This is a genomic window from Shewanella decolorationis S12, from assembly GCF_000485795.1.
Taxonomy (GTDB): domain Bacteria; phylum Pseudomonadota; class Gammaproteobacteria; order Enterobacterales; family Shewanellaceae; genus Shewanella; species Shewanella decolorationis.
On sequence record NZ_AXZL01000070.1, the window covers coordinates 101,681 to 159,351 of the forward strand.

49 protein-coding genes and 2 pseudogenes are annotated in these 57,671 nt (G+C 47.4%); 20 read left to right on the forward strand and 31 right to left on the reverse strand.

Annotated features, from left to right (window positions below):
* Positions 1-240 precede the first annotated feature (240 nt).
* The 5 genes and pseudogenes from SHD_RS14045 to SHD_RS14065 all read left to right on the forward strand — a co-directional run.
* Positions 241-669: a hypothetical protein gene (locus SHD_RS14045; protein WP_235056969.1), complete on the forward strand. Its 429-nt coding sequence runs from the start codon at positions 241-243 to the stop codon at positions 667-669.
* Positions 653-982, forward strand: a pseudogene (locus SHD_RS14050) (transposase); the annotation flags it as partial. The gene SHD_RS14045 and the pseudogene SHD_RS14050, both read left to right, overlap by 17 nt.
* Positions 983-1,241: 259 nt before the next feature.
* The gene (locus SHD_RS14055) at positions 1,242-1,787 is read left to right on the forward strand and encodes a hypothetical protein (protein WP_023267729.1); all 546 of its coding nucleotides are present in this window, start codon (positions 1,242-1,244) and stop codon (positions 1,785-1,787) included.
* A 341-nt stretch (positions 1,788-2,128) separates the two neighbouring features.
* Positions 2,129-3,106 (forward strand): hypothetical protein, encoded by a 978-nt coding sequence (locus SHD_RS14060; protein WP_039978435.1) that lies wholly within the window; start codon positions 2,129-2,131, stop codon positions 3,104-3,106.
* A gap of 217 nt (positions 3,107-3,323) precedes the next feature.
* Positions 3,324-3,599 (forward strand): annotated as a pseudogene (locus SHD_RS14065) (transposase); the annotation flags it as partial.
* A gap of 1,048 nt (positions 3,600-4,647) precedes the next feature.
* On the opposite strand, the gene SHD_RS14070 reads toward SHD_RS14065, so the two are convergent.
* The 4 genes from SHD_RS14070 to katG all read right to left on the reverse strand — a co-directional run bounded on the left by SHD_RS14070 (position 4,648) and on the right by katG (position 9,532).
* A complete protein-coding gene (locus SHD_RS14070) occupies positions 4,648-5,151 on the reverse strand; it encodes a NifB/NifX family molybdenum-iron cluster-binding protein (RefSeq protein ID WP_023267733.1) in 504 nt (167 codons plus the stop codon).
* The gene (locus SHD_RS14075) at positions 5,148-5,444 is read right to left on the reverse strand and encodes a DUF134 domain-containing protein (protein ID WP_011071038.1); all 297 of its coding nucleotides are present in this window, start codon (positions 5,442-5,444) and stop codon (positions 5,148-5,150) included. Before SHD_RS14075 ends, SHD_RS14070 begins: the two co-directional genes overlap by 4 nt.
* 175 nt (positions 5,445-5,619) lie before the next feature.
* On the reverse strand, positions 5,620-7,113 hold the full coding sequence (locus tag SHD_RS14080) for an ATP-binding cassette domain-containing protein (protein ID WP_023267735.1): 1,494 nt from the start codon (positions 7,111-7,113) through the stop codon (positions 5,620-5,622).
* Between the two features lie 196 nt (positions 7,114-7,309).
* Positions 7,310-9,532 (reverse strand): catalase/peroxidase HPI, encoded by a 2,223-nt coding sequence (gene katG / locus SHD_RS14085; protein WP_023267736.1) that lies wholly within the window; start codon positions 9,530-9,532, stop codon positions 7,310-7,312.
* A gap of 399 nt (positions 9,533-9,931) precedes the next feature.
* On the opposite strand from katG, the gene SHD_RS14090 reads away from it, so the two are divergent.
* Entirely contained in the window at positions 9,932-10,183 is a 252-nt protein-coding gene (locus SHD_RS14090; protein ID WP_007650566.1) for a DUF2999 family protein, read from the forward strand.
* Between the two features lie 186 nt (positions 10,184-10,369).
* Positions 10,370-10,873, forward strand: a complete 504-nt coding sequence (locus tag SHD_RS14095) for a hypothetical protein (protein ID WP_023267737.1) — start codon at positions 10,370-10,372, stop codon at positions 10,871-10,873.
* A gap of 67 nt (positions 10,874-10,940) precedes the next feature.
* Here the strand turns inward: SHD_RS14095 and SHD_RS14100 are convergent, their stop codons facing one another.
* Entirely contained in the window at positions 10,941-11,327 is a 387-nt protein-coding gene (locus SHD_RS14100; protein WP_023267738.1) for a carboxymuconolactone decarboxylase family protein, read from the reverse strand.
* 194 nt (positions 11,328-11,521) lie between these two features.
* Between SHD_RS14100 and SHD_RS14105 the strand changes: the two genes are divergently transcribed.
* Positions 11,522-13,765, forward strand: a complete 2,244-nt coding sequence (locus tag SHD_RS14105) for a TonB-dependent hemoglobin/transferrin/lactoferrin family receptor (protein ID WP_023267739.1) — start codon at positions 11,522-11,524, stop codon at positions 13,763-13,765.
* A gap of 149 nt (positions 13,766-13,914) precedes the next feature.
* Here SHD_RS14105 and SHD_RS14110 read toward each other — a convergent pair whose 3' ends face one another.
* The 12 genes from SHD_RS14110 to slyA form a co-directional block, all read right to left on the reverse strand.
* Complete coding sequence (locus SHD_RS14110) at positions 13,915-14,418, reverse strand: hypothetical protein (protein ID WP_023267740.1); 504 nt, start codon at positions 14,416-14,418, stop codon at positions 13,915-13,917.
* A 100-nt stretch (positions 14,419-14,518) separates the two neighbouring features.
* Entirely contained in the window at positions 14,519-14,854 is a 336-nt protein-coding gene (locus tag SHD_RS14115; protein ID WP_023267741.1) for a c-type cytochrome, read from the reverse strand.
* A complete protein-coding gene (locus SHD_RS14120) occupies positions 14,851-15,234 on the reverse strand; it encodes a hypothetical protein (RefSeq protein WP_023267742.1) in 384 nt (127 codons plus the stop codon). The genes SHD_RS14115 and SHD_RS14120 overlap by 4 nt, the downstream gene beginning before the upstream one ends.
* Positions 15,234-16,460 carry a sulfite oxidase gene (locus SHD_RS14125; RefSeq protein ID WP_023267743.1) on the reverse strand — a complete coding sequence of 409 codons (1,227 nt, stop codon included), beginning with the start codon at positions 16,458-16,460 and terminating at the stop codon, positions 15,234-15,236. The genes SHD_RS14120 and SHD_RS14125 overlap by 1 nt, the downstream gene beginning before the upstream one ends.
* A gap of 1 nt (position 16,461) precedes the next feature.
* A complete protein-coding gene (locus SHD_RS14130) occupies positions 16,462-16,764 on the reverse strand; it encodes a c-type cytochrome (protein WP_023267744.1) in 303 nt (100 codons plus the stop codon).
* A 1,062-nt stretch (positions 16,765-17,826) separates the two neighbouring features.
* Positions 17,827-18,249 (reverse strand): hypothetical protein, encoded by a 423-nt coding sequence (locus tag SHD_RS14135; protein WP_023267745.1) that lies wholly within the window; start codon positions 18,247-18,249, stop codon positions 17,827-17,829.
* A 110-nt stretch (positions 18,250-18,359) separates the two neighbouring features.
* Entirely contained in the window at positions 18,360-18,731 is a 372-nt protein-coding gene (locus SHD_RS14140; protein ID WP_039978439.1) for a DUF2750 domain-containing protein, read from the reverse strand.
* Between the two features lie 1,127 nt (positions 18,732-19,858).
* Positions 19,859-20,914 carry a c-type cytochrome gene (locus SHD_RS14145; protein ID WP_023267747.1) on the reverse strand — a complete coding sequence of 352 codons (1,056 nt, stop codon included), beginning with the start codon at positions 20,912-20,914 and terminating at the stop codon, positions 19,859-19,861.
* A gap of 10 nt (positions 20,915-20,924) precedes the next feature.
* A complete protein-coding gene (locus SHD_RS14150) occupies positions 20,925-21,551 on the reverse strand; it encodes a c-type cytochrome (protein ID WP_023267748.1) in 627 nt (208 codons plus the stop codon).
* A 189-nt stretch (positions 21,552-21,740) separates the two neighbouring features.
* Positions 21,741-22,769: a DUF2955 domain-containing protein gene (locus SHD_RS14155; RefSeq protein ID WP_023267749.1), complete on the reverse strand. Its 1,029-nt coding sequence runs from the start codon at positions 22,767-22,769 to the stop codon at positions 21,741-21,743.
* Positions 22,770-22,785: 16 nt separating this feature from the next.
* Complete coding sequence (locus tag SHD_RS14160) at positions 22,786-23,844, reverse strand: HlyD family secretion protein (protein WP_023267750.1); 1,059 nt, start codon at positions 23,842-23,844, stop codon at positions 22,786-22,788.
* An 8-nt stretch (positions 23,845-23,852) separates the two neighbouring features.
* Entirely contained in the window at positions 23,853-24,326 is a 474-nt protein-coding gene (gene slyA / locus SHD_RS14165; protein WP_039978440.1) for a transcriptional regulator SlyA, read from the reverse strand.
* A gap of 222 nt (positions 24,327-24,548) precedes the next feature.
* Here slyA and SHD_RS14170 point away from each other — a divergent pair, with 222 nt between their 5' ends.
* Positions 24,549-26,453, forward strand: coding sequence for a methyl-accepting chemotaxis protein (locus SHD_RS14170; protein ID WP_039978457.1), 1,905 nt, complete (start codon positions 24,549-24,551; stop codon positions 26,451-26,453).
* A gap of 63 nt (positions 26,454-26,516) precedes the next feature.
* Here SHD_RS14170 and metF read toward each other — a convergent pair whose 3' ends face one another.
* The 3 genes from metF to metB all read right to left on the reverse strand — a co-directional run bounded on the left by metF (position 26,517) and on the right by metB (position 31,258).
* Positions 26,517-27,410 (reverse strand): methylenetetrahydrofolate reductase, encoded by an 894-nt coding sequence (gene metF / locus SHD_RS14175; protein WP_039978441.1) that lies wholly within the window; start codon positions 27,408-27,410, stop codon positions 26,517-26,519.
* Positions 27,411-27,689: 279 nt separating this feature from the next.
* Positions 27,690-30,083, reverse strand: a complete 2,394-nt coding sequence (locus SHD_RS14180; protein ID WP_023267754.1) for a bifunctional aspartate kinase/homoserine dehydrogenase II — start codon at positions 30,081-30,083, stop codon at positions 27,690-27,692.
* 11 nt (positions 30,084-30,094) lie between these two features.
* On the reverse strand, positions 30,095-31,258 hold the full coding sequence (gene metB, locus SHD_RS14185; protein ID WP_039978458.1) for a cystathionine gamma-synthase: 1,164 nt from the start codon (positions 31,256-31,258) through the stop codon (positions 30,095-30,097).
* Between the two features lie 222 nt (positions 31,259-31,480).
* Here metB and metJ point away from each other — a divergent pair, with 222 nt between their 5' ends.
* The gene (gene metJ, locus SHD_RS14190) at positions 31,481-31,795 is read left to right on the forward strand and encodes a met regulon transcriptional regulator MetJ (protein WP_011073770.1); all 315 of its coding nucleotides are present in this window, start codon (positions 31,481-31,483) and stop codon (positions 31,793-31,795) included.
* A gap of 107 nt (positions 31,796-31,902) precedes the next feature.
* Positions 31,903-32,646, forward strand: a complete 744-nt coding sequence (locus SHD_RS14195) for a sulfite exporter TauE/SafE family protein (protein ID WP_023267756.1) — start codon at positions 31,903-31,905, stop codon at positions 32,644-32,646.
* A gap of 184 nt (positions 32,647-32,830) precedes the next feature.
* Here the strand turns inward: SHD_RS14195 and nrfD are convergent, their stop codons facing one another.
* The 4 genes from nrfD to SHD_RS14215 form a co-directional block, all read right to left on the reverse strand.
* Positions 32,831-33,775: an NrfD/PsrC family molybdoenzyme membrane anchor subunit gene (gene nrfD, locus SHD_RS14200; RefSeq protein ID WP_023267757.1), complete on the reverse strand. Its 945-nt coding sequence runs from the start codon at positions 33,773-33,775 to the stop codon at positions 32,831-32,833.
* Positions 33,776-33,777: 2 nt separating this feature from the next.
* Positions 33,778-34,344, reverse strand: a complete 567-nt coding sequence (locus SHD_RS14205; protein ID WP_039978442.1) for a 4Fe-4S dicluster domain-containing protein — start codon at positions 34,342-34,344, stop codon at positions 33,778-33,780.
* A 12-nt stretch (positions 34,345-34,356) separates the two neighbouring features.
* On the reverse strand, positions 34,357-36,639 hold the full coding sequence (gene phsA, locus SHD_RS14210) for a thiosulfate reductase PhsA (protein ID WP_039978443.1): 2,283 nt from the start codon (positions 36,637-36,639) through the stop codon (positions 34,357-34,359).
* 378 nt (positions 36,640-37,017) lie between these two features.
* Positions 37,018-37,644 (reverse strand): pentapeptide repeat-containing protein, encoded by a 627-nt coding sequence (locus SHD_RS14215; RefSeq protein WP_023267760.1) that lies wholly within the window; start codon positions 37,642-37,644, stop codon positions 37,018-37,020.
* A 705-nt stretch (positions 37,645-38,349) separates the two neighbouring features.
* On the opposite strand from SHD_RS14215, the gene SHD_RS14225 reads away from it, so the two are divergent.
* The 4 genes from SHD_RS14225 (at position 38,350) to SHD_RS14235 (ending at position 41,649) form a co-directional block, all read left to right on the forward strand.
* Positions 38,350-39,453, forward strand: coding sequence for a phosphoribosylaminoimidazolesuccinocarboxamide synthase (locus SHD_RS14225; RefSeq protein ID WP_023267761.1), 1,104 nt, complete (start codon positions 38,350-38,352; stop codon positions 39,451-39,453).
* A gap of 753 nt (positions 39,454-40,206) precedes the next feature.
* On the forward strand, positions 40,207-40,371 hold the full coding sequence (locus SHD_RS21965; protein WP_023267762.1) for a hypothetical protein: 165 nt from the start codon (positions 40,207-40,209) through the stop codon (positions 40,369-40,371).
* 38 nt (positions 40,372-40,409) lie between these two features.
* Positions 40,410-40,715: a helix-turn-helix domain-containing protein gene (locus SHD_RS14230; protein ID WP_039978460.1), complete on the forward strand. Its 306-nt coding sequence runs from the start codon at positions 40,410-40,412 to the stop codon at positions 40,713-40,715.
* Positions 40,696-41,649, forward strand: coding sequence for a reverse transcriptase family protein (locus SHD_RS14235; RefSeq protein ID WP_023267764.1), 954 nt, complete (start codon positions 40,696-40,698; stop codon positions 41,647-41,649). The genes SHD_RS14230 and SHD_RS14235 overlap by 20 nt, the downstream gene beginning before the upstream one ends.
* Before the next feature lie 447 nt (positions 41,650-42,096).
* Here the strand turns inward: SHD_RS14235 and SHD_RS14240 are convergent, their stop codons facing one another.
* The 3 genes from SHD_RS14240 to SHD_RS14250 all read right to left on the reverse strand — a co-directional run bounded on the left by SHD_RS14240 (position 42,097) and on the right by SHD_RS14250 (position 44,694).
* Positions 42,097-42,888, reverse strand: a complete 792-nt coding sequence (locus SHD_RS14240) for a class I SAM-dependent DNA methyltransferase (RefSeq protein WP_023267765.1) — start codon at positions 42,886-42,888, stop codon at positions 42,097-42,099.
* A gap of 134 nt (positions 42,889-43,022) precedes the next feature.
* Positions 43,023-43,799, reverse strand: coding sequence for an EAL domain-containing protein (locus SHD_RS14245; protein WP_039978445.1), 777 nt, complete (start codon positions 43,797-43,799; stop codon positions 43,023-43,025).
* A gap of 184 nt (positions 43,800-43,983) precedes the next feature.
* Positions 43,984-44,694, reverse strand: a complete 711-nt coding sequence (locus tag SHD_RS14250; RefSeq protein ID WP_023267767.1) for an oxidative stress defense protein — start codon at positions 44,692-44,694, stop codon at positions 43,984-43,986.
* A gap of 436 nt (positions 44,695-45,130) precedes the next feature.
* On the opposite strand from SHD_RS14250, the gene rimO reads away from it, so the two are divergent.
* A complete protein-coding gene (gene rimO / locus SHD_RS14255; protein WP_039978462.1) occupies positions 45,131-46,573 on the forward strand; it encodes a 30S ribosomal protein S12 methylthiotransferase RimO in 1,443 nt (480 codons plus the stop codon).
* 298 nt (positions 46,574-46,871) lie between these two features.
* On the opposite strand, the gene SHD_RS14260 is transcribed toward rimO, so the two are convergent.
* Positions 46,872-47,099 carry a ribosome alternative rescue factor ArfA gene (locus SHD_RS14260; RefSeq protein ID WP_023267769.1) on the reverse strand — a complete coding sequence of 76 codons (228 nt, stop codon included), beginning with the start codon at positions 47,097-47,099 and terminating at the stop codon, positions 46,872-46,874.
* 299 nt (positions 47,100-47,398) lie between these two features.
* Here SHD_RS14260 and SHD_RS14265 point away from each other — a divergent pair, with 299 nt between their 5' ends.
* Both SHD_RS14265 and SHD_RS14270 read left to right on the forward strand, forming a co-directional pair.
* Positions 47,399-48,199 (forward strand): substrate-binding periplasmic protein, encoded by an 801-nt coding sequence (locus SHD_RS14265; RefSeq protein WP_023267770.1) that lies wholly within the window; start codon positions 47,399-47,401, stop codon positions 48,197-48,199.
* A gap of 182 nt (positions 48,200-48,381) precedes the next feature.
* Positions 48,382-50,523 (forward strand): TonB-dependent receptor plug domain-containing protein, encoded by a 2,142-nt coding sequence (locus SHD_RS14270; RefSeq protein WP_023267771.1) that lies wholly within the window; start codon positions 48,382-48,384, stop codon positions 50,521-50,523.
* Between the two features lie 145 nt (positions 50,524-50,668).
* Here the strand turns inward: SHD_RS14270 and pmbA are convergent, their stop codons facing one another.
* Complete coding sequence (gene pmbA / locus SHD_RS14275) at positions 50,669-52,012, reverse strand: metalloprotease PmbA (RefSeq protein ID WP_023267772.1); 1,344 nt, start codon at positions 52,010-52,012, stop codon at positions 50,669-50,671.
* A gap of 175 nt (positions 52,013-52,187) precedes the next feature.
* Here pmbA and yjgA point away from each other — a divergent pair, with 175 nt between their 5' ends.
* Positions 52,188-52,721, forward strand: a complete 534-nt coding sequence (yjgA, locus tag SHD_RS14280) for a ribosome biogenesis factor YjgA (RefSeq protein WP_011625015.1) — start codon at positions 52,188-52,190, stop codon at positions 52,719-52,721.
* A gap of 28 nt (positions 52,722-52,749) precedes the next feature.
* The gene (locus tag SHD_RS14285) at positions 52,750-55,230 is read left to right on the forward strand and encodes an Ig-like domain-containing protein (protein WP_023267773.1); all 2,481 of its coding nucleotides are present in this window, start codon (positions 52,750-52,752) and stop codon (positions 55,228-55,230) included.
* Between the two features lie 53 nt (positions 55,231-55,283).
* On the opposite strand, the gene SHD_RS14290 is transcribed toward SHD_RS14285, so the two are convergent.
* On the reverse strand, positions 55,284-56,615 hold the full coding sequence (locus SHD_RS14290; protein WP_023267774.1) for an APC family permease: 1,332 nt from the start codon (positions 56,613-56,615) through the stop codon (positions 55,284-55,286).
* Positions 56,616-57,107: 492 nt separating this feature from the next.
* A complete protein-coding gene (locus SHD_RS14295) occupies positions 57,108-57,509 on the reverse strand; it encodes a hypothetical protein (protein WP_023267775.1) in 402 nt (133 codons plus the stop codon).
* Positions 57,510-57,671: the final 162 nt, after the last annotated feature.

A 57,671-nucleotide genomic window follows, 5' to 3' on the forward strand; every position in this document is an offset into this window, starting at 1 on the left:
TTACAGACTTTCATTTAGCCGCTTAGCATTGAAACTACAACTTGGTTTAAATTCAACTCATTGTTACTAAAAGGTAAATGCTTTATCAGTCTAAAGCATGACTTTGGTTTCATTATCAAAATACCGTTGGAGAGGCGCTGAAACTGGGGTAGGTTATCAGCCTTATATCCCCTGTGATTAGGGGCGAAGGCATAAGAGAGATTTGACGAGCATATGCAAAGGGGTGAGAGAGCCGCCTGCGTGGTAAAAGACACACTTGATGGCTACCGAGAGGAATTTGATGGCTTGGTGAGGGAATATGCGAATTTCTCCCATACTCAAGGTGAAGCTTACTGCGATTTTTTTGTTGATATAGCATCTATGATGAATGGTTCATGGCTATTAACGGCCGAGCTTGAGTCTGACACGATTGCTCATTTTAAATCCTTCGACTGGTACCGTATCTTGGCCACCGATGAAGCGCATATGCCAGAAGATGAATTGAGCGCATTATTACAGACGGCCTATAAAATCGGCTATATCTGGTTAATAGAACGCTTATCATCACTAAAACAGCAAATAGAGATGATTGAAATCCGGCTGTATCACAATGGCAGTCTTGATTATCAAGCTTTGAATTCGTGGAATGAGGTTGATTTGCCAAGCTCAATATCTGCCTTTTATTGGTAATGAGTGCGACGGTAATGAGTGCGACAACCAACCCGATAGCATTGCGTTTTCATTAACGGACTACCTTAAATTGGTAGATGCTACAGGCCGAATTATTCGCAATGATAAACGTGGATACATCAGCGAAAGTAGCGCCAAGATACTGAATAGATTAAATATTCCCCATAACAATTGGCTCAAGCTGACAACCGAGTTTGGCAAGCTATTTCATGGTCCAGTGGGCACTCTGCAAGAATTGACCGACTACTGCGAACATCTCGAAAAGCGACGACGGCATTTTGCGTCAAGCTGCCAGCATGTTCACTGCAACTGACAACGGCTTGTTTCACTCCGCAAGTAGTCTTTTCCATACACCTCCCAATCCCTATGGGACGATATATCTATTATGAAATTAATGAATTAGTGCTTTTTTTGCCTCAGAAGCTACCCCTACGGCTTTTGATGACTCTTATTTAAGCCATATTAGCAGAGCAGGTTGTATGCAAACTGAAAGTAAATTATGTTGTTGATTTAAAATTGGTGGCTGAATTTATCGCTCCTTAGATTTTCAAGCGGCTCAAGCGAGAAAAAATATGATTCCTGTTGGTTACATGTATAAGGTGGTTTCTGATAGGCCTGACTGGCTTAAAGCAACTCAAATCACAGATATATTTTCTGTCAGCAGTTGTGTTTCTGAGGATTTTTGCGATTGGGTTAATTATTGGAAGCATAATGGCTATTGGTTCTTTGATTCACCATCAGTTATTCATGAAATAGCTTGTGAACACACAATCAATTTAAAGGGGATGACTTTATTCTACTATGAAGTGTATGAAAAACAGTGGGACTACGATGAATCTTGGGTAGAGTTTGTCCCCGAGGAATCTTTTCCCACAAACGTTGAAATCCCTAAATCCAAAGTTTCTTTAGGGTTTGATATAGTCACGTACACGAGTAATGCTTCGGCAGAATGTTCTCCGCTTTCGTGTAACCATATGGCTGAAGAAATTGACACGAATGAACATTGCTTATTGAAGACTCTGAAATTAGCTATAGAGCTAATTGAGCAAGAAAAATTTAGCCATTGTGAGCCTGGTCCGTATCGAATAATTGAAGTGTTCAAATGTGAGCAAACCTAACAAACGTTTAAGGCGGATTCACTACGCTTAGCGATTTCAGTTTAAGTTGTAGTTTAGTGTTTAAGATACAATGGTCTAGGTTTGGTGGTTGGCGTTGTTAGCCATTTAATGCGGCGTTAACCCATAGATATTTTTATCCGAAACAAACGCGTTAGAGTTAAGGTTTTAACTCGAAAATGTCCCAAAACATTTTGTGTAATTCTTTTTTAAACTTACAGGCTATGTTAATGCTAGAAAGGTGAGCCATGGCAATTAGCGAGTAAAGTTGGACACCCAGCCTTAATAGCGCGGTAGTAAACCTCCTACTATGCTTTGGTTAAGCATTGAACAAGGAGGTTTGTATGCCGCGCCCTCGCAGAGCCCAGATAAGCCTTGAAGACACACCCTATTACCATTGCTGTAGTCGCGTGGTACGGCGTGCATTTTTATGTGGCGATGATAGTTACTCGGGTAAAAACTATGACCATCGCCGTGGTTGGGTAGAGTCATTATTGTTTGAACTTGAAGCGGTTTTTGCTATTGATATCGCGGCCTTTGCGGTGATGTCTAATCATCTGCATGTGGTGCTGCGAGTCGATATCGAGACTGCCAATCGTTGGACTAACCGCGAAGTGCTTGAGCAATGGCATAAGTTGTTTAAAGGTGATGAATTAACGCAAAAATTCGTGAAAGGTGAGTTAGTTGAAGCCCATGAGGTGAGCAGATTAAAGCATTCAATCGCTCTTTATCGCAGTCGATTATGCGATATCTCATGGTTTATGCGCTGCCTCAACGAACCGATTGCAAGACAAGCAAATCAAGAGGATAACTGTACAGGTCGTTTCTGGGAGGGGCGATTTAAATCCCAAGCCCTACTCGATGAAGCTGCGGTATTAGCCTGTATGACTTATGTGGATTTAAATCCTATTAGAGCACAACTGGCTGATACACCAGAGCAATCCGACCATACCAGTATTCAACTACGCATTCGGGCGGCGTTAAAAGGTGAGCAGCCTAGTAATCTATTACCGTTTATTGGTAACGAGTGTGACAACCAACCCAATGGCATTGCGTTTTCCTTAACCGATTACCTTCAATTGGTGGAAGATACAGGCCGAATAATTCGCAATGATAAACGTGGAAGCATCAGTGAAAATAGTGGTAAGTTACTGACCAGATTAAATATCCCCCATGACAATTGGCTCAAATTGACTACCGAGTTTGGCAAGCTATTTCATGGTCCAGTAGGCACATTACAAGAACTGACTCATTACTGCGAACACTTAGAAAAGCGACGACGGCACTTTGTCGCAAGCTGCCAGCACTTTTACAGTAACTGACAACTGCTTATATCCCTTCGACAGCAATCATTGCCTAAAACTTCCCAAGCACTATGGGATGACTTACCTCGTCTGAAATACACTATTTTCGAAGGAATTAGCTCAACTTATTACCTCAGATGCTATCCCTGTGACTTTTGATGGTTCTTTTTTGAACAATATTAACTTTACAAGTTGTAGGTAAACGGAAAGTGCATTATGTTATTGATTTAAAATGGGTGGCTCGATTTATTTAACGGACTACCTTAAATTGGTAGATGATACGGGCCGAATTATTCGCAATGATAAACGCGGATGCATCAGCGAAAGTAGCGCCAAGATACTGAACAGATTAAATATCCCCCATGACAATTGGCTCAAGCTGACAACCGAATTTGGCAAGTTATTTCATGGTCCCGTGGGCACATTGCAAGAACTGACCGATTACTGCGAACATCTCGAAAAGCGACGACGGCATTTTGTCGCAAGCTGCCAGCACTTTTACAGTAACTGACAACTGCTTATATCCCTTCGACAGCAATCATTGCCTAAAACTTCCCAAGCACTATGGGATGACTTACCTCGTCTGAAATACACTATTTTTGAAGGAATTAGCTCAATTTATTACCTCAGATGCTATCCCTGTGACTTTTGATGGTTCTTTTTTGAACAATATTAACTTTACAAGTTGTAGGTAAACGGAAAGTGCATTATGTTATTGATTTAAAATGGGTGGCTCGATTTATTTTAGCTCGATTTATTTTATCGTTCTTTGGTATAGCAACTGATGTCCCTATCCGGCAATATGATCAAACGATAGTTGTTTTTATGTTCGCAAGCTGCCTCTTAACGCATATTCTCTGTTTGTACATATTTTGTGTTTTATCGGCTTTTATTTACTACGGAATTAAGTACCAAAATGGACTCATTAGTAAAGACGAGTTTATAAATATCTCTTTTAAAGGTGTTTACCCAAAGCGCTGGCAGAAAGGCTATTGAAAAATGCATAACAAACGCCATCAAAACGCCGCTTTGCGGCTCGACTCGCAACAAATTGCTTGCGTTTGTGGCGGGCGTTATCTCCATAGATATTTTTATCTAGAACAGACTCGTTAGAGTTAAGGTTTTAACTCGAAAATGTCCCTTAACTTCTTACGTACATATAGCAAATGGATAGTTAAAATTGGCATTGGGTCTACAGTGACCGTCGGCGACATGGCTGCTCATTCACATCCATGTGATCGCTGCATTAGTACATCCTGTACCACAGATGTCGCCGTCGAGCCTATAGGGATACTTCATGTTAAATAAAGAGGCGGCGTGTCACTGTGGAAACAATGGCAATAAACTTCCTGAGTAGACAAAAGGCTATTTAACTTTTGTCCCGAAGTGAGCTACAACGGGTATGATACTTTAAAACTTGGCTGTAGCTCGATTCGGACTGAGTAATAGCAATTAGTATGAATCTTTATTTTTGGTCATGTTTAATCTAAAACGGTACTCGCATGGGTAATTGATTGTTTAGTATCAAACTTTATTCCTCTCCTACAATAACGCCATGACTATTTTGATAATCTAAAACCACTGTATGCGATGGGCTTTGCTAAGGTTAAGCTTGGCTGCGCTTGAGTCAGGCTCAACAAGGTTTGGGTTGTCTTTGCCTTACCGCCGCAGCCACAACTTCCTTTAGCACCACAGCATCCGCCCTTAGCTAAATGTTTTAGGGATGCTCGCCCCTGCGATGCTTGGGTTAAACGCAAATTCACCTCTTTACTCTGGGCGAGCAAAGCTGCTATCGATAATTGATTATCCCCTCGGCTCACACTGATACCTGCATCGAGTAACTTACCAAGCATACGCTCACCAATATGTTGCACCACCACAATGCTGGTGTGCTGGGCGCGAATGGCGTCTAACAAGGCTTTTTTATCTTGGCAATTGCCGCCAAGGGCGGGGTTCGGGATAGAAAGTAAAAGCTGATGATTTTCATCGTAAAAATGGACTTGCTGCGCCTTTGTAAAATGGCTAGCAAGCCGTCCACGGCTAATCGGTAGGGCGATAATCATATTGGGTCCTTATCGTTTGGAGTCGGTAATTTCAGCACTAACCCTTGAGTAATGGCAGTCGCCACTTTTTGGCGAGCACTGGCGAGGAGATAACCAAAAGTTTGCCGCGAGATCCCCATTTGCGCGGCGGCCTCAAGCTGACTTAGGCGCTGCACATCACCAAGCTCTAAGGCTTCAAACTCGTCGGCAGCTAAAAGGATCTGGGATAAGTTGGCCGCTGGTATGCCATTAGGTTTAAACAGGCTACAGGGCACACAACTCGATAATTGGCGGCACTTTTTGGGTCTTGGCATCTATGATTGCACCTCAGGGGCAAATGTTAGAAAGCAGTCGAGTATTGACGCTCCCTTTGAATAGTTTTTGGCGTACGCCAAAAACTATTATGGTCATTTACCACTTTTAAACCGAGGCTGTTATCACAGTTTTACTCACCATGATGATAAGGTTAGGCTCGATAGCTAAGTCGAGTTACACATCGGCCCCCTCACTAATCTCGACCGAATAACCTTCTTCCTGTTTGATAAAATCGACAAAGTTTTTAATGGCTGGCAAGGCATCTTCCCTATGATGGGAGACATACAGCAATTGGCTAAGATGGTGCTCGGCAATCATATTCAGCGCCCGCATCACCAAAATGCGATTGATAAAGTCGAGCCCTTGGTAGGGTTCATCCAAAATCAACAATAACGGCTGTTTAATCAAGGCCCTGCCTATAAGCAATAGTCGCTGCTGGCCGTAATCCAGTTGCTTAAAGCCCGTGCTGGCAAACTCACTCATATGCAGTATCGCTAGCCATTCCTTCGCCAAATCGACCTGAGGTTTAGTGGGTTTATGGTACAGGCCGATAGAATCGTAAAAACCCGATAACAAGACATCGAGCGCCGAGCAACTCACTCGGTATTGCAAATGCAAGGCCGATGACACCATGCCAATCCGTTGTTTAATCTGCCAAATACTCTCACCACTGCCTCGTGGACGCCCAAAGAGGGTGATATCGTTACTGTAGCATTGGGGATGATCGCCCAAAATCAGCCCGAGTAAGGTACTCTTACCGCAACCATTTGGCCCCCGCACTTGCCAGTGTTGGCCCGCACTAATCCGCCAATTCACGCCTTTAAAAATCAAGCCGCTAACATATTCCACCTTGCCATTTTTAATCTCAACTAAGGGATCAAAGGCTTCGGCATTGTGGCGTTGGCGTTCCATTAACGCCAATAACTCGGCACTGCGGCTGGCGGAAAGTGCATTTAAGTGTGCCATCACAGGGTGACTATGCCATTGCTCAATCGACATAGGTGCACTGAGTTGATGCACATGCTGACCCGATTTGAGCATATCGCTATTAAACAGTGCCACATGGCTAATACAGGGTGGTAACTCTTCTTGGCGGGAGGTGATGATAAGCAACTGAGTATATTCGGCAATTTCAACTAACAACTGTGATAGGCTGAGTTGATGCTCGCTATCTAACCCAGCGTAGGGGTCATCTAAAATCAATAATTCAGGTTCGGTTGCCAGTGCCCTCGCTAACATCACCCGCCGGGTTTCACCAGTCGATAACTGTCTAAATCCTCTCTGCGCTAAGTGTTCGAGTTCCACTTTTTGTAAAAAGGTGCTCAAACGTTCAGTATGCAGACAAGACTCCAGCACTAAGGATTCAACCGTTGAACCATAGTCGAGTTCATCCTTTGCTAGCTCACGTTCAAGTAATGCCTGCTGTAAACCGAGAGATACCCAACCAATTCGCGACGGTAATCCAGATATCTCGCCTTTATCAGGCTGTGTATCCCCCGCTAATATTCGCCCAAGGAGTGAGCCGCTATAGCTGTCGGTCGCAAAAATAGCCCAATGTTGCATCGGCATTAACTGCCAATCTTCAACGACTAGCAGCTCATTGCCACGGCCGTAGCGCAACCCTTTTACAACAAGCGTTTTATCCCCGTACGTAGCACTATTCCCCATCCCACTTCCTTAGGTATTCAACCCGATTAACATTGACTCGACTGAATATGCGTAAAATTTGCCATGGCATTGATACTACTGAGTAAATAAGCAGAATGGAATGCCAGCCAGCAATCGCTCAAACACTGATTACCCACAAAAATAACAAGCCCACCCGACGAAAACGCGCGGATGGGCTTGAGGTTAACTGCTCACTTTAGATATCGAAGCGATCGGCGTTCATGACTTTATTCCACGCTTTCACAAAGTCTTGCACGAATCTGTCTTGGCCATCCTGTGCACCATACACTTCAGACACGGCGCGCAGTTCAGAGTGAGAGCCGAAGATGAGATCGACAGGGGTTGCCGTCCACTTAAGCTTACCGCTCTTACGGTCTTGCCCCTCGTAAATGCCCTCTTGTTTGGCTGACTTGCTCCACTTAGTCGACATATCGAGTAAGTTAACGAAGAAGTCATTGCTCAGCACTCCCGGCTTATCGGTAAATACACCGTGTTTAACGCCAGCACTATTGGCATCCAACGCACGCAAACCACCCACCAGCACCGTCATTTCGGGTACAGTCAGGTTGAGCATATTGGCGCGCTCAATCAACATCTCAGCGGGAGAAAGACTGCTGTCTTTTGAGTAATAGTTACGGAAACCATCGGCCGTAGGTTCAAGCACCGCAAAAGAGTTCACATCGGTTTGCGCCTGTGTGGCGTCCATACGACCTGGGGTAAATGGCACCGAAATCATCACTCCCGCCTCTTTCGCGGCTTTCTCAACCGCGACGCTACCACCAAGCACAATCACATCAGCTAAGGAGACTTTTTTGCCGCCCTTGAGCGAACCGTTAAAGTCTTTTTGGACTTTCTCAAGCTTAGCCAACACCTTAGCTAATTCTTTTGGATTGTTGGCCTGCCAGTTCATCATAGGCTCTAAACGAATGCGCGCGCCATTTGCCCCGCCACGCATATCGGTGCCACGGAAGCTACTGGCAGATGCCCAAGCTGTTCTCACCAATTCTGGCACCGTTAACCCTGAAGCTAATATCTTATTGCCTAAGGCTTTAATATCGGAGTTATCGATAAGTGGATGATCAAGCGCAGGAATAGGATCTTGCCAAATCAGCGTTTCTGCTGGCACATCGGCGCCTAAATATCTCGCTTTTGGTCCCATATCGCGGTGAGTTAATTTAAACCATGCCTTGGCGAAGGCTAGTTCAAACTCCTTAGGATTTTTCAGGAAACGCGTGGTGATCTCGCGATAAATAGGGTCTTCCTTCAATGCGATATCACTGGTGAACATAATCGGCGCGTGGCGCTTATCTGGTAAATGGGCATCAGGTACCAAATTTGCCGCCTTATCATCGGCTGGCGTCCATTGGATATGGCCCGCTGGACTCTTAGTTTGTACCCAGTCAAAGGTATACAGCCAAGTTAAATATTCCATGGTCCATTTGGTTGGGTTAGATGACCAAGCCCCTTCCAGACCACTGGTAACAGTGTCTTCAGAGTGCCCTTTACCACATTTGTTTTTCCAACCGAGACCTTGCTCTTCAATCCCTGCTGCGGCCGGATCGGCCCCCACGCATTTTGCGGGATCGTGCGCGCCATGCGCCTTACCAAAGGTGTGACCGCCGGCGATTAAGGCAACGGTTTCTTCATCATTCATCGCCATACGACCAAAGGTATCGCGGATTTCTTTTGCCGAAGCTAAGGGATCGGGCACTCCGTTCGGGCCTTCTGGGTTAACGTAAATTAAGCCCATTTGGGTCGCGCCCATGGGTTTAGCTAACTCGCCCTTTTCGTTGCGTCTTTTGCTATCGAGCCACGCTTTTTCTGAGCCCCAATTGACCATTTCGGCTTCCCAGTCGTCTTCACGACCACCCGCAAAACCAAAGGTTTTAAAGCCCATCGACTCTAATGCCACGTTACCCGTTAGCACCATCAAGTCGCCCCAAGACAGCTTGCTGCCGTATTTTTGCTTGATAGGCCACAACAGGCGGCGCGCCTTATCTAAACTCACGTTATCTGGCCAGCTATTTAAGGGTTCAAAGCGTTGTTGGCCACCCGCAGCACCACCGCGGCCATCAAAAATCCGGTATACGCCCGCGCTATGCCACGCCATACGAATAAAGAAAGGTCCATAGTGACCATAATCAGCAGGCCACCAGTCTTGAGACTCGGTCATCAAGGCTTTGATATCTTTTTTTACCGCATCGAGATCTAAGGTTTTAAAGGCTTCGGCATAGTGATAATCACTGCCATAGGGATTGGATTCAATCGCATTTTGACGTAATGGACTGAGATTTAATTTTTCAGGCCACCAAAATTGATTACCTGTGACTTGCTCTTGCGCAGTGACCGTTCCCGCCCCCAATGCGAGAGACATAGCCAAAGTTAACGCCGATAGCGTAGGAAGGGTGTTTATTTTCATGATAGTTACCTAGTTTCGTCCTGTTCGGCCCATTGATTTGTATTAACAATAACAATGGGCCATCCGCTTGCTGTTTAACGGCATACAGCAATCCTTATCGTTGTGTTACTCCAAGGCAAAATTGTCATATGCCATTAACACAACCGAGATTGCAGTCTAATAACAGGCTTCTAACTATTTGAAACGATTAATATCGATGATTGGAATCGCGAAAACAGATTAACGATGGTTAATTTATGAAAGCATTAAGAAAGTTGCCACTTACCGAAATTCATACTGTATTACCCCTAGTACTAAACTTATAGGTAATGACTATGGTATAAAATTGTTCATCCAACAGGTTTAGCTATCTGTGCTAGCATAGCAGCCGTTTTCCGTTAACCTTGATAAGGTATTGCAATGAATCCGATTATTGCCATCTTAAAAGAACACAATGTCACAGATGCAAAAATTAACGAGCTTTTTCAAGCATTAACCGATAATCCCCTGATGGCGATGGGCATTATTGGTCAGCTCGGCATTCCACCAGAAAAACTGCAACAACTGATGGCACTGGTAATGCAAAATCCCGCCCTGATTAAAGAAGCGGTACTCGAGCTGGGCTTAGATTTTGCTAAGGTTGAAGCCGCTAAAGCGCAGCTACAAAAGTAATTTATCCCAGCCAATCGACTTAAAAAGGCAAAGCGGCGTTGGCTTTGCCTTTTTATTCAAATTGTTATCTCTCCCCTTTGACACTGCTACACAAAGATATAAAAACCTTATCGCCCCTCGCGGACAATATTTGCTAGAGTGTGGTAACACGCCATCAATAGCCAAAAGTGATTGAAAGGAATCAAGATGCGCCAACCTATTCGTCTATTTGCACTACTTCTGCCCGTACTGTTGTTGGGTTGTCAAAAGCAAACTCAAGCGCAACATGCGCAGGGTATGGACAAACCCGCCACGCAAAGCCCCTCACAAACAAGCACGGCTCAAGCAAGTACAGCAGAGGTTAATCCGGTCGATATGGATAAGCGCGAGGATAAGCGACTTCAGGCGACTGACGACAAACTTGTTAACAAGCCAAGTATTTCACCTAAAGGAGAAGGTATGATGCTGCAAGGCACTGTAAGATATCTCAATTTAGAAGGGGGTTTTTGGGGAATTATCGCCGATAACGGCCAAAAAATATTGCCTAAAAATCTGCCGCAGGAATACCGCAAAGACGGTATACGCTTAAGTTTCAGCGCCCAAGAAATCACCGGCATGATGACTATTCAGCAGTGGGGCAAACTATCAAACTTGAGTGATATCACTGTCATCGGCCAAGTCGAAAGCCAATCGGCCGATCCGCGGCTATAACCGCGGCATCAAGGTCTTAGGATAAGACTCAGATCACTAGGGCGTGATATCCAAGTTTGTCAGCAACTTAAGCCTGCTCAGCTTGCCATTCTTCAATCACTTCCTTTGCCGCTCTAAAGGCTTCAATACCCGATGGCATACCGCAATAAACGGTTGAATGTAAGAGTACTTCTTGTATTTCTGCAACTGTGCAACCATTACGCAAAGCTCCCCGAACATGGCCTTTTAACTCAGTAGGCGCTTTTAGTGCCGCTAAAGTTGCGATTGTGATTAAACTGCGGGTTTGCAGCGGTAATCCCTCACGGGACCACACTTCACCCCAACAATTGGCAGTCACTAACGCCTGTAATGGCTGGGTAAAATCTGTTGCGCTGCTAAGGGCCTTATCGACAAAACTGTCCCCCATCACAGCGCGTCGCACCTTAAGCCCTTTTTCATATTGCTCTTCGTTCATCTGACAATCCTTTTACGCTACACTCTGACAAGGTTAACTGGCTCAATAGATAATTCCCTTTAAAAACATCATTCGCAGGCTTTGCATCGATCACATTATGGCAATTAAAACCTGATCTCAAGGTAAATTCCATATAAGCTATCGCGCATATTCAAAGTAAGAACAATTCTCATTTCAAAGCATAAAGGTGATTGATGAAACCGTTGCCGCTCAGTCTGTGCGCCCTTGCCGTCGCAAGTGCATTGCCCGTTTGGGCTGAAGAACAAGCTAAACCACTGATTCAAGAAGTGATTGTGGTATCAGGCTCCCGTATGGAACAAAACATTGAGCAGGTGGCAGGATCTATTTTGGTGATAGATGAACAAGCCATCGAACGCAATATGAGCAATGATTTTGGTAGCCTGTTCCGTAACGAATCGGCTGTCGATATCAAGGGCGGCGCGGGCAAACCGACCTCAGTGACCATTCGCGGCATCGGCGGCAACCGAGTCATGATGGTAAAAGACGGCGTGCGGGTAAATAACCAGTATGCTTCGCCATTAGGCCCAGGTGCAGAAGGCACAGGCCGCGGTTTAACCGAAGTACAAAGTCTTAAGCAAATTGAAGTAGTTAAAGCTGCTGCATCCACTATGTACGGCTCCGATGCCCTCGGTGGCGTAGTCGTGATGCGCACAAAAGATGCCAGCGACTACCTGCGGGGCGAAGATTATTATGTGTCACTCAATGCGGGCTATTCAGGCATCAATAACGAGTACTCCGGCGGTTTTACCAGCGCCGCGGCCTATAGCGATTTTGAGAATTTGCTCACCTACCAGCACCGCAAAGGCGAAGAGTTACCTAACTACTTTGATACTCAGCCTGAAAGCGATCTCGTGCAAGACAGCCTGCTATTCAAGAGCAAATACCGCTTTAATGAGCACACCACAGTGCAGCTCACCCTCGACTATCTAGAGCAAACGCTAGAACGCTGGGAAGATAAGCTCAATCGTGCCCAAGTACCGCAGGAGCGGATTGATACCGATCGCGATACCCAAGTGATCAACGGCGCCCTGCAACTGCGCTCCGATAAAGCCACTTACTTACACGATGATTTGACCGTTACCGCCTATTTTGGCCAAACGGAGCAACTCGAACACCGTGATTATTTTGATTTGCGTACCACAGCGCGCCCACTTACCGAATATCGCGACTATGAATTTAAAGATCAGCGACTGGGCCTAACCAGCACCTTCAGCAAATACATAGGCGCAGAGGGATACGGCCATCAGCTCACCTACGGTATGGACTATGAATGGTCCCAAATGATGCGTCATCGCAACAACAATATCGCCAGCAGCGGTGGTGATTGGCAAACCGAAACTCCCTTTACCTTTGCCGATACCGATAGCAACCGTTTAGGGCTATTTTTGCAGGACGATATCACCCTGTTAAATGGTGATTTAAACCTGATTGGCGGCCTACGTTATGACTATTTCCGTAACAGCCCCGACCAACAACAAGCGATGGAAGCAGGTAAAGATCCCGCCGACTTTGCGGTAATGAGCGACACCTTTTGGTCGCCTAAACTAGGCCTCGTTTATAAACTTACCGACAAAGTGAGTGCCTACGCCCAATATGCCTATGGCTATAAAATGCCTACGCCCGATCAAAAATGGGGTGAGTTAGAAGTCGATGGTGGCTCGATGACCGATGTGATCATTCAAGCCAACTATGACTTAAAGTCTGAGCAATCCCACACCTGGGAACTGGGTATCCGTGGCAATCATGCAGATACTCAATATGAACTCACCACCTTCTACACCCACGCGGTCGACTTTATTGACTGGCAATATGTCAGCTTTAAACCGCCAGTGTTTGGTCCGGTGATGCAGCCCATGGAGTTCAAATACCAGTACTTCAACCGCGATCAAGTGACACTCTACGGCGCTGAAGCCCAAGCCAACCATTGGCTGACAGATTCTATCGAGCTATGGGGCAATATCTCCTATACCCATGGAACCGATGAAAACGGTCAATACCTTAACAGCGTTAGCCCGCTAAAAGGCAACCTAGGGGTGAATTGGTATAGCGATATCGGTGGAATGGAAACCGACATTGGCGCAGTGGTCCGCTGGGCCGATAAGATGGATCGCACCCACGATATCAACCTGACCATTGATGATATTTGCGTGATGGGCCAATGTATTCCTAAAGAAAGCTTTAATGAAGTCTACAACACCGCCGGTTACGCCGTGTTTGACTTAACCATGGGCCTGCACGTTACCGACAATCTGCATCTGCGTGCTGGGGTGTATAACCTGTTTGATAAGGAATATGTTGACTACGCCGATGTAGCTGGCCAATCCGTGTTCTTACTCAATAGCACCATGAACTTGCAAAAGGATGATTTCACCCAACCTGGGCGTTATTTCAACCTGAGTGTGAATTATCAGTTTTAATTCAAGCTGTTGTACTTGCTAAGCAATTCCCCGGTGTTTACCGGGGAATGTTTAGCAATCTCTCTGAACCATACACTCAATCAAAATCGCGGCTTCATCCCCTGATTTGTAATCAAGCGTTCGCAACAACAATGATTCACTGGATGCCTTTATCGCGTATGCAGGGTTGAGGTGTTATCGAGCTGGCCATTGGCATCAACCCGCACCAGTACTGAATGGTCTTTGGATAATTTCACAAACTTTATCTGTTCTGCTTCAGGTTGTTGCCAGTTAAGGATAAAGAGCGAAGCGTTTTCATCCTGCTCAAAGCCGCGCTCGGTATTCAACTCTCCAAGCGTTACAAGGCCATTAACGGTCATTCGATATCGATCGCCTTGACCGATGATTTCCAGCGTGACGGGCTTAGTATTGATGACGCCACGGTATACCACGCCATCAAATTTATCGTAGGCGGTATTATCCGCGCTGTGCTCACACTGATCTGAGTGTTGTTCAGAGCCGCTGAGAGGCTGACAGTGATTAGCTTCGCTCACCTCTGGCGCTTGCTGGGCATATCCCCATGCTGGCATTAATACCAGAACGCCAATAAGAGATGCTATTTTTCTGCGATTTATCAATGCCATTACCATCAACGCCACTCCAATCAAAGACATTACTATCAACGCTATTCCCAGCAATGTAGTCGCTATAAGCCGATGACCATGATGCTAACCACTTCACTTACTCTTGTCAGCAAGCAAACGGCTAGCCGCACTAATTTGCACTGAGATTGGGGATATCTTGCTGACTATAAAACAGCGCCACATCCTGTAATTGCTCGGCCGTTAACGCACTGACCTGTGATTGCATTAACGGTTCGAGGCGTAAACCCGCTTTGAAATCGACTAACTGCTTATTAAGGTAAGCCGGTTTTTGCCCCCTTAAATTGGGGAATTGCTTAGCCATGGCGATCATCGCCAGCCCATGGCATGACTCACATTGGGCCGTGGCCAGCGTCTTACCCCGCTCGATATCGGCTTGATAACCTTCGGCATAAACCGCTTTGGATAAGCCGCACAGGACAAGCAAACTGACGATAAACATTTTCATTGAGATCCCTTAGCGGCAGGTTTAGCTGGCGGTCGTAACTGGCTTGCGTCAAGGGGCAAACGCCTAAAGAGGGTCATATCCATTTCAGCTTGACCATAATAGGTACAGAGGTAGCTCAACGTCGGCTCCCATGTATCCGACAAATCCCATAAGCCTTGGGTATCCACCATCCACTGCAAGGTTTCTTTCCAAAAGGCTTTATCACCGCGATTTTGAGTAACAATCATACTGGTGTGGCAGGCATTGCATTGATAATTCACCAATTCCCAACCGGGTGCCATAATAAGGCCCGACTGAGGGTCCACGGGATACTCGGCGGCAAACGACGCCCCAGTGAATAGCAGCCCACACATTATCAGCTTATTGACATGCGCTCTCATCACACCACCCTAACGGCAATACGGTGGCAACCATTAAACATATATCCCTTAGGGTTCCATTGTGGCTGTACAACGGGTTGGCTATCACCTTGACTATCAGTCGCTTTTGCCCAGATTTCGTAATAGCCCTGTGTTGGTAGTTGTAATTCGATGTTCCATTGCTGCCATGCGGTGGCATTTTTCGGTTTTTGCAGCTCAGCGACAAACCAACGGGTGCCATAATCGTAACTCACTTCCACCTTCACCACTTCGCGCACGCCCGCCCACGCATGGCCCGCAACCGTCAGTTTTTGTCCTTGAGCGAGTTCAGTGCCGGATTGCGGTTGAGTGATCAAAGTCTTCACGATCATTTCTTCAATAATTCGATAGTCTTTTTCAGCAACCGTCTCGCCGGGTGCAATGGGATATTTTGGCACTTGATACGCTGGCGCTTCCATTTTATGCCCGTCGTGGACTTTATTACGCACACTGATCCCCGTTGCCGCTTTTTGCGAAACCGAGCCCGGCCGGCCACCAAATACGATACGTAGGGGATAACCATGCAGGTAAGGAATATCCTCACCATTCATCGACCATGCGATTAGCCCAAGCTCTTCGAGCGCCGCCTTGATAGGAACACCGCGGGAAATAGCCTCACCTTTTCCGCTCAAATGCAAATCAGCCCCGTGGTGGCCGGTGTAAACCGCATCGGCTTTAACACCACAATCCTTAAGCACATCGCTCACCAACACCCCTGTCCACTCTGAACAAAATACCGCCGAGTTATTCCACTGATTGCCCTTAGTGCTCGGGAAAAAGCCAGCGCGACTATTGCCGCCACATTCAATCAATAACTGTAAGGTGTAATGTTTAAAGCGGCGCTTTAACTCATCAATGGTGTAGGTTTTAGGGGTGATAACCGACTCGCCATCCACTTTAAAAGTCCAGGTTTTAGCATCCAGCGTCTTAAAATCAGGCACTATGCCATTCCAGCGGATAAACGAAACATCGGCAGGCGTCACCGAAGGCGCGAGCATATGCTCTGGCGGATAGGCATTCAGCGGGTTAGTGTTTAATACTTTGAAATAGCTCGGTAAGTCCTCGGCTTTTGTCCAAGTTAATGCCGAAATATCCAAAGCACTAACCCCAGCAGGAAGCTTATCGGCAAATACCCACTTAACCGGCAGCGCGGATAATACCGACGTCGCTACCGCACCTTTTATAAAAACTCGACGATTAAGATCCATGTTATTTATCCTTTCCGAGGTAAAAGTATTCCGCCATCTGCTGCATATCCGCCTCACTCAACAACTGAGCGACTTTAGTCATAGTGGGGTCTTGGCGCGTGCCAGCCTTAAAGGCTCGAAGCTGCTTCAACAGATAATCCGAGTTTTGCCATCCAATATTCGGAATATGTTCAAAACGACTCATGCCAGACTCGCCATGACAGGCCTTGCACATATTCAATAATTTATTGCTCTCATCGGCGTGGGTTACCGCCGGTAACATAAGCATCAGCACACCCGCCGAATAAATCACTCGCAGCAACATCCGTTATTCTCTTCAGTTAGTGTTCATCACGACGACTGTCATTGAACGTAGCCATTCAGATAACATTAAGTTACATCAACGCTTATCGAGGTTTACATTCAATACAATTGAATCAAAAGCTCAAAAGAAGTGACTTGTATTAGCAAGTAGTAAAATGGCAAGCCATTGATTAGAAATGGGAGATGTTTTTGGCCTTATGGCCAAAGGGAGTTAACGTCGTGGGGCTTCAACCCCTGATTTTTTAATCAAGAGTCGACTAAGGAGGGCTGCTCGTCGTATCAAAAACGTCCATATTAAACTACCAGCTCGATATCCCTATCTCGCACTCAAAACGGCCGTTGGCCTTCGCCCTTGGATGCTCCAAGACGCCCCAACGGAGTAAGCATTCTTATGCTATCGCGTCAGACGCTCGTCCCTGATTCGACTGACGCTATCTCGGCATCTGATAGGCAGGATGCCTGAATGTCGTGAAGTGCAGGGTCAATGATGTTCCATACATCATACTGACATTTTCCATTTCCCTATGGATCAGATGCACGTGAACGACCATGCCTCGCTTACGCAATGAACACAAATGCCCTGCGGCAACTCCGAGGGGATGGTGAACTCCTGTAACGTCTGTGTTGGCTGTATATCAGAAAAGAGTTGTCTCTCTCCGAGCTTTCAGCAGGAGAGTTATAACGCAGAAATAATAATGGTTTTTTCATTAACGTTGGAATAATCATTCCATCATCAAGGCACTCATATCGATTAAGCGTGCAAATAAACACCTAGGTTCTTATTGCCCTTTAATTAGCTGTATTCATCAAGTAATGTCTAACTAAAATCATATTTAGTGTATTCATTTAGCTTAGTAAGCCGCATTCCTGCGTTATGAAAAATGTATTCATAGATTCATACACGGTGAATTCATTTTGTTGTTAATTCGAAGGTCGCATAGATGAAGTATTTATTTCGAGGAATCTTTTAGCACCCGCACAAGGGGCTGATAATAGCTTGCTAAAATGTATAGCGAAGCAAAATCGAGCAAGCTTTTAGCAGTCCCTTCACTTAATGTGCTTGTTAACTATACTTTTCCGATTCAAATTCTGTATTTGACCATACTAAACCAAGCTCTGGACTTTCCAGCGAAAACTCTGAAAATACGCAAGTGTATGACTGAGCTACGTCACACATAAAAGATACCCAGTTTATGAAGTCTTCTTCACTCAATTCATTACCATAAGGGCGAGTTGTTCCAGTTAAGAATTGATACCCTTTTTCGTCAACCTCACTCAGCTCTATTTCATAGTTTTCGCTGAGCTGTTGGGCTAATTTATTTAACTTCGATGAAACGTCACAAAAATGAGAAAAATCCATAGCGAAAACTGTTTCCTCATTTGCTCCAGAGCTTACAACTGCATTCCATAATTGAGTTGCTTCATCTATTTTTCTGTTTTTGATTCGGGCGTAATATTCTTCCCAAGTTTTTTGCGGATCGCTCATAGAACTCCCTGTATAGCTAACGCCCGCATAAACGGGGCAAAATGCTTGGCTATAATTTGAGAGGAACGTGCACAAGCCAAGCTTTTTATGTCCGCCTCTTAATGCGCTCGTTAGGTGTTTTTACTAGTTTGCTTTCCTTGTCGATAGATACGCCGAATCATTTCATTTGCTTCGAACGTAGTACCCGAAAGATTTTCTCCTGTCCAATTTGGTCCGATACGTATATTTGACGCAACCAAATCAAGTACCCATTCAGCTTCAAATTCATCGAATTCTATTGAAGTCGGTACTCCGCTATCAAAATCTTTAAGCAGCTCAATCACTTTTGTTACTCTGGATTCAGAAGACCAAAATGGAAGTACCTGTGAACCATCTTCTTCAAACCACTGCAATAAAGATCCATCTTCAAATTCAATAGTCCAAAGCAGTTTCGTCTTGTACACCTCTCTGCAGAATGCTGCCACCTGTGACATCATACTCATAAGAACACCTAACAGTGCATTACCCGCTCTTCTACTAGAAACCAACGAATAGAGTTGAACATTGGAATTAGCTGAGTAAATAATTTAATTATTCTAATAAGTTAGCATCAACCTCAGTATGGTATCAACGTTTTTCATCCTGAAAAATCGAGTCCCTATTAACCGAGAAGCATTTTGGTTTGTTAAAAAAGAGGTGGATATCATTTGGTATTTCCTCTTACTTAGGAAATACAGTAAGGTGTAACAAGAGTTTGTTTCCTTTGACCAAAGACCAGCGTAAATCAGCTTCTTAGAAAACGTAGAGAGGGTTCGACTCCCTCGATACGTTTCATGTATTCAAGATAAGTTTTGAAATCAACAGACTACACTGATGCCCGAAAGGCGAGTCATGGTGATTAGCGAGACGACCGTCCGCCCCATGGCCGCTTTTTGGCATCCATGCCATCGCGGCATTTGTGAATCCTTTCACATCAGACGGGCGGCCCTGCATCCACGGATGGACAGGCTGCGAGTCGGTGAGCGAATGCCATGACAAGCCTATACGTTAATACCTGCAAATACTAAGACCCCTTCAACGTAAAACCCAAATGAGTCGGTACAATTGACCAATAAAAAAGCCAGCAAAGCTAAATGCTTGCAGGCTTTTCTGCCTATCTAATCCACCGACTCGCTTTATTTCACCGCGAGAACAGTCAATCAAAACGACTAAACTACAAAAGATGGGACAGGCACAAATCTTTTGGATTAACAGCTAGCACCAAGGCAACAGAAGTTCACCATCCCCTGCGAAGTTGCCGCGGGGCGTTGGAATAAATTGCGTGAGTCCGGACATGGATGTCCGACTAGCTTTCGTAGGTACAGGGACGTTGCCTTCGGAAGCGATAGCAATTTATCCATAAGACCAAGGCTAGTAACCAATGCATGTAACTTCGCTAGGGGTGTCTTGGAGAATCCAAGGAGGATAGGACGAGCAGTCCTCCTTGGTCGGGTGTGGGGTGAAGCCCCACGACTTTGATTCATCTCGGCCGTAAGGCCTCAATAACTCACATACTTAGGCGATTTAATAAGCCTCCCATCCAGTTACTCACCTTACTTAATAACGCGAGCACTGAATAAGAGCGACTCAACTAGGACTTTTTCGGAAATACCGGATAAGAGCCAGTGCCAAGCACTTTGCCATCGACTTCGACACCGTAGTAGTCGTTGTCATTATGGTATTTTTCCTGCGCTTGTTTCACATCGCCCTTATTGCGGGGGTCCTGTGGCCGTTCATGGGAGTTAATGTAAGCGGCAACGTCCCATGCCTGTTGGTTAGTGAGCTGAATACTCTTAGCGAAAGGCATGTTTTCATAAATGAAAAATGCAGCAGTATTGACCCTGTGCATCCCCGCGCCCCAGTTGTAGCTCATTGGGCCCCACAGTGGCGGCAAGGAATAAACGCCCGCCATCGCTTGGCCTTGACCATCGGCGCCATGGCACGCTTGGCAATGGGCGGTATACACGGCTTTTCCGCGCTCGGGTGAGAACGCAAGTTCAGGTTTTGGGATCTCAGGATAACCACGGCCGGGCAGATTCGCGCGTTGCTCCACTGTCATCGCTTTGGCTAGTGTGTCTGGCAGCGGGAAATCCTCACGTTTGGCGCCTTTTACCAATTCGGCATCGCTAAGTTCTGGTACAGGGCCATCAAGGTTAGCCGCATCCATCAAACCACTCATCCCTAACCAGTAGGCATAAGCCGATAGTGCAACCAGTTCGGGGCTGCCCGCAGCGGGGGCTTTACCATTCATCGAATAGTTAAAGCAGCCTTGTATCCGCTCTTGAAAGGTATTTACTTTATCGTCTTTTTTACGATACGCGGGATAGGCAAAATAGGCGCCCCATACCGGTGACGCATTCGCCTTACGGCCCGCATCCATATGGCAGTTGGCGCAGTTAAGCTCGTTACCCACATACTTATCTCTTAACTGCTGGGTATTCACAAATAATTGATAACCCATGCGTACTTTATCGCCGAAGGCACCTTCGGGAATCGCACTTAAAGGTCTAGGCGTAAGATAGGTTTGATCAGGGTTTTTGGGCACTGAAGGCAATGGCGCTTGTTTGTCGGGTAACTCTTGCGCCGCTTGCACTTGAGTTGTCAGCACGCCCATTGCGGCCAATAGTAAGATGGCAGAAGATTTCATGGCCGGCTCCTTATTTCAAATTCGCAAAGTAGTTCGCTAAGGCATCCACCTCGGCGGCGGTCAGCTTGTTAGCCACATTGGCCATCATGCCGTCCACATCTCCCTTACGTGTGCCAGCTTGCCACGCCAAGAGTTGCGTCTTGATATAACTGGCCTGCTGACCCGCTAAACGTGGGAACAGGCCACCGCCTAAACCAGAGGGACCATGGCAAGTCACGCAGGCCGGTAAGCCACGTGACCAATCGCCTTGGTAAGCTAAGCGCGCAGTATCATCGCTAAAGGTCACCTGCTCACCACGGATCACAGGCTTAACCTCAGTCTTAGGGGATTTGGCGGAGAAGTAACTCGCCACTTGGTCAATGCCGTCACCTTGCAGTGTCATCGCCATCGGCATCATGGTCGCATTTTGGCGCACTCCCGCCTGAAAATGCTGTAATTGGGTGGTGATATATTCTTTCGAGAGTCCAGCCAAACGAGGGCCAAGTGGCTCAATGCCCTCACCTTCGACGCCGTGGCAGGTCACGCAGATTTGTCCCGCTGGCGGGAGAGCGCTGGTATTCGCCATAACGACAGAGGTCAAGACACAGCCATAGATAAGTGTGATGCCCTTGGCTAATGTTCTAATTTTAATATTCATTTTCTATCCTTGAACAAACCTTCAGTCATTCTTAACTGGTTTAAAACCGTGTTAACGTCAAACCTAAGGTTGCTAAAAAGAGATAATTGAGTGATGCGTTCACACGTTTAGCCCACACTAAACGTATCGAAACACCATACTCCTTGCACGGAAGCGGAACAAGCATTAAAAAAATCTAATATTAACGCTTTAGTAACCAAATCGGGTCGCTTCAAAGCTATTCAATAACTTATGTAGCAGATAACAGAGGAATAAAGTCGCCACTATCGCCACAAAAATGCTGCTCACCCGATACAGTGCACTAAAAATTAAGTCGTTACCTGGGGTTAAGTATTGGCCAAATAAAATCCCTAGGGTGGTCATGGCACCAAATCCCACACCTGAGCCGCTCGCCTCTTTTACATGGGCCTGCGCAAACAACATTAAGCCAAGCCATAGCAGCGGCACGATAAGGATCAATAAACCCGACCAATCGTAGAGGAGGAGTTGTACCATCACCCCAAACGACACCCCAAGTAAGGTACCAACGGCACGTTTACGGGCATAATCCAACGCCCCGTTCCAATGCATGGGGAATAAAAGTAGCAAGGTGGTTGCCTGCGCCGACATAGAGTCACGCAGATCGAAAATCTGAAACACTAAGAAAGAAAACGTCGCAATGCTGGCACCGAGCAAGGCCTCATGGCGCATCCGATGTGGTGCCTTAGGGCCGGGTTGATAGGCAGCGCGAGGTTCAACATCCGGCCAAAGTGCCGTCATCAGATAGGCGATAATGACAGATAGCCCTGTCGCCCAAAAGTTACTAAAAATCAGATCATTAAGATCTGTGCCCGGATAGCTGGCAAAGTGCAGCATAATGCTTAAACTCAACACGCCATTGGCACCAAACAGAAACAGGCTACCGTGGGACATCGCCGCAAAACGATATAAAAACAGTAAAAAAACAATCGGCGTCATCAATCCGGGATGGCTACCGAAGAAGCCTCCGAGCAGGCCGACTTCAAGCCCCGCTATGGCAGATGATGCCAATAATTGCCTTACCGCATGGCCACTTATCACAGGGACCAAACCCAGTAATAGCATTGGGGTTACCGTAAAAAATACCCCATTACTCCACCCAAAGAGCTTACACAGGGTAAAACCAATGGTGCCGCCAGTTGCAATGCGCAAACACTGGCGTAAGTCATTAGCGGTTAATGGATTGTGGCGTAACAACATGCAAATTGCCTTGAGATTAATAGATGTAATGGAGCAGGCTAATGACCTTAATCTGCACCTTGGCTAGCAGGCTAAACAGCGTATTGTCAGGCAGCAATTGCACAGTAGCACGCGCACCTGCTGGCAGGTTATTCATCGCATTGTCGTCTAATACTAAATGCAGTCTTAAGCGCTGCGCATCACGCACCCAACGGTCTGACTCCTGCGGCGCAGCTAAACGGCCATTGGCATCAAACTGCCCCGCACTCACACCGGCATCCACACTGCTCACTTGGGCGCGATATAAACGGCCAGGCTCACCATCGAAGGCGATTAATGCAGGGTAAGATGCGTTAACGCCACGTAAGGTCTTTTCACGAAAATCGGCAATAATATCTAATTTATCAGAGACTAAGGCGAGTAACGGCTGGCCTACTGCGGCAAAACTGCCCACTTCGAGTTGCAGGTTGGTCACCACCCCATCTTGATCGGCACGAATTTGGGTGTAAGACAGGTTCAGCTCAGCTTGCTCTAAGGCATTTTTCGCTTGGCGCACTCTTAGGTTATCTTCACCATAGAGGCCACGGCTGACTTTGAGTTTATCGAGACGAGCATTAGCGGCTAACAAATTCGCCTCGGCGGCGTCCGCATCGCTATCAGCCTGATCCCGTTGCTGCTGCGACACACCATGGGTGGCATACAGTGCATCTAAACGTTTGGCTTCGCGACGTTTTAGTTTAGCCGTAGTGGTACTGGCATTCACTTCCGCCTTGGCGGCTAACAACGAAGCATCTAACTCGGCATTGTCCTGACGCACTTGCTCTAGGGCCAATTTGGCCTGAGACACGGCTAACTCAAAGGGGGCGGGGTCGACTTGAAACAGTAAATCGCCCTTGGCGACCACTTGGTTATTCTTCACATTAATAGTTTGAATCTTACCGCTGATCTGCGGAGTCACCTTAGTCACCACACGGGTTGCCATGGCCTGTGGGGTTAAGGGCATCATAGCGTCGGCAAACATAAAATAGCCAAACACAGCCACAAAACCGAGCATGGCGATTTTGACGAGGCGGGCAAATTGTTGATCCGGTGTCATCTTATTTCTCACTCAAGAATATCTGTGCTCTTAGCCAACTTGGCTAAGGCGTTTTCACTAATTAGGCTAATGATGCGTTCAAACTCGCCAAGCTCAGTGGCACTAATGCCTGCTAATAATTCACCACGTACATGGATAATCCGCGCTTCGACTTGCTTTAATACGTCCTTTCCCGCGGGTGTTAGCGATACGATTCGAGCGCGCTTATCTTTAGTGCAGCAATGACGCTCGACTAAACCTTGCTCCTCAAGCTGCCCTAAGGTACGCATCAAAGAAGCCAATTCAATTTCCAGCGCATCCGCCAACACCTTCTGGCTCACGTTGTCGCCCAAACGCAATAACTTCCACAATGCCGTCCAACGAGGATGGGTTAACCCAAGTGGCGCTAACTCCACATCCGCCACGGTGCGCCATAGTCGGTGCAAGCGGCCCAAATGTTCCGCCAGGGATAACTCCTTTAATCGCTCTAATTCTTTTTGCATCATGCTTACCCATTTACTTAGCCTGCTAAGCATTATACATAGTTAGCAGGCTAAGTAAATAGTTTTAAGGAATATGAAATTCTGTGTCCGAGTCCACGAATTAGCATAAAAGGCAAGGAACAATCTGAAAAAGCACGCTTTATCTCAGATATGAATCTGTTAGCTATCTATAATTTTCGTTAAGTAAAAAGACGGATTTATATCGACTGGGAGGTTATTTTGATCAATCTAAAAATTAGCACTCGAATTGTGATTGGGCTGTGCATACTCTTGCTAGCAGTCATGACATTTATCATGCCACTCGTGCTATCAGAATTTAGTAGCCAAGCAGAAAAATCCGAGCAAAGAGAACTACATAAACTCTATCAAACCGCTGTTGCTGAAATTGCATCATCGGGGAAATTAGCCGAAGCGATGGCGACGATTGTCTCACTCACACCTGAGGTACAAAGTGCGTTTGCCGAACGAGATCGAAATGAGCTAGCCAGTCGCACCTTACCTATATTCACAAAACTCAAGCAAGAATTTGCAGTACAACAATTTCAGTTTCATACGCCACCTGCCACCTCATTTTTACGGCTACATCGGCCCGAAAAATTTGGTGATGACCTCACCGCTATCCGCAAAACTATCGTTGAAACCAACCAGCAAAAACGCGCTCTTTATGGATTAGAGTATGGTGTGGAAGGTTTAGGTATTCGCGGTCTAGTACCCATGTTTAATCATGGAGAACATACAGGCTCAGTAGAATTTGGCATGTCTTTTGGTCAACCCTTTTTTGATAATTTTAAACAAGCCTATCAAGCTGAAATCGCCTTACTCTTGCCTGATGGCAATGGATTTAAAGTCTTTGGCGGTACATTTACCCCTGAAACTGCAACTATCGATGAGTTAACGGCTGTCATGCAAGATAAGGGGGAAGTCATTCGCGCCACGACCTTAAATGGTCAATCCTTTGCGTTATACCGCCATGCAATTAGAGACTATTCAGGCCGCATATTTGGTGTATTAGACATTGCAATTGATCGCAGTCATTTCGAAGAAACAATGTCAAATATTCGACTCAAGTTAAATCTGATTGGCCTATCTGCTTTATTAATCGGTACAGCTATTGCTTGGTTTATCGCCAAAGGCATCACTCGCCCAATCGCAGAGACAACCCATGCGATGAACGATATAGCCAAAGGTGAAGGCGACCTTACTCGCCGTATTGAAGTAAAAGGCAAAGACGAAATAGCAGAACTCTCAATCGCGTTTAATCACTTTGTCGAAAAAATTCATCATACAGTTTCCCAAGTTGCAGACTCAACCAGCCTATTAGCAACTGCCGCTGAAGAAATGTCCGCCATCACCCATGAAACTCAACAAATGGCAAGCAGGCAGCACCAAGAGACAGAACAGGTCGCCACCGCAATGAATGAAATGGCGGCAACAGTGCAAGAAGTCGCCCACAATGCCACCGACGCCGCCGATGCGGCAAATCACGCCAATCAATCAACTGAACATGGTAAGCTGCTGGTTGAAAAGGTTATTTCAACAATTAGCCAGCTTGCAGGTGAAATTTCCCATGCCGCCAATGCCATTAACGAACTCGAGCGCAATACCACACAAATTGATTCAGTATTAGTGGTGATCCGCAATATTGCCGATCAGACCAACTTACTCGCCCTCAATGCGGCGATTGAGGCAGCCCGCGCGGGTGAACAGGGCCGCGGCTTTGCGGTAGTGGCAGATGAGGTACGCACACTCGCTAGCCGTACTCAAGCTTCAACTACCGAAATTCAGCAAATGATTGAAGCTCTGCAACAAAAAGCAAAATCCACAGTTAACGTGATGAAAACCAGTACAGCGACAACTCAAAATTGTGTCTCTCAAGTACATGAGGCAGGAGAATCTCTTGATGCAATTACAGCGGCGGTTTCTACCATCAGCCAAATGAACATTCAAATCGCCAGTGCCGCCAATGAGCAGTGCGCCGTCTCTGCGGAGATTAATAAAAACATCAATAATATTAATGATATTGCAACCAATGCGACCGATAGTACATTGCAAACCGCGCGGGCAGGTGATGAACTTGCTCAACTTGCTGCACGGTTAACCGCCCTACTGGCGCATTTTAAAATTTGATGCTTAAAAAAGACGAAACAAAACGCCGCTAAAAAGCGGCGTTTTTTATGGGGGGTTACTGAGTTATACCGCCTTTGGGCGAACCCCTAAGGTATGGCAAATCGCATAGGTCAGTTCGGCGCGGTTAAGGGTGTAGAAGTGGAAATCTTTAACACCTTCACGGGATAACACTTTGACCATATCAATCGCCACGTTTGCGCCCACTAACTGACGGGTTCCGGCATCATTCTCTAAGCCATCGAACTGCTTATGCAACCAGCTCGGCAGGCTCACATTGGTCATGCCCGCAAAACGCTTTAACTGAGTGAAGTTAGTCACGGGTAAAATACCGGGGACGATTTCGACATCAATTCCCGCCGCAACGCAGCGGTCACGGAAGCGCAGGTAAGATTCCACATCGAAGAAAAACTGGGTAATAGCACGGCTCGCACCGGCATCAATTTTACGCTTAAGGTTAATCAAATCGGCCTGAGCGTTAGCCGCATCTGGGTGCACTTCTGGGTAAGCTGCGACCGAAATATCAAAGTCAGCCACTGAGCGCAGTAGGCGCACTAAATCAACCGCAAAGCGAGTTGGTTTTGGGCTGCCCGCAGGCAAGTCGCCACGCAGCGCCACTATGTCGCGAATACCCGATTTCCAGTAATGCTTCGCCAGATCTAACAACTCTTCATCACTGGCATCCACTAAGGTTAAGTGCGGCGCGGCAACCAGATTGGTTTCTTTTTGAATACGTTCAATTACGCCATGGGTACGGTCGCGCACACCCGAGTTTGCACCATAGGTCACTGAAACAAACTTAGGATTCAGCGGCTCTAAACGGCGGATAGAGTTCCACAGGATCTGTTCCATTTCGGGGGTTGATGGCGGAAAAAACTCAAAAGAAACATTAATATCGCCATTAAGTTCGGACAAACTTTGGTTTAGCGAATGTGAATGTTGTGCGTGATGAAAAGCCATGTGTATTTCCTCAACCGCCCAAGTGCGACGCTCCATCGCGCTGGTACGACTTATAAATGCAGTAATTTAATCCATATGGATGTTTGGACGTCTATATGTCCATATACTAGAGAAACTGGCGGTTAAGTCAAGCCAAAAAATCCCCCTTTTTGGCATTTTCTTATCCCTTGTTTGCCACTTAGATCCTAGACCTAATTTTAGCCAACAAAAAAGGACTCGAATGAGTCCTTTAAGTCTATGAATATAAGCCGAATCAACTTGAAGATACGGGGTTTATTCCTATTCTTGCAGCAGATCGCGACAGATCTGTGTTAGATCCGATTGCACCGCCGCCGCTGTTACCTCACGGCCAGCACCCGGCCCACGGATAATCAAAGGATTACCTTGATAGAAGGCAGAGCGGATCACAAACACATTGTCCCCGGGCGTAAGGTTGGCGTAGGGATGATTCGCATCAATCCACTGTAATCCCACCTCGGCTTTTAGGGTCGCACCGCTATTGTCCAAGGAGGCGACATATCTCAGTACCTTGTTTTGCTCCGCCGCTGCGCCGTATTGTTGCAGCAATTCATCATCCAGCTCACCGATACGGGCAAGGAATTGCTCCAGCGGAATATCCGCTAAATGGGCAGGCACTAAGGAGCGCAGCTCAATATCCTCAAGCTCGATTTCCAGACCGATTTCACGGGCTAAAATCAGCAGCTTACGCTGCATATCGCGGCCAGAAAGATCGTCGCGTGGATCGGGTTCGGTAATCCCTAAACCACGCGCTTCAATCACTAATTCCGAGAAAGGTTTGCTGGTATCGTATTTCTCGAATAACCAACACAGGGTGCCAGAGAAAATCCCGCCAACGGCTTCAACGCTATCGCCACTGTTACGCAAATCGTTTAAGGCGTGCTGAATAGGTAAGCCCGCGCCACAGCTAGCGTTATAACGCCAGAATAGACGGCGATAACCGAGTTGTTCCTTCAATTCCCGATAAAAAGGCAGCGGGCCAGAACCCGCGAGTTTGTTTGCGCTGACCATATGAATGCCGCGCTCGAAAAACTCTGGGTATTGCAGGGTTAAACTGGCGCTGGCGCTGATGTCTAATGCAATCAGTTCATCACAGTTAAGTTGTTCTAATTGTTCAAATAGATGCTCGTACTGCCAAGGTGTTGCCTCGGCATCGAATTCCTGCTGCCAGCTTTCCAAATCCACACCAGTGGACTTAATCAAAGCTTTACTGGAAGTAACCAGACCGACTAACTCGACTTGCGCTTCAAGCTCTTGATTTAACGAGGGAGAAACTGACTTAAACAGCTTCACCCACGCCTCGCCAATATTGCCCACACCCAGCAGCAATACGCCAATGCGTTTACGCGGGCCAGCACAGCGGCGATGCACTTTTTGCGTCAGCAGATTAACCTGCGACTGTGGCACTAAAGTCACCAAACTTAAGTCACCACTGAACAAGGGCTTAGCGTCGCGGCTCAGTAAACGGGCAAAGCTACGGCGATAATGCTCGGCATCGGCACTCACAAGTGCCACTAAACCAAGCTCGGTATTAATTTGCAGATCTTTAATGCCAAAGGCTTCTGCCTGCGCATCCAATAATTTTTGTACTTGTTTTTGATTTTCAGCGGTATAGGCAAGCTCAAGCCGTTGATGCGCCGATACCCAATGCGCCAGCGGCGTTAATCCTGCTTCGACTAATTGCTCGAGCAGATTGGCCACATCACCCGCGATCTTAAAGCCAAATAACACCACGGCATTAAGATTGGTTACTACAGGCGCGCTCGCTGAGGAGCTGTGCGGCGCAATCAGGGTAAAGTCGGTGTGGGAGGCATAGCTTGAGCGCACAGCCAAACTCACCTCAGTGTTAAACAGCGGCTGCAAAGTGCGTGAATGTAATACTGGCGAGCCTAAACGCGCTAGGCGATCGGCTTCGGCGAGGGACATGCTCTTGAGTAATTTCGCATCGTTGATCTTATTCGGGTCAGCGTTAAATACCCCTTCAACGTCGGTCCAAATGGTCACGCGCTCAATGTCGGCAAGGCTGGCAATTAGGCTAGCGCTAAAGTCAGAGCCATTGCGACCCAATAGCAAGGTATCGCCACGCTCGTTGGCGCAAATAAAACCGGTGATCACTAGACGCTCGTTAGGATGCGCGGCCAGTAATGCTTGCACTTTGGTGCGGGATTCTTGCACACGAATTTGCGGTACGGCGGCCTCGTCGGCCACGAGAATCGAACAGGCATCCACATGGCTTGCAGCCACACCCGATTCGCGCAGCAGCGCTGCCATTAAGCGCGCCGACCAACGCTCACCAAAACTCACTACATGGCTAATTTGGTAATCGTTACGGGAATCTAAAGATAATAGACTGATTAACTGGGCTTTATCCGTGGTTAAACGCTCACGCAGGTCCCGCGCTTGCTCATTGGATAACAGCTGCTCAATCAAGCCCTGCTGATAGCTGATAAGGACTTGTAACTCTTCCTGCCATAACTGGTTGCTATCGCGCAGGGACAATAATTTATATAAAAAGTTAGTGGTTTTACCCGCGGCAGACACCACCACCAGATCATCACTATGGCCATGGGTTAACAGAATATGGGCGACTCGGCGATAACAATCGGCATCGGCTAAGCTAGAACCACCAAATTTATGTAAGTGACAACGTGCCATCTATTATTCCTCTACTGACAAGCCGCGACGGCGGCCAATCCTGCTTGAATATCTGCAACTAAGTCGTCGGCATCTTCAATACCAACCGACAAACGTAATAGGGTGTCTTTAATACCAGCTTCAAAACGCGCTTGCGGCTCCATCGCCCTGTGGGTCATAGTCGCGGGTACGGCCACGAGACTCTCAACGCCACCTAAACTTTCGGCCACGCTGAATAAACTTAAGGCATCTAAAAAGGCGACCACTTCGGCCTCGCCGCCCTTAAGCTCAAAACTCAGCATAGCGCCAAAGCCTTTTTGCTGCTTGGCGGCAATGGCATGGCCGGGGTGTTCCGCAAGGCCTGGGTAATACACTTTGCTCACCACTGGGCTACTTGTCAGCACATCCACAATACGCTGGGCATTGCTTTGGTGCTCACGAATGCGTACGGCTAAGGTACGCAGGCCACGCAGGGTTTGATAACTGTCGAAGGCAGAACCCGTTAAGCCCAAGGTGTTTGACCACCAATGTAAGGTCTCACCGAGTTGAGGATCTTTGGCGATCACTGCCCCGCCCACCACATCGCTGTGACCATTGATGTACTTAGTGGTGGAGTGGATAACGATATCGGCACCCAGTAATAGCGGTTGCTGTAAAATTGGTGAGAGGAAAGTGTTGTCCACCACCACTAAAGCACCTACGGCGTGGCTCGCCTTGGCGATAGCTTCGATATCGACGACTCGCAGCAGAGGGTTAGAGGGGGTTTCAATCCACACCATCTTAGGTTGTTGGGCGATGGCTTGCTCAAGCGCTTGGGCGTCGGTTTGATCGACCACCAGCAGTTTAAATTGGCCCTTTTTAGCCAAGTGAGTAAATAAACGGTACGAACCGCCGTAGCAATCGTGGGGCACCACCAGCAAATCATCGGGGCCAAGCAAAGTGGTCACTAAGGTAATGGCTGCCATGCCAGTACAAGTCACCACACCGGTTGCGCCCTTTTCCAGCTTAGCTAGGGCATCACCTAGGATGCTGCGGGTAGGATTGCCGGAACGGCTGTAATCAAATTCACGAGGATTTTTATGACCATCGAAGGCGTAATTCGTCGACAGGTAAATTGGCGGCACCACAGCGCCATACTGAGTATCGCTTTCGATACCCTGACGCACTGCTAATGTGGCTAATTGACGTTCGGTCACTAATTTACCTGCGGTCATCGGGAACTCCTAAGTTCGCAAAGAGATGTCTGGACGTCTAAATGTACCTAAGCCCAGTGGTATCGTCAATAGGCGTTAAGACGTTTAGACGTCTAAACATAAAGAAATCTGTTTGCAATCGCTCAGAAATAGTAGCAATAATTTGACTGTAATCTGTAAGGGTTTAAAATCTGCCCCGAATTTAGCGTTATAACAGGTGAGTCAATGACTGAATGGAATGGGGAATACATCAGCCCCTATGCTGAACATGGCAAGAAGAATGAACAAGTAAAGAAAATTACTGTGTCTATTCCGCTCAAAGTGCTAAAAGTCCTCACGGATGAACGTACCCGTCGTCAGGTGAACAACCTGCGCCACGCCACCAATAGCGAACTGTTGTGCGAAGCATTTTTGCATGCCTACACTGGCCAGCCTCTGCCTGATGATGCCGATCTGTCGAAAGAGTGCCCAGATAGCATCCCCGCTGAAGCGAAGCGGTTGATGGACGAAATGGGGATCGAGTGGGAAGATATGGAATAACGCTCAGGCGTCCATAATTCTGCCGTACCTAATCATTAGGGATCGTTAATACTCATCTTGCCTGATGGGTTAGAGTAACGATCCCTATTTTGTTTTGATGGAATCCTATGTTCTCCTTGATAGATCCACAAACGCTCGCTATTGCGTCTGTGATTGTGTTTTTAGGTGCCCTCACCCAAAGTCTGATTGGCTTTGGCCTTGCCGTGGTGGCGAGTCCGCTGCTGTATATTGTCGACCCCGAATTAGTGCCCGCCCCCGTGATTGTGATGGGCTTTTCCATCGCCCTACTCACCCTACTGCGTGAACGCGGCCATTTAGAATTCAATGGCTTGCAATACGCGCTTATCGGTCGAGTACCCGGAGGTTTTATCGGTGCCAGCCTGTTGCTATTTGCGCCGCAGCCGATTCTTGGTTTAGCGATTGCAGCCATTGTGGCAGTCGCCGTGGTGCTGAGCCTGTATAAATTTAGCTTGCCAGTGAATAAAGCGACGCTATTTGGCGCGGGCGTGGTATCGGGGATCTTCGGTAATATTGCCGCCATTGGTGGTCCGCCGATGGCGATTCTGTTGGCGGGTAAGGATGCCTCAAAGTTTCGCGCCGCACTATCAGCCTTCTTTATCTTCAGCTCGACCATAGCGCTGGTCATTCTTGGGGTGACGGGCCTGCTCGAAGTTAAGCATTTATGGTTATCCCTGATGCTGTTGCCCTCAGTGTTTTTAGGCTATTTAGTGGCGGGCAAACTGGTGGGGAATGTGGATAAGCATAAGACCAAGATGGCAACCTTAGCCCTCTGCGCTATCAGCGCCTTAGTGCTTACGGTGAAATCTGTGATTGAGCTATTGCCGCAATAATTACCGTAATAATCCTCTTCCAATCGCTGCAAATTGCCGCCATAAAAAAGCACCGTTACCGGTGCTTTTTGCTTGCAGGGATGCGTGTTGTAACCCATTTGAGTATCACTTAATCGTATTAAAGTAATACTCATATTTGTGCGCTAGTTTGAATGCCATGGGTTAGAGCATTCGCTAACATCACTTAGCTCAGGTAGCTTTGTCCCGCATACACGATAAAGTGTCTCAGTGCTAACACGCCGGTTAAGCTGGCGCAGGCCACCATAATCATCGCGCCCTTGCTGTGGCGAGTTGCGGCAGGCAACAGCATAAACAGCAATGGCACACCAAAGCCAATCCCGACCACGCCAATCCAGAATACGCTTGCCCACACGCCAGAGGTGAGTGATGCCAGCGCCGCTGCCGCCGCACCGCCCTTAAAGTACAAGGCGCAGAACAACATAAACAGGAACATGATTTCGATTGCCATCACTGGCAGCTCTAAGCCATGCATTTTGGCTAAGGTCTTGTCGTGACTATCGGTTTTGAACATCACCAGCGCCAGCACCGCATTAGCCGCCGCGCCCGCCGATAAACCAGATACCAAGAACAGCGCTGGTAATACCGCAGTGTTCAGCATCGGATAGGCATTCATCGCCGAAATTAAGAAGCCAGTGTATGCGCCTACACCGATCGCGAGGACAAACAATAGCACTTCAATCAGCTTTCTAAAGGGCATCAGCAGCTTAGCGATAGGCACTAAGAAACCTAAGCCCCACTTTGGCAAATCGTCACGCAGTACTAAAATCGCGTAGGCAAATGCCAAGGGTGAGTAAGCCAGTAGCGCTAGTACCCCAATCGCCATAACGGACTGGAAGTTGTAGTTAATTAAAATCAACCAGAAGTGGAAAGGCTTAGTTAAATCAAACACTAAACACGCCAAGCCCAAGCTGATTGCCACAGGGCCAATAATCGCCGCAGCCTTGAGGATATTGCTTTCAACTTGCGTTTTTTCTTGATTGAACCAACGCAAACCAATGCCAATCAGCAAACTTCCGGCGGATAAACCCGCCATAAACAGATACACGGCGATGACCCAGTGCCAAGTGACGGGATCATATTGCGCCATATCGCCCCAAGTATTGTTCATAATCAAATCCCCCCTCTTTTGGTAGGAACGCGATATACCCTAGGATGAGTGCCTAAATGGGTCTTATCTTGGTAAGTGATCTTAGTGTTAAGCAGTTTTGCCACATCACTTTGTGGATCGTTAGCATCGCCAAACACCAATGCATCGGTCGGACATACAGTCACACAGGCAGGTTGTTCTCCCCGGGCTAAACGGGTGTCCTTACAGAAGTTACACTTGTCAGCCACTTTGGTTTCGGGATTCATAAAACGCACTTTGTAAGGGCACGCCGCCACGCAGTACATACAACCCACACACTTGTCGCCGTGGATGGAGACAATGCCGTCCTCGCCCACGTAGGCCGCGCCCGTTGGACACACCTTCACACAGGGCGCATCTTCACACTGCTGACACGACACTCTGTGGTACTTAAAGTGCAGATGTGGCATTTCGCCATAGGGCCCTTCGACTCTCACCTGTAAACGGGTCACCCCTTCTGGTACGCCGTTTTCACTGCGGCAAGCCACGTTACAGGCTTGGCAGCCGATGCACTTGTTCTCATCGTGCACCATCACATATCTTTTAGTCATTTGAGCCTCCAATTAGCGTTTTGCCAGCGTGACGCCAGTGGTGTGTACCGTCATGCCACACACAGGTGCGGTAACGTGGGGCAGTAAGTTTCCGCAGTGGATACCTTTGCCTGTCGCTCTAACCAACTCTTTGTTTTTAGAGCCAAAGCCCATATAAGCAAACACGGTATCGGGGCGAATGCCTGGGGTGACTAACGCATGGCCTTCTTCTGTACCTACGCTACTGGTTAAGCGGATAGGATCACCATTGCTGATGCCTAATTTGCTCGCGGTATCTGGGTGAACCCATACGGCGTTATCCGACATCAAATTCGCCAGCATGGGCACATTGTGGGTCGCGCCATTGGTATGTACCGCAACCTTACCTTGGATAAAGTAGAGTTCATTAGGCTTTTTAAGCTGCACTTCGCGGAACTTAATCACCCCGCGTCCTGGCGCCATGGCTTCAACCTTGGCTGAGGTCAATTCAATCTTGCCGCTTGGGGTTTTAAAGCTGAGTAAACTGCCGTAGGTGCCGTCTTCATCCACGGGTTTGGCATTGGCGTAAGCCTTAGTAAATTCGGCCACCATTTTAGGTTCGCGCAGCATTATCGGCTTACCGAAGCTGACAAAACCTTCGTCTTTGATCCGGCGTAGCAGATCTGTGTCGCGGTTTACCTGCAACAGTTGCAGGGTTTCCATGTTGTCCCAAGGGTAGAATTCACTTAGCCCCAGTTTGTGGCCAATATCCTTAAAGATTTGCCATGAAGGACGAGTATCCCCTAAGGTTTCAACTACCCGTTGGCGCACATAGTAGGCAGGGTTTTTACCTGACTTGTCGGCGATTTCCTCATCGCGTTCAAGGTAAGTTGACTCAGGTAAAATCACGTCGGCATAGGCGGCGGTTTCGCTGATATACACATCGCATACGGCAACAAAGTCGAGCTTTTTCAAGGCTTCGACCACACGCGCTCTGTCGGTCATGGTTTGCATTGGGTTAGTACGGGACATCACCCAACCGTGTAATTGGTAGGGCACGGCACTTAAGGTCGCATCGAGGATGGTTTGATAAATCCCGCCCGCTGACCACATCATGGCGTACTGCTCTTCCACTTGGTCGATACGTTTTGCCGCTGGTTTTGGCATATCTTTTACGCCGGGTTTACCCAGCACAGGCGACACATCTTCACCCGCGAGCTTGTTATAATCGCTAGGCTTTTGACCTAGGTAGATACCGCCCTTACGCTCAATATTGCCAATCAAGATGTTGGCAGCGTAAAGCGCGCGGCGCATTTCAAACTCTTCGGTGGTAAAGGTGGCTCTGTGACCAAAATCCACTACAGCATGGGGCGCTTTAGCGGCATATTCACGGGCAATACGGCGAATATCTTTGGCGGGCACATCGGAAACGGTTTCGGCCCACTCTGGGGTGTAGGCTTTTACTTCGGCGGCGAAGGCGTCAAAACCTTCCACATAACGCTCGATAAAGGCCTTGTCGTAAAGGTTTTCTTCAATCAATACATGGCATAAGGCTAAAGCGACGGCCACATCGGTGCCGGGACGAATCGCGTACCATTCATCGGCTTTATCGGCAACCACTGAGAATCTTGGCTCAAATACCACCAGCTTGGCGCCTTTATCCATTTGCGCCGCCATCATGCCGCGGGTTTCGGACATGTTGATGCCTTCGTACAGGTTATGGCCGAAGTTAATGATGTATTTGGAGTTGCTTAAATCGCGCTTTACCTTAGTGCCAAACATGGCCTTAGCGGCAATCTCGTAACCACCTGGGCAAGTTGAGGCATGGGTAAAGGTATTTGGGCTACCAAACGCAGTGGCGAGATGGAATAAGTGTTTTTCTTGCGAACCGGACTTAGAGGAAAATGCTACCGCCTCAGGGCCATAAGCTTGCTTGATTTTATTCAGATTATCGGCAATTAGTTGATAGGCTTCATCCCAACTGATTTCAGCCCACTTACCCTCGCCGCGCTCGCCAACCCGTTTGAGTGGTTTCACAATCCGCTGTGGATCGTAAAGTAAACTATGGCCAGCACCACCACGGGCACAGACTTTACCGCCAAAGGATTTAGCCGCCTTATTGCCGCTGATAAAGACGTTTTTACCTTCAATCACCCGCGCTGAAATCGGGCAGCGGGTCGAACACATCTCGCAGATACTGGCAATTTCTTTGCCCATTCCCTTCAGCTGCTTACTTTCTAATGCCGCTAAGCTGCCTGGCAACAGGCTAGCCAAGGCGCACGTTGCACCGCTGGCCCCTGCGCCCTTTAAAAAGGTTCGCCTATTAAGCTCAATCATGGTTACCTCCATCACACTCATCCACCCTTATGCGCCAATTGGCACACGCAAACTTAGGCTTTTTGTCACCACTGCGGTTAAAGGCTAAATCTGCTCACAGGTTTTTAGTTATTAATGCCAATGCCTTAAAAAACGTTGGCATTTTGCTGTTCCAGAGTGATTGTTATCTCGAAAGAGGTATGCGGCTATTGTGGTAAACCACATAGGCAAGTTTGGTGTGATCTGCGGCAACTAAAAGTTAAAAATACTCTAAAAATTTGTGAATAGGATCAATTGAATTGGCGAGTTATTTAGGGCTTAACCCGCCTAAATTTTGAGATAAAAAACACCCTAAAAAAATCTAAAAAATTACCAAAACAAGCTCGGTAAAATGGCAGCTTAATCGACTAGGTTGATCTCTAAGCCATTGAGTAAACGAACGGCTTCGTCGCGGCTAAACTTAGCACCTTTAATTTTATTATTAAAAATATCGATATCGTAATCGGTCGCCTCGGAGAAATCTGCCTCCATCAACTCGGTGCGGCCGAATAAGCTATGGCGAAAATCGCTGTAACTAAAGTTGGCGCGATTAAACTTACCCTCACGGAAATCCACATCCTGTGCCTTACAGCCCTCGAGCACCATTTCATCGAGCGTAAGCCCCATAAAAGAGCAGTCGTTTAAGATGCAGGTTCTAAAGCTAAAAGGCGCCGCAAAGGATAATCTCGGCCAAGCAGCGCGAGTCCAATCTATGCCCACCAGTTTACATTCTTCAAAACTCACACCGTTAAATTGGCTTAAGGGCACCTTGAGCAGGCTCAAATTACAGCCCACAAAACGGCAATCGATAAACTTACAGTTACGGAATGTGCTGTCGCTAAACTGGCAATCGTGGAACTCGCACTCTTCAAACTCCAGATCCTGCCACTGGGTTTGGCATTCGGCTAAGGCGATAAATTGCTTCGAGAAAAAATACCGCCCTTCGGAGGCGGCGCGCGCCATCATCGGCGTTTTGGGTTCTGTCATCTACTTACCTCGATATGTTTCATTCATGCCTTATGTTAGGGTCTGATGGGCAAACTGTGTTTTTCAATTCACAAAAAATAGGTGTTAACACAAAAAGCCACGCGGTATGGGGGCTCAGGCACTCGCTTTATTCAGGCCATCAATATTACCCCGATTTACAGCGCTAACTGCATGCCTATATTGGGATTAATGTCATTCTAAGGCTTAGCGAGTCACACTATAAACTCAAACTTCGCGATTCCTCTGCTCGGGTTTCATGGGAAGTATTTTCAGCTGCCACATTGATCCCCTCCCCAATTTACACCGACACGCCGCACAGATGTGCATAAATAGCCGTGGAAAATTTTGCGAATAAAGGTAAAATGGCGCCACTTTTCGCGGCTGTCTAACAAGGTTCTCTCGGATTAATGGTTAGCCTTTTCGAGCAAAATGGCACGGGGTTCCCCCGCTTGAACAGACCAGACTCCTTCTGGCGCCAACCTTGCTCTGCGTGCTATTTTTCCCCCTTATCCCGACCTTCTCTCTTCTGCCTATCGCCCGAAAATATCCTATTCGCTTTACGTTTTAACCTCGCCAATCTCTTGTGCGCACTTAGCAATAAGCTATTGGTCAATAATAAAAAGGTGGCAAAGCATTTACGGCTTAAGCACACCGCAACGAATAAAAAACTCGTCCCTACACTCTCTATCCAAAGGAATACTCGTCATGAGTCTTGCTGATTCCGTATTAGCCGTAAACAACGATTTACCCATCCGCACCGACAGCCCAGTCCATAGCGGCAAGGTACGTAGCGTTTACTGGCTAACCGACGCCGACAGCCGCCGTTTAATTCAAACCAAGGGCTACAATGTGCCCGAAGATACGCCACTTGCCATTATGGTGATTAGCGACCGTATTTCAGCCTTCGACTGCATCTTCCACGGTGAAGGCGGATTAAAAGGCATTCCTGGTAAAGGCGCGGCATTAAATGCCATTTCTAATCATTGGTTTAAGCTATTTGCCGAAAACGGTTTAGCCGACAGCCATATTTTAGATATTCCGCATCCCTTCGTTTGGATAGTCCAAAAAGCCCGCCCGATTAAAGTCGAAGCCATTTGCCGCCAATACATCACTGGCTCAATGTGGCGCGCCTACTCTAAGGGCGAGCGCGTATTCTGTGGTATCACACTTCCAGAAGGCTTAGAAAAAGATCAAAAGCTGCCGGATTTGCTGATCACCCCTTCGACCAAAGGTATTTTAACTGGTATCCCAGGTGTGCCCGCGCAGGACGATGTGAACATCAGTCGCAGCGATATCGAAGCCAACTACCAAGCCTTTGGTTTTGAAAAGGTAGAAGATATCGACCTGTACGAGAAGCTGTTAAAAGATGGCTTTAAGGTGATTTCAAAAGCACTGGCCGACCTTGACCAAGTGTTTGTGGACACCAAGTTCGAGTTTGGCTATGTGACCGACAAAAACGGCAACTCAAAACTGATTTATATGGATGAAGTGGGCACTCCAGACTCATCCCGTATTTGGGACGGCGCCGCCTACCGCGATGGTAAAATCCTTGAAAACTCTAAGGAAGGCTTCCGTCAGTTCCTGCTGAACCACTTCCCCGATCCGGATATTCTGCTTAACAAGGACAGAATGCCAGAGCGCGAAGCCCTCGCCCGTGATAATGCCCTGCCATTAGAGGCCATGATGCAAGTGTCGCGCACTTACACCGGCATCGCCGAGAAGGTGACTGGCGCGGCAATCCCGCTGCCAGCGAATCCAAAGGCAGATATTATTAAGATCCTACGTGAAGAGTATGATCTGATTGTTTAATCAAATCATAGGTTTTGGGTGGTTTACCCATCACTAAATAGTAGAAAAGGCGCTTAGGCGCCTTTTTTGTTTTCTTCGAAAACTGTGTTTGATTGTTTTAAAAAACAAAGTCAAAGTCGTGGGGCTTCACCCCACACCCGACCAAGGAGGACTGCTCGTCCTATCCTCCTTGGATGCTCCAAGACGCCCCTAGCGGAGTTGAAAGCCCCTTGGGCATTTAGCGTCCTTATGCTATCGCGTCAGACGCTCGTCCCTGATTCGACTGACGCTATCTCGGCATCCATGCCTCGCTCACGCAACGACCGAAAATGCCCTGCGGCAACTCCGAGGGGATAGTGAACTCCTGTGATCTCGGCGTTGGCTCTAAATTCAGAAAGAGTTTTGCCTGTCCCATCTTTCGAGGTTTTAACCATATGTTATTAAAGACGATATTGATCTTATTCAATACATACATTACTATGGCTGCGCGTTAGACTTAAAGGGATAGTTACGCCATAAATTGAACTCTGCTTTGGCAGGGAGTTCGTGGGAAAGCGAAAGCTTTCTGCCTGTTAACCCAGACATGCCTGCCGTCCTACCGTCGCTCGACGAGAGACACGCGCGGTACATGTGGGAACTCGAACCTTCGGGCGACCGAGGTTCGTCGAAACGGGGGCTCGTGCTGGTCAATCCCAACTCCTAATACAGGGCGAACCTGAGTTTTTATAGTGTTGCACAAAGCAACACGGGCTCAGGGGTATAGGAGTAACAAATATGCTTGAACAAAATAGTCAACGTGACCAGCAGATTTCAGAAGCTAAAAACACTAAGCGCGAAATTCTTAAGACTACTTTCAAAGTCTTCTGTATTGCCCTTAAATGGGTGTACCGCATTTGGTATTTGATCAATGGTGTCGGTGTAGAGCCTTGGTCTGAGTGATGAGATTCCCCCTAGTTTCGAAACTCCAGGAGGATTTAATGATACATCGAGCCCTCAAAGTAATTCGCCAATATCACGATTTGCCATTAGCCCAACTCGCCTCAGAATTAGAAATCCCTAAACAACAACTTCAGAAGTTGGAGTCTGGCGAAAAACCCGTCGACACTGCAACACTCGAAAAATACTCTCTTAGGTTCGACATACCTAAGTCCTCTTTGGTGATGTTTTCTTCTCACATAAACAACGAAAAAAGAGTTTCCAAAAAATTTAGAGAGACTGCTGCAAGTACTATCTTGGACATTTCTGAATGGGTTTTAAGCAAAAATGCAAAAGCTCAAGATTAAAACCAAAGGAAAGTCCTACGCACTAAAAGACTCCCCTTTTTATAACCTGAGGACGAAGAAGCGACTTTCAATTCTGCTAGGATGTGACACAAAAGACTTACCTCTCCTCGCAAAAGATGATGGGAATTATAATGTTTTCTCAATCATCGGAAAAGCTGGCAAACCGAGACAAATACACAAACCAATCAATAAATTAGACAAGATCCACACTCGAATAGCGAGTTTGATTTGTCGGATTAATCTTCCTAGTTATGTACATTCAGGTAGAAAAAAACACTCCAATCTAACTAACGCGAAGGCGCATCTGTCTGCTGATGGTTTTGACACTAAGGTTCTGACAACAGACATCAAAGACTTCTTTACTTCTACACGGAAAAAGCAGGTATTTGGTTTCTTTTACAGTGATTTGAAATGTACTGCTGATGTCGCTAATTTGCTGGCCGACATGTGTACTATTCACGGACATGTACCAACTGGGAGTCGACTAAGTATGGTGCTTGCCTACTGGGCTAACTACCACTTGTTTGAAGAACTCTCCTCTTTATCAAAACAGCATAGTGTGACGATGACCGTTTATGTTGATGACCTAACTTTCTCTGGAACAGGTGTTAATGAGCTTTTCAAAACCGTAGTCCGTAAAGTTCTTAGTCGATACGGTCATACAATGCACCCAACAAAGACAAAACTCTATGGCAAGGAATCACCTAAACTGGTAACGGGTATTGTCGTGAAAGAGGGACAGCTCCAAATTAGAAATCAGCAGTTCAAAGAGTTAGTTACTGACTTTGCTTGTTGGCATGCTATCAGACAAACCCCGCACGCCATTTTTGATCCTCACACATACCGGCTTCTTGGGCGGCTCAATTCGATGAGTTCAATTGACCCAGTCTTCAAAGAAAAAGCTCAGACAGTTAAAGGTAATACGTGCCGCTAATCATTGGTTTGTTTCACGGAAAAAAGATAGGACAGGCATAACTCTTTTGGGATTAACAGCCAACACAGAAGTGACAGAAGTTCACCTTCCCCTGCGAAGTTGCTGAAGGGCGTTGAAGAAAATCGCGTGAGCGAGGCATGGATGCCTCGCTAGCTTTCGGGGTACAGGATGTACCATCGGAAGCGTTAGCGATTTTCGAATAAGCACGAAGCCACTAATCAATGCATATAACTTCGCTAGGGGCGTCTTGGAGCATCCAAGGAGGATAGGACGAGCAGTCCTCCTTGGTCGGGTGTGGGGTGAAGCCCCACGACTTTGATTCACCTCGGCCGTTAGGCCGCAATGACTACAGTTATTCACAGGGAAATTGTGAAAGGCAAAGATGGAACATGGGTGTAAATCAGAGCAGCCAAAGCTAACCGCCCAGTTGCTACCTTCAACCTAAGGTTAAATCTTCACACAGACAAACAGCGCATTACCTGAGCTTAAATCCCATGGGACGATTTTTTCATAATCGTGTTCAAAGATATGCACTTCAAAATATGGCGCGAGTAACGCTTGCAGCTCCGCAAAACTGGTGGCGACCATAGTATGTTGGTCTTGCCATAACTCAGTCTGATGCGCAGAGGTATCAGCATCGTCGTCTACATCAGCCTGTTGAGTAAAAGGCTGCAAACTCTTTGCAATGCTTAGATTTAATGACTGGTTTTCGCCATGCCCACTGTAATGCCAGCCAGATTCAAAGGCAAAATGGTGCCCTTCAAACTCGGCAAAATGCTTAATCGATAAGCGGTTATCGATGCGGTGCTTATCAACCGAGTTAAAACAAAATATCCCGCCGTCATTCAAGGCGCGGTGCACGCTGGCAATACAACTCTTTAGCCGCTCGATGCCCGCACTGTAATGGATGGAATATAAAAAACAGGTAATTAAATCCACTGGCTGCTCAAGATAAAAGGCGGTCATATCTTGCAGATTAAACTGGGCCTCAGGGCAACGACGCATGGCCATATCGAGCATCGGCTGATTAATATCTAGGCCACTGCACTGATAACCAAGGTCGATAAAATGCCGCACATGCGGGCCTGTGCCACAGGCTAAATCAAGGTGTTGCTTACCATTATTCCCTAAGAACTGATGCAATCGATGGATGCTCGCACTCTGTTGTTGATAGTTGATATCGGAGCACATTAAATCGTAATAACCGGATAGATCGGTATAAAGCGCGTTAGAAGACATAGCGGCAAACAGGAGCCATAGGTAATTAAGGGGGGGGCGCATGATATATCAGTTGGCTAAGAACCGATACACGCAATGTAACGCCTCAGCGTAAGCGCAAGACACTTGCATCAATTTAATCCAATAAATCAATGCTACAGCGCAGAATAACAATCCAATGTCTCAAAGCTGGTTAAATGCTCGAGTTGGGGTTTAGCGAAATAGTAGCCTTGAAAATAGGCTATACCACGCTCGCTTAGGTAGTCTAACTCCTCTTTACACTCGACCCCTTCGGCCAACACCTGAGTGTTAAGCGTGCTACAAATCCCTAGTACCTCGTCAATCACCAACTGCTTTTGAGTATCTAAATGGATATCTCTAATCAACTCCATATCGAGTTTTAATACTTGAGGGCGCAAAAATTCCAACCAACTCAAATCAGCAAAGCCACTGCCAAAGTCGTCGATGGCGGTGATAAATCCCCGTTTGGCATAACTTTCAAAAATACGACTTAATTTGGCTCTATCGACAATCTGTTCACCCTCTGTGACTTCAAACATGATGTTATGAATATTAAAACCAAAGAGGTCGGCCGCTTCAATCGAGGCGCGGATACAGGTTTCGGGGTTATAAACGGCATTAGGTAAGAAATTGATACTTAAGACTTTATCAAGGCCAAGCTTGGCAGCGGTTTCAATAGCTTTTACTCGGCAAGCTTGATCAAAATAGTACTTATTGCCTTCATTTATGCGCTCAAACACCCAAGCGGCGCCTTCGCCATTTGGGCCGCGCACTAGGGCTTCATAACCATAAATTTGCTGATTTGGCCAATCGATGATTGGCTGAAATGCCATACGAATTTCAAATCCGAGTGATTTACCACTTAAGCAGTCCATGCAGGTTTGTTGCTTGATTCTAGGGGGAAAATCCATCATAGGCCTCCATAACCTTATCCTCTCTTAGTGTGGGGATAAATAGCTATTTTTGCCAGTATTTAGTGCCTTTACTCTGTTAAAACATGCAATATTGTATAGTGTTGACTCAGAATTTAGCCGATTCCCCCCTAACAACAATGGATGAGCCAAAGAATCCTCATCCATTGCATCTCGTTATGAATTATTTGAGTTTATAAACCACTTCGACTCTGTCTTCGATTGTGACTTGGCCATATTGATAACTTTCGGCGGCTCCCATAGCATCGGCCTTGGCATTCATACGTAACATCACGGGTTGCACTGGGCGTTGATCGTAATAACGAATTTGCCATACCTTACCTAGGTTCTCCCCAAATCCCTTGACTAAGCTTTCGGCTTTTTGTTTGGCATCGACAATGGCCGCTTGGCGCGCCTTGGCCACATACTCGGCCTCTTTGCTCGACTTAAGGGCGATATTGTTGACCCTGTTTATCCCCTCCTCTAAGGCGGAGTCCAAAATGGTATTTAAGCGGGCTAAATCGCGAATGGTGACTGTGATTTGGCGACTCGCGGTATAACCACTCAGCTCAGGTGCTTTATCCTGCGCATACACATATTGGGGTTGCAGATTTAAGTTAGCGCTTTGGATTTGCTCCTTGGTAATGCCCGCGGCGGTTAAACGGGCGATAAATTTCGCCACTGCGGCATCCGAATTATCCTTAGCGGCCTTAGCCTCTTTCTCGGTAACGGCCACTTCGACATTAAGCTCGGCCATATCCGGCTCAACCTGAATTTGGCTCACGCCCATGGTTTCGATATGGGGAAAATCTACGTCGGCGGCTATCGCCTTCGCGGCAAACACACCTGAAAAAAGGCCACCAGCCACTAATACAGCTAAAAGAGAATGCTTCATTGTTAACTCCAACTAAATCATTTAAGGCGAGACTGCCGTGGTTCTAACGCGGCGGCTATCGGCTAAAAGTGCGACTCGCTGTACCAATATGTAACAGCACCAATATGTAACAGCCCGATTTATCGTCCGTTGCGATAGCCACGCATCATGCAAACTACCCCTATAAACGCGGGCAAAAATAAAAAGGGTTAATTTTTTTGAAAATTTTTTAAATCGGCGCCGAGCGGCAGTGCACTGCGCCATTCAAACCTTAAAGCCATTCGCCCAAGATCAAATGCGGCGGGATAACAGAGCAGCGGACTCAACCGCGCCACAACTGGTAGAAACGCCCTCTTGGCTGTACACTTTTCACCCAAAGACACTGTACCTTTTAATCACTTCAGGTATAATCCGCGCTCTTTTTACGGCGCTCTTTTATCAGCATCAGCGAGACACCATGACAGTTGAAACTTTTAATCCTAAGCAAACAACCACGCTTGAGACCCCAGCCAAGACATTAGAAGCAGCGAGTGCTGACTTAGCTAATGCCGAAAGTGCTACCGGGAATCGCATCGGTTTCGTGTCTTTGGGTTGCCCAAAAAACCTAGTGGACTCAGAGCGCATTCTGACCCAATTACGCATCGACGGCTATGAAGTCACCAACAGCTACGACAATGCCGATCTGGTTATCGTCAACACCTGTGGTTTTATCGATGCGGCGGTTGAAGAATCCTTAGATGCGGTGCGCGAAGCCTTAGAAGAAAACGGCAAAGTGATCGTGACCGGCTGTTTAGGCGCCAAGGAAAACCAAATCCGTGAAGTGCACCCTGACGTGCTCGAAATCACGGGCCCACACAGTTACGAAGCCGTGTTAAAGCATGTACACAAGTACGTGCCAAAACCAGCGCACAACCCATTTACCTCGTTAATCCCGCAAACTGGGGTTAAGTTAACGCCTAAGCATTATGCTTATTTAAAAATTTCAGAAGGTTGTGATAACCGTTGTACCTTCTGCATCATCCCAGCACTGCGTGGCGATTTAGACAGCCGCCCTGCGGGTAGTGTATTAGATGAAGCCAAGCGTTTGGTTGAATCGGGCGTGCAAGAGATTTTAGTCGTCAGCCAAGACACCTCTGCCTACGGCAAAGACAAGGGCGGCCGCACCGACTTCTGGAACGGTATGCCAGTGAAGCAAGACATCACTAGCCTTGCTCGCCAACTGGGCAAGATGGGCGCTTGGGTACGTTTACACTACATCTACCCATACCCATGGGTTGACGATCTGATCCCCTTGATGGCCGAAGGTTTAATCCTGCCATACCTAGACATTCCAATGCAGCACGCCAGCCCTCGCATCCTGAAAATGATGAAGCGTCCAGGCCGTGTTGACCGTCAGTTAGAAGCGATTCAACGCTGGCGTGAAATCTGCCCAGACTTGGTTATCCGCTCAACCTTTATCGTGGGCTTCCCTGGCGAAACCGAAGAAGACTTCGAAATGCTGCTCGACTTCCTGCGTGAAGCGCGCCTCGACCGCGTCGGCTGCTTCAAGTACTCAGAAGTGGAAGGCGCTGTAGCCAACACAATCGCTGAACTTATCAGCGAAGACGTTAAGGAAGACAGATACCACAGATTTATGGAAGTCCAAGCCGAGATCAGCGCCGAGCGTTTAGCTCGTTTCGTTGGCCGTACTATGGATATTCTGATCGATGACGTAGACGAAGAAGGCGCCATTGGTCGCAGCTTCGCCGATGCTCCAGAAATCGACGGCATGGTATTTATCAACGGTGAAACCGAACTCGAACCCGGCATGTTAGTCCGCGCTGTGATCACTCACTCGGACGAGCACGATCTGTGGGCCGAGTTAGTCGACGCCGACGCTGAAGATGATATCGAGGCCTAAGCACTCGACTTAAGCGTGCTACTTAAGCGCTTGCCCTCGGCATTCGATTCGCCGGATTAAAAGCATAAATAGCGAGCCCCTGATATTAATACTAATAGTCAAGGGCTCGCTTTTTTATGGGCAATCGTTACCGGCCTACTGATAGGTATTGAAGGATATAGGCTGTAAATGGCAGAGCTGATAAGAGGAATAAGCTCAGGAGTGGCACGTTAAGAGGTTTACAGCACAAGAATCAAAGAAAAATCGAGCAGAGATAAGGGATAAACAAATCAGCGCGAGCAAAGTTAAGGTTTCAACACTAAGCACCTATGATACAAGCCCCCATAAAGTCGAAAGGGGTATCGCCCCTGTGCTGATACCCCTTTCGGTTTGCTGCTTTACGGTTATAAGACCCTTTACCCTTTTTCGGCTTTTCAGTTCGCATCCTAAACAGTGAACTCGTCACCACTGCCTTAAGTGCGTTGTCGGTAATAGTGCCGCGACCATTTTCATGCTCGAGCACGCTAGTCTCTTTAAGCTTTGCCATAGGAACTCCTCAGTTAATATTTACAGGCCAAATGCACCTCACCCGACCTGCGGCGACACTATAGCGCAATATGACAGGATGTACAGAGTTTGTGCAGTAGTGCAAAGAATCTCTCTTTTTATTATCAAAAAGTATGATAGATTAATTCAATAAAAATAATACATTAGAACAACAAAGTCTTTTCTTAAAGACTACTTTGGGTCGCCATTAATCGACACGATTACCCTTGGTAATCACAGCAGAAGGAGATCATTTTGCAGTTTGCAGTTATTTATCGGCCTTTGCTTTGCTTAGTAGTCATGTTACTCAGCCTCTCCCCTAGTCTAGCGCAGGCTTTTTCAAGCTCTGAGTGCATCATTACCATGGGGTATCGCACCAGTGAGCGTCTTCCCTTTATCGAGCATGACCCAAATAACCAAGGCTTTTACCACGATATCTATCAGGCCGCAGCAGAGAAAATTGGTTGCAAATTGCGGGTAATCCGAGCCCCAAAACTGCGGATTTTACGGGATCTCAAACTCGGAAATATCGATTTTTATCCAGGTCTGCATTTTACTGAAGAGCGCGCCCAATTTGCCTATTTTATCCCTAATGGTCTGTCGGAGCGCTACATAGGGATAAGTCGAGCTGGTGCCGCCAATATCAATTCACTGGAGCAACTATCCCAAAGTGGAATGACACTATTAATCGCCCCCGGTAGCTATGATTTTAACGGCTTAGCCGAGACTATGTCGGTGCGCAAACCACCCGAACTGGATGTGCCTAAGGCGTTAGATTACCTGCTTGCCAGCCAAGGGGATTTTTTTATCTACGATCAGGCCACCATCAGCTACTACCTCAAACAGCGGGACATAAGCCAATTTAAGCTGCACCCCAATTGCTGCCAGCAGCCTCAGGCAATGTATCTGGGATTTTCGAAAAAAAGTCGCCATTTTCGCGGGCAACATAACCCTAACTACCGTGCAGATTTACCCGTGAGCCCAGATAACAGCCCCAACAGACTCGCAGAAGATTCAAAGGCCTATGAGTTTGCCAGAGCATTGGCTTTAATGGATGCCGAGGGTGAAACCCAGCGGATCTACTTTAATCACTTCGGTTAATCCAAAAGCGTGTTAAACCGCGCCGCTTGTTACCCTCACCTTGCTGCTAGCTTATCTTCATCTTGGCGCTAGCAAGCACCTAAAGCCGCTATTTCAGTTTTATCTTTATAAGCTCTGCGACAATATGCCGCACCTGTCACACTTCGATGATCTTTATAATGCAGCGCAATTTATCCGAGTGAATGGAAGACAATAAGATGGCTGCAAACACTTCAACTATCCCCCACGGCTTTAAATGCTCTGCAATCGCCAGCGCGCTGACCTTAGCATTAGGCGCTTCGGTTACCTCACAGGCCATGGCCGACGAGACAAATCAGACTCAAATCGAACGTATTCAAGTCCATGGCGAGCAGAATATTGGCCGTAACGCCTTAGGCTCGGCCGATGCTTTGCTGAAAGATCAAGGCGTCGATTTCTCCGAAGCGGGCGGCGTTTCCGCCTTGCCCGTACTCAATGGCATGATGGGCGATCGCATTAAAGTGTTAGTCGATGGCGCAGATATCACCGCCTCCTGTGCTAACCAAATGAACCCACCACTATCCTACGTGTCCGCTAACCAAATCAGCTCGGTAGAAGTGGTCGCGGGCGTGTCCCCCGTCAGTGCGGGCGGCGACAATATCGCCGGGGTGATTAAGGTTAATAGCCTCAATCCAAAGTTTAACGACAGCGACAACCTCAGCTTCGAAAGCGGCGAAATCTCATCGGGATACCGCAGCACCAGCGACGCCTTCTTGCTCGGCGCTAAAGCTGGGATTGCCAGTAAGGACTTAAGTTTCAGCTATCAAGGTGCCTATGAAGATGCCAATAGCTACCACGATGGTCACGGCGATAAAGTGCTCGATACTTTATATCGCGCTCAAAACCATGCGTTAACGGCGGCATGGCGCGATGACACACAACAACTGGCGATTAAGCTAACGCACCAGGCTATCCCGTTCCAAGGTTTCCCAAACCAATACATGGATATGACGGATAACAAGAGTTATGGCGCCCTAGTCCGCTATCTGCGAGATTTAGACAACGATGGTGAATTTAGCGCCCAGTTAAACTGGCACAGTGTGAAGCATGAAATGGGCTTCTTCACCCCAGAAAAAACCGGCAAGATGCCAATGAATACAGAGGGTAGCGATTACAGCTACCAACTGCATTGGCGCCTACCCATGGGCGATAACAGCACGTTACTTGTCGGGCAGGAATATTATAACTATCAACTCGATGATACTTGGCCAGCGGTGCCCGGCACTATGATGGCCCCCAATGACTATATCAATATCAACGACGGTGAACGTCGCCGCGCCGCAGTTTATGGCGAATGGCAGCAAAACCTCACGCCACTCTGGTGGTTGTCTGCAGGGGTGCGTTATGAATATGTCACCACTGATACGGGCGAAGTGCAGGCCTACAGCAATATGCCCATGATGGGCATGCCGAATGTGGATGCCGAGGCAGCAAAAGCCTTTAATGCTATGGATAGAAGCCGAGACGATAACCTTATCGACGCCACTCTGCTGGCACGCTATCAATTGTCGGCCAAACAACAATTGGAATTTGGCTTAGCCCGTAAAAACCGCGCGCCAAACCTGTATGAGCGTTACAGCTGGGGTCGTGGCGTAATGGCAACCACTATGATCGGCTGGTATGGTGACGGCAACGGTTATGTGGGTAATCCCGATCTAAAGCCCGAAACAGCCCATACCCTGAGCGCGGCCTACAAGTTTAATGGCGATGAATGGCAATTCTCGACCACGGCTTGGTATAGCGCAGTGACCGACTATATTGATGCTGAGGTGATTGGCAGCTTTAACCGTACTGGCCTTGCCAGCGGTAAACGCAATATCCTTAAATTCACCAACGAAGATGCCAATTTATATGGCGCTAAGTTTAGTGTGAACTACCTATTAGCCAATACCGACAGCGGTAAATGGCAGATGCAAGGTAAGCTCGATATCACCCGTGGTGAGCGCGATGAGGGTAACGAGCCGCTTTATCAAATCAAACCGCTACAAACCGAGTTAGCCCTTAGCCATCAACTGGGTGATTGGGAAAATCGCCTGTCGTGGCAATGGGTAGCGACTAAGGATAAGGTCGATGATCGCCGTTTAGAAAATGAGACCGACAGCTATTCGCTGTTAAATCTAAGCAGCAGTATCAAATGGCAAGAGCTGAGTTTGACCTTTGCGATCAACAACCTGTTTGATACTTACTACGAACTACCACTGGGTGGTGTCAACCTTGCCGAATTTAAGGCCGATAGCACGGGTGGCTTTAGCCAAGTCGCAGGCTCGGGTCGCTCATTTGAATTAGGTGCCAGCTATAAGTTCTAATGAGCACCGTCGCTTAAATGTGGCAGCGCTATTTAGCACGGCGCAATTAAAGCAAAAAGGGCAAATGCATTAGCATTTGCCCTTTTGTTTAAAGCTCACTTGGTGAGAACTGAGTCATTAAATGAACCCGACTAAGTTAACTCAATCAGTTACCCGCGACCTTCATCTCAGATAATAAGATCCCGCCGGTGCGGATAGACGAACGTAAATCGAAGTCCTTACTGACCGCCTGAATCCCACGAAACATATCCTTCAAGTTGCCCGCGATAGTGATCTCTTCGACGGGGAACTGGATTTCACCATTTTCCACATAAAAACCGGCGGCGCCGCGGGAATAATCCCCCGTCACCATATTCACGCCTTGGCCCATCACCTCAGTGACAATCAAGCCAGTGCCCATGCCTTTGACTAACTCATCGAAGCTTTGCCCCGTGTGCGCCAGCGTCCAGTTGTAGATGCCGCCCGCATGGCCTGTGTTAGTTAAGCCTAATTTGCGCGCCGAATAGCTGGTCAGCAGATAGCTTTCTAACATGCCACGGTCGATGATGCGTCTATCTTGCGTCGCCACACCTTCGCTATCGTAGTTGGCGCTGGCAAGCGCGCCCAGCAGATGCGGCTGTTCTTCAATGTTGAACCAATCGGGGAAGATTTGGGTGTGAATCGCATCCAACAGGAAGCTGGATTTACGGTACAGGCTGCCACCGCTGATCGCGCCGACTAAATGGCCGATAAGCCCTGTGGCGATTTCAGGCGAAAGCAGAATAGGTAAACGCGAAGTCGCAATCTTACGCGCACCTAAACGGCTCACTGTCTTTTGTGCGGTTTTCAAACCTACGGATTCGGGAGATAGCATCTCACTGAATTTACGGGCGATAGTGTAATCGTAATCCCGCTGCATGCTGCCGTCGCTGTCTTCACCGATCACGCTGCAACTTAGGCTGTAGCGCGAGCTGCAATAACCGTTTAAGAAGCCGTGGCTATTGCCGTAAACCTTGACCGATGTGTGGGCGTTTGCGCTGGCACCATCGGAGTTATTGATGCGCGAGTCGGCATCAAGCGCCGCGGTTTCGGCGCGAATCGCCAATTGGGCTAATTCGTCGGGGGCAATATCTTCAGGATAATAGAGCTTAAGATCGCGGATCTCGGTCGCCATTAGGGCTTTGTCGGCTAAACCGCTAAAGGGGTCGGCCGAGGTATAACGGGCGATATCGTCCGCCGCTTTCACCGCCAGAGCAATGGCTTCAGGGCTGAGATCGGAGGTTGATGAACTGCCCTTGCAACCATCGCGATAAACCGTAATCCCTAGGGCGCCATCTTTATTAAATTCAACTGTTTCCACTTCTTTTAAGCGGGTTGAAACCGATAATCCCTGTTGTTTACTGATCGCCACTTCGGCGGCATTTGTCCCTAATTTATTGGCATATTCGAGGGCCACGGCAACCGCATCTTTCAGCGCGGTCAATTCACTATCGATTCTGTTCAAAGACACAAAGCTACTCTTTCGTTGTCGGCAATGGCGTTAGCATAACAAACACCCATGCCATTCTCATTATTTATTGCGCGCTTATTTCGTCAATCTCAGCCATGGCGCACGCGCTTTCGTTAGGCGATTTTTGGCGGGAGATGTTATTATTAGGCCGTTATTTAACTGAGGTTTTATCTATATGAAGATTGTTGGTGATTCAGAGCATTTTAAACAACCCTATGACAGTGACGAAGAGTATGTCAGCAAAACCGAGGACAAGCGTGACTGCGAAGCTGCTCAAAAAGTCGGTATGGAATTGGTGTCGCTCAGTAAGACCCAGCTAGATAAAATCGAGCTGGACGAGCACTTATACGACAGCATCCAGCAAGCTCATAAGATTAAGCCGAAGACCGAAGCCTATCGCCGCCATATGCAATATATCGGTAAGTTGATGCGTAACGTCGATGTGGAGCCGATTAAAGCCGCACTCGCTATCGTACTGAACAAAAACAACAACGAGACCGCTAAGCTACAAATGTTCGAGAAAATGCGCGAGCGCTTACTGAGCCAAGGCGACAGCGAAATTCAAACCTTAGTGGAACATTATCCACAGTTGGACAGACAGAAGCTGCGTACCTTAGTGCGCCAAGCCACAAAAGAGTTGGCAAAAGGCCCTGAGTCCAAATCATCAAAAGAGCTGTTTAAATACCTACGCAGCGAAATCCAAGACTAACAATTCAGCCCAACAAGGATGTTTGCTTATGCTTCCTAGCAAAACATTATCAGTATTTTCGTGGACACTACTGGGCGTTGCGGCGCTAAGTGGTTGCAATGGTGCAGCAGATGGTACTGACGCAGATGGCAGTACCGACAGCTATAGTCTCAGCCTAAGCTATAAAACCTTAGTTAATGGCCAATGTGCAGATAACACCAGTCAGCTAAGTTTTCCCACTGAAAGCAGTTTTTGCGCGGTTGCGACCTTAAAACAGGGCTCATCTAAGCTTAGTGGACAACTGATCAGTTTCACTGCCACCTTAGGCACTATTACACCCGCGACTAAATTGACTAATGCCGATGGGATGGCCGAAGTCGTGATAGCCAATGGCAGTTTAACCGAAGGCGCAGGTACTGTGACCGCAAGTTACACTCCCACAGGTGCCGATGCTTTAACGGCTAATCGTAATTATGAATTTATAGGAACCGGTGGCTCAGGCACCGCAACCCCTCCTAAGCTCAGCGCTAGCATTGTGAATGGTGCGGCGCTTGTTACCCGTTTTAAAGTGGATGAGGCTGTGCAACTGCAAGCCATTTTCCTCGATGCCGAGAGTAAAGGTATTGCCGATGCCAAGGTCACTTTTAGCGCGGGTTCAGCTACATTAAATCCCGCCAGTGCGCTGACCAATAGCCAAGGTATTGCTCAGGTCAGTTATACTCCGAGCGCCACCGAATTAGGCGCCAATGCCTTAACGGTAACTGTGGATTATCAAGGGCAATCGCTACAAAGCAGCAGCTTATATGAAGTACTCAGCAAAGATGCCGTTAACGAATCCGGCACCTTAAAATTAGGCTCCTTTAATGGCAGCAGTTTTACCGAAGGAAAACTGGCGAGTACGTTAACGGCACAGGCCGATGGCAGCTATAAAATCAGTGCTGGCGGCAGCTTTGGTGTGACCGCAAGCTTAGTGATAGAGGCCAACGATGGCACTATCACTCGCGTACAGGCCCCGTCATCCATCAGTTTTAGCTCGGACTGCACCAACAGTAATAATGCAACCTTAGATACGCCTGTCACGACCCTATCGGGCAATGCCAGCTCGACTTTCCAAGACACTAGTTGCAGTGGTAACAGTGAGCGTAACGATCAAATCATTGCCACCACAGTGGTCGGTAATCAAACGCTAACGGCGAACTTCCCCTTTACACTGCAACGCCAAACCTTAGCTAGCCTTAGTTTTGAAGCGGCAGAACCTAACCAAATCCGCATTAAAGGTGCGGGCGGGACTGGGTCGAGTGAATCATCCCTCGTCAGCTTTAAAGTGACCAGCGCCAATGGCCAGCCAGCAGCCCAGCAAAAGGTCAGTTTTAGTTTAGATACCGTCGTTGGCGGCTTAAGTTTTGCCAATGGCAGCGCCAGCGCTGAGAGCCTAACCAACTCCCTAGGTATCGCTAGTGTGCGTGTGCTTTCGGGTACTGTGCCGACTCCCGTTCGCGTGGTCGCCACCGCAGTGGATGCCGATACCAAAGAAGTGATTACTAGCCAATCTGAGCAATTAACGGTTAATACAGGTCTGCCACAACAGCTGGGATTTAGTCTTTCTACGACAATATCCAACCCAGAAGCAGGCGATCATGATGGTGAAACTGCGACTATTACCGCCAGACTATCCGATAGTTTTGGAAATCCAGCGCCCGATGATACCACAGTGAACTTCACCACCGAGGGCGGGCAAATCACCCCAAGCTGCCTGACTAAAAATGGCGCTTGCAGCGTGACTTGGACATCCAGCGATTATCGCCCTCAAGATCACCGTATTACCATCTTGGCTTACGCCTTGGGTCACGAAACCTTCTTCGACACTAACGGCAACAATCAGTTTGATAGTGCCGATGGTGGCGCTATCACTAATGCCTGCTTATTCAATGGCGCCGCAACTCACTGCAGCGGTAATGGTATGGATGTAGAAACCTTCCACAGTAGCGGTTTTAGCGACTTACCGACAGCGTTCCGTGATGATAATGAAAACTTCAGCTACGACAGTGGCGAGCGCTATTTCGATAACCTCGCCCGTGATACTTATCCTGCAGCAGATGGTAAGTTTAACGGCCCGCAATGCCAAGGCAGCCTCTGTGGTACAGGTCAAGCCAACAAAACCTATGTTCGCAAGGGATTGGTAATGAGCATGTCGGGTTCGCAGGCTTATATCAGTGTGCAGCAAGACGGTGTGTTACTCGCAAGCGTTAATGATATTAAACCCGTTGCCCCAGGTAGCGAATCTAAGTTTGTGGTGTTTGTGCATGACAGAGCTAAGCAAATTATGCCTGCCAAGACCCAAATCGAGCTCTGCGTAGATTGTAACGGAACGCCAGATATCATTGAGGTAGCCAACACTCTCACCGCGAAGAATGGCTTAGGCACACCACTCACTTTTACCGCTTCTGCGGGGAGTCAAGTCAGCATAGTGACCACTACACCAAAGGGAATTAAAACCACTAATTTAAGCTTTGCCGTGCCGACACTGTAAAAACCAAAAGACCCGCCAAGGCGGGTCTTTTACTTTCTAGCTCAATCTATTGGTTAATTCTGTAACTCTACCGCCTTGCGTAAACGCAGGCTTCGCAGCGCCAAGTACAAGACCCCAACAGCCGCCCAAATTAAGCCAAGCTCTAAGGACTGAGGCTCAAGGTTAATCCACAGTACGCCAATAGTCGCCGCGCCGCACAAGGGTAAGACGAAATACTGCAAGTGCTCTTTCAAGGATTGGTTACGTTTTTCTTTGATATAAAACTGCACTATTACCGACAGGTTCACAAAGGTAAAAGCCACCAGTGCCCCGAAGTTAACGAGCGCCAGTGCCATTTCGAGATCGAAGGACACCGCCGAAAGCGCCAGTAATCCCACCAGAATCACGTTAAATGCTGGCGTGCGCCATTTAGGATGCACATAGCCAAAGCCTTTATTGGGCAGCATATTGTCGCGACCCATCACGTAGAGAATACGTGCCACGCCCGCATGGGCTGCCATGCCCGAGGCCAACACCGCGATGGTGGTTGCCACCAGCACCACTGATTGGAATAAATTACCGCCCACATACAGGGCAATCTCAGGCAGCACAGCGTCTAACTGTTGGAAGCGAGAAATATCCGGGAAAAACAGCTGTAAGAAATAGGACACGCTGACAAAAATCACGCCGCCAATCAAAGCAGTTAGCACGATAGCGCGGGGGATCACCCGCTTAGCGTCCTTTGTTTCTTCACTCAAAGAGCTTAAGCCATCGAAGCCTAAGAAGGAGAAACACAGAATGGTCGCGCCAGTAAACAGCGGCGCAAGGGTTATCTCTTGAGAATAGAATGGACGCACGCTGGCAATCACACCTTCACCTTCGCCAAGGGACAGGCTATGGGCCATCAAGCCAATAAACACCAAGATAATGGCTATCTGGGCGAATACGATAACGCCGTTAAAATTCGCGACTAAATCTATGCCCCTGAGGTTTAATACCGTCATCATAGCGACTAAACCAAAGATAAAAATCCACGGCTCGACGTTAGGGAACATGGCCGTAAGGTAAATCTTTGCCAGCAGCATGTTGATCATCGGCATAAACATATAATCGAGCAGCGATGACCAGCCCACCATAAAGCCGACATTCGGACTAAAGGTTTTTTGAGCATAGGTATAGGCCGAACCCGCATAGGGGTATTTACGCACTAAGTGACCGTAGCTAAAGGCGGTAAACAGGATCCCCGCTAACGCGAGCAGGTAAGAGGTGGCCACATGGCCTGAGGTGATCTCGGAGACAATGCCAAAGGTGTCAAACACGGCCATAGGCGTGAGATAGGCTAATCCCATCACCACCACTTGCCACAGACTAAGGCTTTGCTTTAAGCCTGGATTTTGTTGGCTCATATCCAACCTCCCTTTGCAGTAGGTGGAATGGCAAACGCAACAGCTTGATTTACGGCAACTACCGAAAATCCGGTAAACAACAGCCCCATTGAATTGTCCTCAGTAAAGTAGGTTCAAACGAACCTCATATCATTTCCGGATGTTTACCGGCCTCATTTGGTTTAAAACCCATACGCTCAAAAAGAAAATAACCGGGATACTGAATACCCCGGTTATTTTTGCGGCGCGAATTTTCCCCCAAAACAGAGGAGAAGACAACCCAATAAGGACATTAAGTTGCCTATCTGTGCAGTCTGTACGGTAAAGGGAGCAAAGATACCTAAAAAGGCCAACCTATTGAGGTGAACAGGCGAATAAATTCAACCTTAGTGACCTGCGATTAGGACTTATTGCTTTGAGACTTTTAGCAAAGTGGCTTAACCCGGCATGGTCATTGTGATGACCATGGAGCAAATACAAGATACAGGGGCCAGACAGCGATGTGAGGTATACTTAGAAGTAAAGGCTTTCGACGATTTTACCGTTAACCAGCATGTCGCATTTATCACCCGAGCTGGATTTCGTTGCTTGGATCACGCCAGCAATCGCACCAAATGCGCCACCTTGGCTACTCAACACTGAGCCAAAATAACATTGGCTAGAGATGGTGTAACCCTTGTATTTACCGCTGAGGTTTTGGGTTGGCGTGTAGGGTGGGAAAGTGCCTTTCATCACTGAGTCGCCATTCACAGACAGCGAAATATTTTTACGTTTAGTATCATAGCTGCCGCCAAAAACGAGATTAATACCATCGATTTCAACGGTTTTTTCTTGTGCAACTATGGGGGGGGTTGCGGAACAGGCGGTTAATAAACAAATGCCCACGGCTAGAGAAAGTAAAGTAATTTTACGCATTTCATCTTCCTTTTGATGCGATAAAAAAATGAAGCAACTGCTTCGAAATTAAACGGCCCCTGTTTAATTTTTTGCCGGACGATTATATCTATATCTGCCTAATATCCAATAACAAATTTAATACCAACGCAAAAATCAGTGTTTTGTCGGTACGAATAACAG

What these genes read in the sequence shown, in the direction of transcription:
- SHD_RS21965 (WP_023267762.1), top strand. Translation starts at nt 40,207, where the DNA reads ATGCTTGAACAAAATAGTCAACGTGACCAGCAGATTTCAGAAGCTAAA.
- SHD_RS14230 (WP_039978460.1), top strand. Translation starts at nt 40,410, where the DNA reads ATGATACATCGAGCCCTCAAAGTAATTCGCCAATATCACGATTTGCCA.
- SHD_RS14295 (WP_023267775.1), bottom strand. Translation starts at nt 57,509, where the DNA reads ATGCGTAAAATTACTTTACTTTCTCTAGCCGTGGGCATTTGTTTATTA.
- SHD_RS14120 (WP_023267742.1), bottom strand. Translation starts at nt 15,234, where the DNA reads ATGAGAGCGCATGTCAATAAGCTGATAATGTGTGGGCTGCTATTCACT.
- SHD_RS14105 (WP_023267739.1), top strand. Translation starts at nt 11,522, where the DNA reads ATGAAACCGTTGCCGCTCAGTCTGTGCGCCCTTGCCGTCGCAAGTGCA.
- SHD_RS14110 (WP_023267740.1), bottom strand. Translation starts at nt 14,418, where the DNA reads ATGTCTTTGATTGGAGTGGCGTTGATGGTAATGGCATTGATAAATCGC.
- SHD_RS14235 (WP_023267764.1), top strand. Translation starts at nt 40,696, where the DNA reads ATGCAAAAGCTCAAGATTAAAACCAAAGGAAAGTCCTACGCACTAAAA.
- slyA (WP_039978440.1), bottom strand. Translation starts at nt 24,326, where the DNA reads ATGCAAAAAGAATTAGAGCGATTAAAGGAGTTATCCCTGGCGGAACAT.
- SHD_RS14245 (WP_039978445.1), bottom strand. Translation starts at nt 43,799, where the DNA reads ATGGATTTTCCCCCTAGAATCAAGCAACAAACCTGCATGGACTGCTTA.
- SHD_RS14115 (WP_023267741.1), bottom strand. Translation starts at nt 14,854, where the DNA reads ATGAAAATGTTTATCGTCAGTTTGCTTGTCCTGTGCGGCTTATCCAAA.
- metJ (WP_011073770.1), top strand. Translation starts at nt 31,481, where the DNA reads ATGACTGAATGGAATGGGGAATACATCAGCCCCTATGCTGAACATGGC.
- SHD_RS14070 (WP_023267733.1), bottom strand. Translation starts at nt 5,151, where the DNA reads ATGATTATCGCCCTACCGATTAGCCGTGGACGGCTTGCTAGCCATTTT.
- SHD_RS14270 (WP_023267771.1), top strand. Translation starts at nt 48,382, where the DNA reads ATGGAAGACAATAAGATGGCTGCAAACACTTCAACTATCCCCCACGGC.
- SHD_RS14130 (WP_023267744.1), bottom strand. Translation starts at nt 16,764, where the DNA reads ATGTTGCTGCGAGTGATTTATTCGGCGGGTGTGCTGATGCTTATGTTA.
- SHD_RS14055 (WP_023267729.1), top strand. Translation starts at nt 1,242, where the DNA reads ATGATTCCTGTTGGTTACATGTATAAGGTGGTTTCTGATAGGCCTGAC.
- SHD_RS14095 (WP_023267737.1), top strand. Translation starts at nt 10,370, where the DNA reads ATGCGCCAACCTATTCGTCTATTTGCACTACTTCTGCCCGTACTGTTG.
- nrfD (WP_023267757.1), bottom strand. Translation starts at nt 33,775, where the DNA reads ATGAACAATACTTGGGGCGATATGGCGCAATATGATCCCGTCACTTGG.
- SHD_RS14240 (WP_023267765.1), bottom strand. Translation starts at nt 42,888, where the DNA reads ATGTCTTCTAACGCGCTTTATACCGATCTATCCGGTTATTACGATTTA.
- SHD_RS14195 (WP_023267756.1), top strand. Translation starts at nt 31,903, where the DNA reads ATGTTCTCCTTGATAGATCCACAAACGCTCGCTATTGCGTCTGTGATT.
- metF (WP_039978441.1), bottom strand. Translation starts at nt 27,410, where the DNA reads ATGGCTTTTCATCACGCACAACATTCACATTCGCTAAACCAAAGTTTG.
- SHD_RS14100 (WP_023267738.1), bottom strand. Translation starts at nt 11,327, where the DNA reads ATGAACGAAGAGCAATATGAAAAAGGGCTTAAGGTGCGACGCGCTGTG.
- SHD_RS14260 (WP_023267769.1), bottom strand. Translation starts at nt 47,099, where the DNA reads ATGGCAAAGCTTAAAGAGACTAGCGTGCTCGAGCATGAAAATGGTCGC.
- SHD_RS14090 (WP_007650566.1), top strand. Translation starts at nt 9,932, where the DNA reads ATGAATCCGATTATTGCCATCTTAAAAGAACACAATGTCACAGATGCA.
- SHD_RS14225 (WP_023267761.1), top strand. Translation starts at nt 38,350, where the DNA reads ATGAGTCTTGCTGATTCCGTATTAGCCGTAAACAACGATTTACCCATC.
- SHD_RS14060 (WP_039978435.1), top strand. Translation starts at nt 2,129, where the DNA reads ATGCCGCGCCCTCGCAGAGCCCAGATAAGCCTTGAAGACACACCCTAT.
- SHD_RS14125 (WP_023267743.1), bottom strand. Translation starts at nt 16,460, where the DNA reads ATGGATCTTAATCGTCGAGTTTTTATAAAAGGTGCGGTAGCGACGTCG.
- SHD_RS14160 (WP_023267750.1), bottom strand. Translation starts at nt 23,844, where the DNA reads ATGACACCGGATCAACAATTTGCCCGCCTCGTCAAAATCGCCATGCTC.
- katG (WP_023267736.1), bottom strand. Translation starts at nt 9,532, where the DNA reads ATGAAAATAAACACCCTTCCTACGCTATCGGCGTTAACTTTGGCTATG.
- yjgA (WP_011625015.1), top strand. Translation starts at nt 52,188, where the DNA reads ATGAAGATTGTTGGTGATTCAGAGCATTTTAAACAACCCTATGACAGT.
- SHD_RS14285 (WP_023267773.1), top strand. Translation starts at nt 52,750, where the DNA reads ATGCTTCCTAGCAAAACATTATCAGTATTTTCGTGGACACTACTGGGC.
- SHD_RS14265 (WP_023267770.1), top strand. Translation starts at nt 47,399, where the DNA reads ATGTTACTCAGCCTCTCCCCTAGTCTAGCGCAGGCTTTTTCAAGCTCT.
- SHD_RS14155 (WP_023267749.1), bottom strand. Translation starts at nt 22,769, where the DNA reads ATGTTGTTACGCCACAATCCATTAACCGCTAATGACTTACGCCAGTGT.
- SHD_RS14140 (WP_039978439.1), bottom strand. Translation starts at nt 18,731, where the DNA reads ATGAGTATGATGTCACAGGTGGCAGCATTCTGCAGAGAGGTGTACAAG.
- SHD_RS14135 (WP_023267745.1), bottom strand. Translation starts at nt 18,249, where the DNA reads ATGAGCGATCCGCAAAAAACTTGGGAAGAATATTACGCCCGAATCAAA.
- SHD_RS14180 (WP_023267754.1), bottom strand. Translation starts at nt 30,083, where the DNA reads ATGGCACGTTGTCACTTACATAAATTTGGTGGTTCTAGCTTAGCCGAT.
- SHD_RS14150 (WP_023267748.1), bottom strand. Translation starts at nt 21,551, where the DNA reads ATGAATATTAAAATTAGAACATTAGCCAAGGGCATCACACTTATCTAT.
- SHD_RS14250 (WP_023267767.1), bottom strand. Translation starts at nt 44,694, where the DNA reads ATGAAGCATTCTCTTTTAGCTGTATTAGTGGCTGGTGGCCTTTTTTCA.
- SHD_RS14290 (WP_023267774.1), bottom strand. Translation starts at nt 56,615, where the DNA reads ATGAGCCAACAAAATCCAGGCTTAAAGCAAAGCCTTAGTCTGTGGCAA.
- rimO (WP_039978462.1), top strand. Translation starts at nt 45,131, where the DNA reads ATGACAGTTGAAACTTTTAATCCTAAGCAAACAACCACGCTTGAGACC.
- SHD_RS14215 (WP_023267760.1), bottom strand. Translation starts at nt 37,644, where the DNA reads ATGACAGAACCCAAAACGCCGATGATGGCGCGCGCCGCCTCCGAAGGG.
- SHD_RS14145 (WP_023267747.1), bottom strand. Translation starts at nt 20,914, where the DNA reads ATGAAATCTTCTGCCATCTTACTATTGGCCGCAATGGGCGTGCTGACA.
- phsA (WP_039978443.1), bottom strand. Translation starts at nt 36,639, where the DNA reads ATGATTGAGCTTAATAGGCGAACCTTTTTAAAGGGCGCAGGGGCCAGC.
- SHD_RS14075 (WP_011071038.1), bottom strand. Translation starts at nt 5,444, where the DNA reads ATGCCAAGACCCAAAAAGTGCCGCCAATTATCGAGTTGTGTGCCCTGT.
- SHD_RS14205 (WP_039978442.1), bottom strand. Translation starts at nt 34,344, where the DNA reads ATGACTAAAAGATATGTGATGGTGCACGATGAGAACAAGTGCATCGGC.
- SHD_RS14080 (WP_023267735.1), bottom strand. Translation starts at nt 7,113, where the DNA reads ATGGGGAATAGTGCTACGTACGGGGATAAAACGCTTGTTGTAAAAGGG.